The 55913-nt window shown below is 67.8% G+C and carries 55 protein-coding genes (2 of these 55 running past the window's edge); 34 read left to right on the forward strand and 21 right to left on the reverse strand.

The features are described from left to right. Together J2S75_RS04000 and thiD are read right to left on the reverse strand one after the other, a co-directional pair. A protein-coding gene (locus J2S75_RS04000) for an MFS transporter (RefSeq protein ID WP_307018361.1) crosses the window boundary here: on the reverse strand, positions 1-160 show its beginning. 1019 nt of this gene lie to the left of the window's left edge; the window shows 160 of its 1179 coding nt (coding positions 1-160); the start codon lies at positions 158-160; its stop codon lies off the left edge, out of view. Positions 161-225: 65 nt separating this feature from the next. Next, on the reverse strand, positions 226-1032 hold the full coding sequence (gene thiD, locus J2S75_RS04005) for a bifunctional hydroxymethylpyrimidine kinase/phosphomethylpyrimidine kinase (RefSeq protein ID WP_307018362.1): 807 nt from the start codon (positions 1030-1032) through the stop codon (positions 226-228). 311 nt (positions 1033-1343) lie between these two features. Between thiD and J2S75_RS04010 the strand changes: the two genes are divergently transcribed. After that, a complete protein-coding gene (locus J2S75_RS04010) occupies positions 1344-1580 on the forward strand; it encodes an Lrp/AsnC ligand binding domain-containing protein (RefSeq protein WP_018391378.1) in 237 nt (78 codons plus the stop codon). Positions 1581-1585: 5 nt separating this feature from the next. Here the strand turns inward: J2S75_RS04010 and J2S75_RS04015 are convergent, their stop codons facing one another. The 3 genes from J2S75_RS04015 to J2S75_RS04025 form a co-directional block, all read right to left on the reverse strand. Next, positions 1586-2512: a DMT family transporter gene (locus J2S75_RS04015; protein WP_307018363.1), complete on the reverse strand. Its 927-nt coding sequence runs from the start codon at positions 2510-2512 to the stop codon at positions 1586-1588. Between the two features lie 158 nt (positions 2513-2670). Next, positions 2671-3378, reverse strand: coding sequence for a cytochrome b/b6 domain-containing protein (locus tag J2S75_RS04020; protein WP_307018364.1), 708 nt, complete (start codon positions 3376-3378; stop codon positions 2671-2673). Beyond that, positions 3375-3815, reverse strand: a complete 441-nt coding sequence (locus tag J2S75_RS04025) for a c-type cytochrome (RefSeq protein WP_307018365.1) — start codon at positions 3813-3815, stop codon at positions 3375-3377. Before J2S75_RS04025 ends, J2S75_RS04020 begins: the two co-directional genes overlap by 4 nt. Positions 3816-4038: 223 nt before the next feature. Here J2S75_RS04025 and J2S75_RS04030 point away from each other — a divergent pair, with 223 nt between their 5' ends. The 4 genes from J2S75_RS04030 to J2S75_RS04045 all read left to right on the forward strand — a co-directional run bounded on the left by J2S75_RS04030 (position 4039) and on the right by J2S75_RS04045 (position 7604). Continuing rightward, on the forward strand, positions 4039-4854 hold the full coding sequence (locus J2S75_RS04030) for a universal stress protein (RefSeq protein ID WP_307018366.1): 816 nt from the start codon (positions 4039-4041) through the stop codon (positions 4852-4854). Positions 4855-5001: 147 nt separating this feature from the next. Next, a complete protein-coding gene (locus tag J2S75_RS04035; RefSeq protein ID WP_307018367.1) occupies positions 5002-5610 on the forward strand; it encodes a LysE family translocator in 609 nt (202 codons plus the stop codon). Positions 5611-5691: 81 nt separating this feature from the next. After that, the gene (locus J2S75_RS04040; RefSeq protein WP_307018368.1) at positions 5692-6549 is read left to right on the forward strand and encodes a UDP-2,3-diacylglucosamine diphosphatase; all 858 of its coding nucleotides are present in this window, start codon (positions 5692-5694) and stop codon (positions 6547-6549) included. Beyond that, on the forward strand, positions 6549-7604 hold the full coding sequence (locus J2S75_RS04045; protein WP_307018370.1) for a glycosyltransferase family 4 protein: 1056 nt from the start codon (positions 6549-6551) through the stop codon (positions 7602-7604). The genes J2S75_RS04040 and J2S75_RS04045 overlap by 1 nt, the downstream gene beginning before the upstream one ends. Before the next feature lie 3 nt (positions 7605-7607). On the opposite strand, the gene J2S75_RS04050 is transcribed toward J2S75_RS04045, so the two are convergent. Next, on the reverse strand, positions 7608-8597 hold the full coding sequence (locus J2S75_RS04050) for a threonine ammonia-lyase (RefSeq protein WP_307018372.1): 990 nt from the start codon (positions 8595-8597) through the stop codon (positions 7608-7610). A gap of 133 nt (positions 8598-8730) precedes the next feature. Between J2S75_RS04050 and J2S75_RS04055 the strand changes: the two genes are divergently transcribed. Continuing rightward, the gene (locus J2S75_RS04055) at positions 8731-9351 is read left to right on the forward strand and encodes a helix-turn-helix domain-containing protein (RefSeq protein WP_307018374.1); all 621 of its coding nucleotides are present in this window, start codon (positions 8731-8733) and stop codon (positions 9349-9351) included. Between the two features lie 211 nt (positions 9352-9562). Here the strand turns inward: J2S75_RS04055 and J2S75_RS04060 are convergent, their stop codons facing one another. After that, a complete protein-coding gene (locus J2S75_RS04060) occupies positions 9563-11779 on the reverse strand; it encodes an esterase-like activity of phytase family protein (RefSeq protein WP_307018376.1) in 2217 nt (738 codons plus the stop codon). Positions 11780-12128: 349 nt separating this feature from the next. Between J2S75_RS04060 and J2S75_RS04065 the strand changes: the two genes are divergently transcribed. From J2S75_RS04065 to J2S75_RS04075, 3 genes are all read left to right on the forward strand, one after another. Beyond that, positions 12129-13268 carry a TRAP transporter substrate-binding protein gene (locus J2S75_RS04065; protein WP_307018378.1) on the forward strand — a complete coding sequence of 380 codons (1140 nt, stop codon included), beginning with the start codon at positions 12129-12131 and terminating at the stop codon, positions 13266-13268. A 183-nt stretch (positions 13269-13451) separates the two neighbouring features. Then, on the forward strand, positions 13452-14081 hold the full coding sequence (locus J2S75_RS04070) for a TRAP transporter small permease subunit (protein WP_307018380.1): 630 nt from the start codon (positions 13452-13454) through the stop codon (positions 14079-14081). Next, positions 14081-15409, forward strand: a complete 1329-nt coding sequence (locus J2S75_RS04075; protein ID WP_307018381.1) for a TRAP transporter large permease — start codon at positions 14081-14083, stop codon at positions 15407-15409. Before J2S75_RS04070 ends, J2S75_RS04075 begins: the two co-directional genes overlap by 1 nt. 70 nt (positions 15410-15479) lie before the next feature. Here J2S75_RS04075 and J2S75_RS04080 read toward each other — a convergent pair whose 3' ends face one another. Then, on the reverse strand, positions 15480-16955 hold the full coding sequence (locus J2S75_RS04080) for an ATP-binding protein (RefSeq protein WP_307018383.1): 1476 nt from the start codon (positions 16953-16955) through the stop codon (positions 15480-15482). A 210-nt stretch (positions 16956-17165) separates the two neighbouring features. On the opposite strand from J2S75_RS04080, the gene J2S75_RS04085 reads away from it, so the two are divergent. Next, positions 17166-17624, forward strand: coding sequence for a DUF488 domain-containing protein (locus J2S75_RS04085; protein WP_307018386.1), 459 nt, complete (start codon positions 17166-17168; stop codon positions 17622-17624). 143 nt (positions 17625-17767) lie between these two features. Next, a complete protein-coding gene (gene bcsS, locus J2S75_RS04090; RefSeq protein ID WP_307018388.1) occupies positions 17768-18526 on the forward strand; it encodes a cellulose biosynthesis protein BcsS in 759 nt (252 codons plus the stop codon). Positions 18527-18537: 11 nt separating this feature from the next. Here bcsS and J2S75_RS04095 read toward each other — a convergent pair whose 3' ends face one another. Both J2S75_RS04095 and J2S75_RS04100 read right to left on the reverse strand, forming a co-directional pair. Then, a complete protein-coding gene (locus J2S75_RS04095; protein WP_307018391.1) occupies positions 18538-19878 on the reverse strand; it encodes an XdhC family protein in 1341 nt (446 codons plus the stop codon). Next, a complete protein-coding gene (locus tag J2S75_RS04100) occupies positions 19878-20201 on the reverse strand; it encodes an XdhC family protein (RefSeq protein WP_307018392.1) in 324 nt (107 codons plus the stop codon). Before J2S75_RS04100 ends, J2S75_RS04095 begins: the two co-directional genes overlap by 1 nt. Before the next feature lie 87 nt (positions 20202-20288). Between J2S75_RS04100 and J2S75_RS04105 the strand changes: the two genes are divergently transcribed. Together J2S75_RS04105 and J2S75_RS04110 are read left to right on the forward strand one after the other, a co-directional pair. After that, entirely contained in the window at positions 20289-21377 is a 1089-nt protein-coding gene (locus J2S75_RS04105) for a lysine-2,3-aminomutase-like protein (protein ID WP_307018394.1), read from the forward strand. Continuing rightward, positions 21374-22561 carry a BaiN/RdsA family NAD(P)/FAD-dependent oxidoreductase gene (locus J2S75_RS04110; RefSeq protein ID WP_307018396.1) on the forward strand — a complete coding sequence of 396 codons (1188 nt, stop codon included), beginning with the start codon at positions 21374-21376 and terminating at the stop codon, positions 22559-22561. The genes J2S75_RS04105 and J2S75_RS04110 overlap by 4 nt, the downstream gene beginning before the upstream one ends. Positions 22562-22567: 6 nt before the next feature. Here J2S75_RS04110 and J2S75_RS04115 read toward each other — a convergent pair whose 3' ends face one another. After that, a complete protein-coding gene (locus tag J2S75_RS04115; protein ID WP_307018398.1) occupies positions 22568-23092 on the reverse strand; it encodes a flavin reductase in 525 nt (174 codons plus the stop codon). Positions 23093-23484: 392 nt separating this feature from the next. On the opposite strand from J2S75_RS04115, the gene J2S75_RS04120 reads away from it, so the two are divergent. The 6 genes from J2S75_RS04120 (at position 23485) to J2S75_RS04145 (ending at position 29299) form a co-directional block, all read left to right on the forward strand. After that, positions 23485-24402 (forward strand): branched-chain amino acid ABC transporter permease, encoded by a 918-nt coding sequence (locus J2S75_RS04120; protein WP_244376129.1) that lies wholly within the window; start codon positions 23485-23487, stop codon positions 24400-24402. A gap of 11 nt (positions 24403-24413) precedes the next feature. Next, entirely contained in the window at positions 24414-25859 is a 1446-nt protein-coding gene (livM, locus tag J2S75_RS04125) for a high-affinity branched-chain amino acid ABC transporter permease LivM (RefSeq protein WP_307018401.1), read from the forward strand. Beyond that, positions 25859-26821 (forward strand): ABC transporter ATP-binding protein, encoded by a 963-nt coding sequence (locus J2S75_RS04130; protein ID WP_307018402.1) that lies wholly within the window; start codon positions 25859-25861, stop codon positions 26819-26821. Before livM ends, J2S75_RS04130 begins: the two co-directional genes overlap by 1 nt. After that, a complete protein-coding gene (locus J2S75_RS04135) occupies positions 26818-27594 on the forward strand; it encodes an ABC transporter ATP-binding protein (RefSeq protein ID WP_370874075.1) in 777 nt (258 codons plus the stop codon). The genes J2S75_RS04130 and J2S75_RS04135 overlap by 4 nt, the downstream gene beginning before the upstream one ends. A gap of 101 nt (positions 27595-27695) precedes the next feature. Continuing rightward, a complete protein-coding gene (locus J2S75_RS04140; RefSeq protein ID WP_307018509.1) occupies positions 27696-28067 on the forward strand; it encodes a DUF6867 family protein in 372 nt (123 codons plus the stop codon). 131 nt (positions 28068-28198) lie between these two features. Further along, positions 28199-29299, forward strand: coding sequence for a branched-chain amino acid ABC transporter substrate-binding protein (locus tag J2S75_RS04145; RefSeq protein WP_307018404.1), 1101 nt, complete (start codon positions 28199-28201; stop codon positions 29297-29299). Between the two features lie 116 nt (positions 29300-29415). On the opposite strand, the gene J2S75_RS04150 is transcribed toward J2S75_RS04145, so the two are convergent. After that, a complete protein-coding gene (locus tag J2S75_RS04150; protein WP_307018406.1) occupies positions 29416-30147 on the reverse strand; it encodes a cytochrome c biogenesis CcdA family protein in 732 nt (243 codons plus the stop codon). Positions 30148-30274: 127 nt separating this feature from the next. Here J2S75_RS04150 and J2S75_RS04155 point away from each other — a divergent pair, with 127 nt between their 5' ends. The 4 genes from J2S75_RS04155 to J2S75_RS04170 all read left to right on the forward strand — a co-directional run bounded on the left by J2S75_RS04155 (position 30275) and on the right by J2S75_RS04170 (position 34386). Beyond that, on the forward strand, positions 30275-31267 hold the full coding sequence (locus J2S75_RS04155; protein WP_307018408.1) for a P1 family peptidase: 993 nt from the start codon (positions 30275-30277) through the stop codon (positions 31265-31267). 127 nt (positions 31268-31394) lie between these two features. After that, complete coding sequence (locus tag J2S75_RS04160; RefSeq protein WP_307018410.1) at positions 31395-32594, forward strand: quaternary amine ABC transporter ATP-binding protein; 1200 nt, start codon at positions 31395-31397, stop codon at positions 32592-32594. Between the two features lie 12 nt (positions 32595-32606). Then, the gene (locus J2S75_RS04165; protein ID WP_307018412.1) at positions 32607-33461 is read left to right on the forward strand and encodes an ABC transporter permease; all 855 of its coding nucleotides are present in this window, start codon (positions 32607-32609) and stop codon (positions 33459-33461) included. A gap of 70 nt (positions 33462-33531) precedes the next feature. After that, entirely contained in the window at positions 33532-34386 is an 855-nt protein-coding gene (locus J2S75_RS04170; protein ID WP_307018414.1) for a glycine betaine ABC transporter substrate-binding protein, read from the forward strand. A gap of 240 nt (positions 34387-34626) precedes the next feature. On the opposite strand, the gene J2S75_RS04175 is transcribed toward J2S75_RS04170, so the two are convergent. Further along, on the reverse strand, positions 34627-35001 hold the full coding sequence (locus J2S75_RS04175) for a hypothetical protein (RefSeq protein WP_307018416.1): 375 nt from the start codon (positions 34999-35001) through the stop codon (positions 34627-34629). A gap of 291 nt (positions 35002-35292) precedes the next feature. On the opposite strand from J2S75_RS04175, the gene J2S75_RS04180 reads away from it, so the two are divergent. Together J2S75_RS04180 and rpe are read left to right on the forward strand one after the other, a co-directional pair. Then, on the forward strand, positions 35293-37458 hold the full coding sequence (locus J2S75_RS04180) for an inverse autotransporter beta domain-containing protein (protein ID WP_307018418.1): 2166 nt from the start codon (positions 35293-35295) through the stop codon (positions 37456-37458). A gap of 80 nt (positions 37459-37538) precedes the next feature. Continuing rightward, positions 37539-38225, forward strand: coding sequence for a ribulose-phosphate 3-epimerase (rpe, locus tag J2S75_RS04185; RefSeq protein WP_307018420.1), 687 nt, complete (start codon positions 37539-37541; stop codon positions 38223-38225). 61 nt (positions 38226-38286) lie between these two features. On the opposite strand, the gene J2S75_RS04190 is transcribed toward rpe, so the two are convergent. Next, complete coding sequence (locus J2S75_RS04190) at positions 38287-38862, reverse strand: N-acetylmuramoyl-L-alanine amidase (protein WP_307018422.1); 576 nt, start codon at positions 38860-38862, stop codon at positions 38287-38289. A gap of 150 nt (positions 38863-39012) precedes the next feature. Between J2S75_RS04190 and purB the strand changes: the two genes are divergently transcribed. Continuing rightward, a complete protein-coding gene (gene purB, locus J2S75_RS04195; protein WP_307018424.1) occupies positions 39013-40320 on the forward strand; it encodes an adenylosuccinate lyase in 1308 nt (435 codons plus the stop codon). Positions 40321-40381: 61 nt separating this feature from the next. Here purB and J2S75_RS04200 read toward each other — a convergent pair whose 3' ends face one another. Further along, positions 40382-41068 carry an SH3 domain-containing protein gene (locus J2S75_RS04200; RefSeq protein WP_307018426.1) on the reverse strand — a complete coding sequence of 229 codons (687 nt, stop codon included), beginning with the start codon at positions 41066-41068 and terminating at the stop codon, positions 40382-40384. 212 nt (positions 41069-41280) lie between these two features. Next, positions 41281-41604 carry a DUF1476 domain-containing protein gene (locus J2S75_RS04205; protein ID WP_244376097.1) on the reverse strand — a complete coding sequence of 108 codons (324 nt, stop codon included), beginning with the start codon at positions 41602-41604 and terminating at the stop codon, positions 41281-41283. Between the two features lie 312 nt (positions 41605-41916). Between J2S75_RS04205 and purC the strand changes: the two genes are divergently transcribed. The 6 genes from purC to grxD all read left to right on the forward strand — a co-directional run bounded on the left by purC (position 41917) and on the right by grxD (position 46744). Beyond that, complete coding sequence (gene purC / locus J2S75_RS04210; protein ID WP_307018429.1) at positions 41917-42726, forward strand: phosphoribosylaminoimidazolesuccinocarboxamide synthase; 810 nt, start codon at positions 41917-41919, stop codon at positions 42724-42726. Between the two features lie 150 nt (positions 42727-42876). After that, positions 42877-43119: a phosphoribosylformylglycinamidine synthase subunit PurS gene (gene purS, locus J2S75_RS04215; RefSeq protein ID WP_307018430.1), complete on the forward strand. Its 243-nt coding sequence runs from the start codon at positions 42877-42879 to the stop codon at positions 43117-43119. Between the two features lie 4 nt (positions 43120-43123). Continuing rightward, positions 43124-43822, forward strand: a complete 699-nt coding sequence (purQ, locus tag J2S75_RS04220) for a phosphoribosylformylglycinamidine synthase subunit PurQ (protein ID WP_307018432.1) — start codon at positions 43124-43126, stop codon at positions 43820-43822. 50 nt (positions 43823-43872) lie between these two features. Next, entirely contained in the window at positions 43873-46086 is a 2214-nt protein-coding gene (purL, locus tag J2S75_RS04225; RefSeq protein WP_307018434.1) for a phosphoribosylformylglycinamidine synthase subunit PurL, read from the forward strand. A gap of 13 nt (positions 46087-46099) precedes the next feature. Further along, positions 46100-46333 carry a BolA family protein gene (locus J2S75_RS04230; protein ID WP_244376087.1) on the forward strand — a complete coding sequence of 78 codons (234 nt, stop codon included), beginning with the start codon at positions 46100-46102 and terminating at the stop codon, positions 46331-46333. A gap of 72 nt (positions 46334-46405) precedes the next feature. Next, a complete protein-coding gene (gene grxD, locus J2S75_RS04235) occupies positions 46406-46744 on the forward strand; it encodes a Grx4 family monothiol glutaredoxin (protein ID WP_307018437.1) in 339 nt (112 codons plus the stop codon). Positions 46745-46991: 247 nt separating this feature from the next. Here grxD and rpsD read toward each other — a convergent pair whose 3' ends face one another. The 5 genes from rpsD to J2S75_RS04260 form a co-directional block, all read right to left on the reverse strand. Then, on the reverse strand, positions 46992-47609 hold the full coding sequence (gene rpsD, locus J2S75_RS04240) for a 30S ribosomal protein S4 (RefSeq protein ID WP_244376081.1): 618 nt from the start codon (positions 47607-47609) through the stop codon (positions 46992-46994). Positions 47610-47855: 246 nt separating this feature from the next. Continuing rightward, a complete protein-coding gene (locus J2S75_RS04245; RefSeq protein ID WP_307018440.1) occupies positions 47856-49121 on the reverse strand; it encodes a lytic murein transglycosylase in 1266 nt (421 codons plus the stop codon). A gap of 112 nt (positions 49122-49233) precedes the next feature. Then, entirely contained in the window at positions 49234-50076 is an 843-nt protein-coding gene (gene murI, locus J2S75_RS04250; RefSeq protein WP_307018511.1) for a glutamate racemase, read from the reverse strand. A 144-nt stretch (positions 50077-50220) separates the two neighbouring features. Then, on the reverse strand, positions 50221-51057 hold the full coding sequence (locus J2S75_RS04255) for an RNA methyltransferase (RefSeq protein ID WP_307018442.1): 837 nt from the start codon (positions 51055-51057) through the stop codon (positions 50221-50223). Positions 51058-51224: 167 nt separating this feature from the next. Beyond that, entirely contained in the window at positions 51225-52061 is an 837-nt protein-coding gene (locus tag J2S75_RS04260) for a cycloisomerase (protein ID WP_307018444.1), read from the reverse strand. Between the two features lie 242 nt (positions 52062-52303). Here J2S75_RS04260 and J2S75_RS04265 point away from each other — a divergent pair, with 242 nt between their 5' ends. Together J2S75_RS04265 and J2S75_RS04270 are read left to right on the forward strand one after the other, a co-directional pair. Next, the gene (locus J2S75_RS04265) at positions 52304-53515 is read left to right on the forward strand and encodes an NADP-dependent isocitrate dehydrogenase (RefSeq protein WP_307018446.1); all 1212 of its coding nucleotides are present in this window, start codon (positions 52304-52306) and stop codon (positions 53513-53515) included. A 345-nt stretch (positions 53516-53860) separates the two neighbouring features. Continuing rightward, positions 53861-55913, forward strand: part of the annotated coding region (locus J2S75_RS04270; RefSeq protein WP_307018448.1) for an autotransporter-associated beta strand repeat-containing protein (this coding region is incomplete at its 3' end). 18588 nt of the annotated region lie beyond the right edge of the window; 2053 of its 20641 annotated nt are in view.

Here is a 55913-nt window from a genome sequence, read left to right on the forward strand (position 1 = left end):
GGCGCACCATCTGCGGCACGGCCAGCGCCAGCGCGATCAACGCCGCATCGAAGCCCCGCCCCTCCAGCCAGACCGGAAAGAACGGCATGAACACGCCGATGCCGAAAAACAGCCCGGCATAGACGGCGGCGATGGCGTGGCGGGGGGCGATGAGGGGCACGGGGGGCGGCTCGCGGAGGCGTCGCCCGGCTTAGCAGGCCGCGGGCCGCCGCACCACCGGCGCGCTCACCACCAGGCGTGAAAGTGGTGCACCGGCCCGTGGCCCTGGCCGATGGCGAGTTCTTCCGAACGGGCCAGCGCCTTGGTCAGATAGTCCTTCGCCGCTGCCACCGCGTCCCGCAGCCCGAGCCCCTTGGCAAGGCCGGCGGCGATGGCGGAAGAGAGCGTGCAGCCCGTGCCATGGGTGTTGCGGGTGACGATGCGCGGGGCGGTGAATTCCACGAAGCCTTCCGAATCGAGCAGCACGTCGATGCTGTCCGGCCCCTCGCCATGACCGCCCTTGATCAGCACGGCGCGCGGGCCCATCGCCAGCAGCAGCCGCGCCTGCGCCCGCACGCTCGCGAGGTCTTCCGCCGGGGCGGCCTCCAGCAGCGCCGCCGCTTCCGGCAGGTTCGGGGTGATGAGCAGCGCCTGCGGCAGCAGTGCGCGGCGCAGCGTGTCGATGGCCTCCGGCACCAGCAGGCGGTCGCCGGAGGCGGCGATCATCACTGGATCGAGCACCACCGCCGACACGCCGTGCCGCGAAAGACCCGACGCCACTTCGGTGATCGCCTCGGGGCGCGAGAGCATGCCGATCTTCACCGCATCGACCGCGAGATCGGACAGCACGGCGTCGATCTGCGCGGCGATGAAGGCGGGCGGCACGTCGTGAATGCCGGTGACGCCGCGCGTGTTCTGCGCGGTCAGCGCGGTGATGACGCTGGCGCCATAGACCCCGAGCGCGGAAAAGGTCTTGAGATCGGCCTGGATGCCGGCGCCACCGCCGCTGTCCGAGCCCGCCATCGTCACCGCAATCGGTGTGGAGCCTGCCATGCTACGCCTCCCCTCGCCGTGCGGGGTGGAGGCGTCGCGACGGGAGACCGGCCCCGGCGCGCGCGATCCGTTCCCTCCGCCGGCATGACCCGGATCAGGTTCGTGGGTTGGCGACGCGCCTTTCGGCCCGTCTTCGCCTCTCAGCCCGGAGCGCGTGCGCGCCTTGGGCACCCCAACGTGATCGTCTGTCGCGAGATAGGCGAGGACGCGCACGCGCGCAAGGCGTCGTCGCGCCACGGGACGGCGGGGGTTGCGCCAGGGTCCGCCTTCTGTTTCCTATCGGCCTCCCCGCGTTCAGCCGGAAGACCGCCATGGTTCCTTTCTTCATGCAGATCAAATGTCAGCTCGGCCGCGCCTATGAGGTGGCGAACGCCATCGCCGACGCCGAGATCGCCTCGGAGATCTATTCGACCGCCGGCGAGTTCGACCTGCTGGTGAAGTTCTATGTGCCCGAGGGCACCGATATCGGCCATTTCGTAAATGAGAAGGTGCAGTTGTTCCCGGGCATCCAGGACACCCGCACCCTGATCACCTTCAAGGCGTTCTGACCGCCTCAGGGCGCCGGCGCGGCGGGCGGGGTCGAGGCGGCTTCGTCCTGCGTCCGGTCGATGCCGAGCTGGCGCTCGCGCCAGATGACGAACAGCCCGGCGCCGATGACGATGGCGCCGCCGAGCAGCACGAGCAGCGGCGGCACCTCGGCGAAGAGGATGAAGCCGAGCAGCAGCGACCACAGCATGGCGGAATAGGCGAAGGGCGCCACCACCGAAGCCGGTGCGTAGCGGTAGCTCTCGGTCAGCAGGATCTGCCCGACCCCGCCGATAAAGCCGATGGTCAGCAGCAGCAGCCCCTCCCGCCCGCTCGGCAGCACCCAGCCCCAGCCGGCGGTGGCAAGGCCCGCCAGCGCCGCCAGCGCCTGGAAATAGAACACGATGGAGGCTGTGGTCTCCGTCTGGGTGAGCCGGCGCACCTGCACCATCGCCCCTGCGGTGAACGCCGCCGCCATGAGCGCGAACAGCGCGCCGAACAGGTGGCCGGGCGTGTCGAAGGAGCCCTGCATGTGCGGCCACAGCATCACCACCACCCCGCCGAGCCCCACCACCACCGCCGCCCAGCGATAGAGCTGCACCCGCTCGCGCAGCAGCAGCGCCGCCAGCATGACGGTGAGCAGCGGCGCGGCGAAGCCGATGGCGGTGGCGTCCGCCAGCGGAATGCGCGCCAGCGCGGCGAAGCTCAGCCCCATGGCGCAGACGCCGATGGTGCCGCGCGCGATATGGCCGAGCGGGTTGGCCGTGCGCACCGCCGCCCCGATCTCCCGCCGCCAGGCCAGCAGGGCGAGTAGCGGAAACAGCGCGAAGAAGGAGCGCGAGAAGACGATCTCGCCCGTCGGAACATGATCCGAGACGATGCGGACGAGGGCCGACATGATGGTGAAGAGGAACGTCGCGCCGACCTGCAGCGCGATGCCCTTGAGCGCGTTCATGGGGTCGCCATGGAGCATGGTTGCCGGCGCCCCGCAAGCGCGCCGAAAGTGGTAGAGCGTTTTCGAGCGAAGTGGATACCGGTTCGCGTGAAGAAAACGCGACAAAACAAAGAACTAGATCATTTCACTGTTTCCGTGAAACTGTGAAATGATCTAGTTCACGGGAATGGGTCGCCCCCCGCCAGCGCGATGCCGCCGAACACGACGAGCACCGCCAGCCCGAGGCACAAGAGCGCCCGCCCGATACCGCCCGGCGTCGCCGGCGCCCGGTCGGCATAAGACGCCGCCGGCTTGGTGCCGATGACCATGGCGCGGATCAGATTGTCGCGGCCGAACAGCGAATAGGCGATGTTGGTCGCCACATGCAGGCCGATCAGCGCCAGCAGATAGGGATAGAGCCGCTGGTGCCAGACCGAGGCGCTGCGGATGGTCTCCTCGCTCACCACGGGCGTCATCGGGCCATAGACGATGATGTCGTCGCTGGTGAACAGGCCGGTAAGGGCCTGCGCCGCCACCAGACCCAGCAGCGCCATCACCACCCAGCCGCCAAGCGGGTTATGGCCGAGAAAGTGAAGCGGCCGGCCCTTGAGCAGGGCCGCGACGTAGCGCAGCCCCGCCCTCGGGCCGCGCAGGAAGCCGGCAAAGCGTGCTGTCGACCCGCCGACCAGCCCCCAGAACAGCCGGAACACCACCACGACGAGGATGGCAAGGCCGTTCCACTGGTGCCAGACCAGCCCGGCATCGCCATAGTAGCGGCTGAGAAAGGCGAGCCCGACCAGCGCGGCCAGGCTCCATTTCGCCAGCCGCGTCGGCAGGTCCCACGCCAGCACAGCCGGCGCGGGAGAAGTGAGCGGCGCGCCGGTCAATTCTTCTGCCGGTAGCTGTCATGGCAGGCGCCGCAATTGCGGATCACGCCGGGGAAATTGGCCTTGAAGCTGGCCTCGTCGGTGATCGCCGCACGCGCGGCGGCGGCGTCGGTGCCGAGCTTGGCGAAGCGGGCGTCGAAATCCGCCTTGTTGGTCCAGATCGCCGGCAGCGCGTCGCTGCCCGGCCCGGAACCCTCCGGGAACAGCGCCGGCAACGCCTTGGCGTTCTTCACATACAGATCGAGCGCCGCCTGCACCTGGGCGAGATCGAACGGCACGCTGCCGCGCAGCATGCCGCCGACCGGCTTTGTGGCATCGCCGAACTGCTTCAGCAGCGCCTGGCGCTCCTTCACCACATCGGCCTGAGCGATCGCCATGCTGGCGGCAAAGGCGGTGATCATGCCGGCTGCGAGCGCAACCGTCAGTCGGCGAACCATGAAATGCTCCCTCATTCACGCGCCGGGAAGGCGCGCGCGCCGGCTGACCTTATTGGCCGGCGGTAAGATGGCAATCCGCGCGGTCGCCTGTTCGCGCGCTCGTGATGGGAGAGCCCGGGTATGATGAAGGGCTAATGCCTGTTGCGGATCGTGGTTTCCCGCATTTTCATTCTGCACGAATGACCCTACGTCAGAGAAACAGCCGTCAGGAGAGAGAAACGCCATGTCCATCCGTACCATCCTGCTGCACGCCGCCCCCGATTCGGGCTTCAATGACCGTCTGGCCTTCGCCATCGGCCTCGCCCGCCAGACCGGCGGGCAGCTGCGGGCGGTCTACACGCTCTATCCCGCCGGCGTTCCCCGCGTCGGGCGGGCGCTGTCCATCTATGTGAACGAGCTGGTGCGCGAGGCGAAGGAGAAGGAAGCGACCCTCAAGGCGCAGTTCGAGGCCGCCGTCGCGGAAGCCGGCGTCACCGGCATGTGGCACACGGTGGAAGGCGAGGTCACCGCCGCCCTGCGCGATGAAATCACCTTCTCCGATGTCACCATCGTCAGCGAAACCCGCTACGGCACGGTGGACGACGAACTGGCCGCCACCCTGCCCGAACATCTCGCCCTCGCCTGCAACGGCCCCGTCATCGTCGTGCCGACGGGCAAGAAGGTACCGGGCCGGCTCGGCAAGGTGCTGGTGGCGTGGAAGCCCTCGCGCGAGGCCGGCCATGCCGTGCGCTTCGCCCTGCCGATCCTCGCTCTGGCCGACGAGGTGGAAGTGCTGACCGTGGAGGAGGCGAAGTCCGATGTCGCCGCCTCCGGCGCCAAGCTTGCCGCCTATCTCGCCACCCATGGCGTCAACGCCAAGCACCGCCATGTCGCGGAAGGCTCCGCCGCCACGATCATCCCGCAGGAGACGCAGAAATTCGGTGCCGACCTGCTGGTGATGGGCATCTACAGCCGCTCGCGCCTCGCCGAGATGATCCTCGGCGGCGTCACCGCCTCGCTGCTGGTCGATCCGCCTGCGCCGCTGTTCGTCGCGCATTGAACCGCCGGGCCGCGTGCCCGTTCGCTCCGCTTCGCCGCCGGCCCTGGGAGGGGCCGGCGGTTTCGTTTGTGCCGGCGGCCTTTCCGGGTTGCGGCGGGCGGGTGGACGGCCTAGCTCTGGCGCGCCGTTCCGGCCATCGCCCGAGGAATGCCCGTGCCGCTGTCCTCCCAGCTTCTGCCGCTGTTCCTGTTCGCCCTTGCTGGCGCGCTCACCCCCGGGCCGAACAACATGATCTCGGCCGGCTCCGGCGCCGCCTTCGGCTTTCGCCGCACCCTGCCGCAGATCTGGGGCGTCACGGTCGGCTTCGCGGTCATGGTGGTGGCGATCGGCCTCGGCCTCGGTACGCTGTTCCTCGCCATCCCCTATATGCACCAGACGCTGAAGATCGTCGGCGCGCTCTACCTGCTTTACCTCGCCTGGAAGATCGCCCATGCCGGCGGGCCGGGCGGCGGCGCGGAGGTGGAAAAGCCGATGACGCTGCTGCAATCGGCACTGTTCCAGTGGGTGAACCCGAAAGCGTGGACCATCGCGCTTTCCATCGTGCCGGCCTTCACCACGGTGGGCGGCGACGATCTGTTCGCCGAAGTGGCGATGATCGCGCTCGTCTCCGGCCTCGTCACCTTTCCCAGCCTGTGCCTGTGGGCCGGCTTCGGCGCGCTGCTCGCCCGGCTGCTCTCCACCCGGCGCCAGCAACGCATCGTCAATTACGTGATGGCGGCGCTGGTGGCGGCAAGCGTGGTGATGCTGTTCCTCTGACGCTCCTTTGATCGGCCGAACGCAGGGTGCAGCGCAGCATCGTCATAAAAGCGTGATGCGAGTCGGGCTTATGCTTTCCCCATGGAGACATTGCCCAGCCCATTTGCGGGCCTGATCGAGGGGGCTTCCGAGGTGAACGACGCACCCGAGGCACGCCGCTACCGCAGCCTGTTCCTGTCCGATGTCCATCTCGGCACCAAGGGCTGCCAGTCCGATCTGCTGCTCGACTTCCTGCGCTATCACGATGCCGACACCATCTATCTCGTCGGCGACATCGTCGATGGCTGGCGGCTGCGCTCCGGCTGGTACTGGCCGCAGAGCCATAATGACGTGGTGCAGAAGCTGCTGCGCAAGAGCCGCAAGGGCACCCGCATGGTCTATCTGCCGGGGAACCACGATGAATTCCTCCGCGACTATTACGGCAATCATTTCGGCGGCATCGAAGTGGTCGAAACGGCGATCCACGAAGCCGCCAATGGCAAGCGCTACCTCGTCATCCATGGCGACGTGTTCGACGTGGTGGTGCGCCACGCCCGCTGGCTCGCCTTCCTCGGCGACGGTGCCTACACCGCCGCGCTCGGCCTCAACACCTATCTCAACTGGGCCCGCCGCAAATTCGGCTTTCCCTATTGGTCTCTGAGCCAGTGGGCCAAGCTGAAGGTGAAGAACGCGGTCAATTTCATCGGCCGCTTCGAGGAAGCGGTCGCGACCGAGGCCCGCCGCCACAAGGTGGACGGGGTGGTGTGCGGCCACATTCACCACGCGGTCATTCACGACAGCTTCGGCGTCGAGTATATTAATTGCGGCGACTGGGTGGAAAGCTGCACGGCGATCGTCGAACATGCCGACGGGCGCTTCGAGCTGATCGACTGGGCGCGCCAGACACGGGCGCGGGTGAAGGCGCCGCTGCTGCTCGAACGGCCGAAGGTCGCCGCCTGATGCACATTCTCGTCGCGACCGATGCCTGGCTGCCGCAGGTCAACGGCGTCGTCCGCTCGCTGCAGAACACGGCCCGCGAGGCCGCCAAGCTCGGCGCGCGCATCGATTTCCTCACCCCCGCCGATTTCCGCACCGTTCCCATGCCGACCTACCCGGAAATCCGGCTGGCGCTGGCGACGCCGGGGCGGGTGCGCCGGCGGATGGACGAGATTGGCGCCGATTACGTGCACATCGCCACCGAAGGGCCGATCGGCATCATGGCGCGCCGCGCCTGCCTGTCGCGCGGGCAGAGCTTCACCACCAGCTACCACACGCGCTTTCCCGAATATCTCTCCGCCCGCGCCCCGGTGCCGGAAGTGCTGTCCTATGCCTGGCTGCGCCGCTTCCACAATGCCGGCGCCGGCATCATGGTCTCCACCCCGACGCTGGAAGCGGAGCTGCGCGGGCGCGGCTTCCATAACATCCTGCGCTGGTCGCGCGGCGTCGATGCCGAGCTGTTCCGCCCGCGCCCGGAAGCGGAAATGGACGCGTTCGTCGCCGCCCTGCCCCGCCCGATCTTTCTCTCGGTCGGCCGGGTGGCGGTAGAGAAGAACATCTCCGCCTTCCTCGATCTCGACCTGCCCGGCTCCAAGGTCGTGGTGGGCGACGGCCCGGCCCGCGCCGAGCTTCAGACGCGGCACCCCGGCGTGCATTTCCTCGGCCTCCGGGAAGGTGAGGCGCTCGCCCGCATCTATGCCGCGGCGGATGTGTTCGTGTTCCCCAGCCTGACCGACACTTTCGGCATCGTGCTGCTGGAAGCGCTGGCGAGCGGCCTGCCGGTCGCCGCCTTTCCCGTCACCGGGCCGAAGGATGTGATCGGCGAGGCGGACGCGGCCGTCGGCGTGCTGGGCGAGGATCTCAGGCAGGCGGCGCTCGCCGCGCTCGACACGGACCGGGATGCGTGCCGCGCTTATGCGCTGCGCTTTTCCTGGCGCGCCTGCACCGAGCAGTTCCTGCACAACATCGAATCCGCCCATGCCCGCGCCAACGCGGCGGCGCGCGCGGCGGCGGGCTGAGCGTCAGGCCGCCGCGAGGCAGCGGGCGAAGGTGTCGGCGTCGACATTGCCGCCCGACAGCACCAGCACGGCGAGCTTGTGCTTGAGATCCACCCGGCCCGCCAGCACGGCGGCGAGCGTCACTGCCCCGCCCGGCTCGACCACGATCTTGAGCTCCTCGAAGGCGAAGGCCACCGCCCGCGCCACCTCCTCATCGGTGGCGGAAACGCCAGCGCCGACGAGCCGCGAGGAAATCTCGAAGGTCAGCTGTCCCGGCGTCGCCGCCATCAGCGCGTCGCAGATCGAGCCGGTGGCCTGGTTGTTGCGCTCGCGCCCGCCGGAGCGGAAGGAGCGGGCATGATCGTCGAAGCCGGCCGGCTCGGCCGTCATCACCTGCGCCTCGGGGAAATGGTGCTTCACCGCCAGCGCGATGCCGGAGACGAGCCCGCCGCCGGAGGCGTTGGCCATCACCAGATCGGGCGCGAGGCCGCGCGCGACAAGGTCCTCGGCGATTTCCAGCCCCACCGTGCCCTGCCCGGCGATGATGTGGAAATCATCATAGGGCGGCACGAACACCGCCCCGCGCGCCCGCGCGATCTCCCCGGCGATGGCGTCGCGGTCGTCGACGCCACGGTCATATTCCACCACCTCGCCGCCAAAGGCGATGGTGCGCGCCTTCTTCATCGCCGGCGCGTCCTTCGGCATGACGATGACCGAGGCCATACCCATCAGCGTCGCCGCCGCCGCCACGCCCTGCGCGTGATTGCCGGAGGAACAGGCGACCACGCCGCCGGCGCGCTCATCCGCAGGAATCCGGGAGATGCGGTTATAGGCGCCGCGGAACTTGAACGAGCCGGTGCGCTGCAGCGGCTCCGGCTTCAGGAACACCCGCCCGCCGGTGATCTCGTCGAGCCGGGCGCAGGAGAGAAGCGGCGTGCGTACCGCGACGCCGGCGAGGCGTTCGGCGGCCGAGGTCACGTCGTCATAGGTGGGAAGGGCGTTGCTCTGCATCATGGGACGAGCTTAATCCCGCGACGGCGCGCGCGCATGTGCTTTCCGACGCCCGCGCTCAGCTTTTTCGCGCCGGCTTGCGCGGGCGGGCCCGGGCGACCTAAATACATGTCTCATAAGCCAAACGGGAGCCGGCATGTCGGGCCGAACGCGCAGCCTCGATCGGGGCGACATGGATGCCGGGGCGCAGGCGATCACCGGCCAGCTCGGCCGCACCATCCAGCGCCTGCGCAAGGCCTATAATCTCTCGCTGTCCGAGCTTTCCGAGCAGTCCGGCGTCGCCAAGTCCATCATCAGCCAGATCGAACGCAACGAGACCAACCCGACGCTCGCCACCGTCTGGCGGCTGTCGCAGGCGCTCGACATGTCGATCGACCGCTTCATGGCGGCGACCGACGACGAGCCCTTCGTCGAGCACCTCACCCGCGCCGACACGCCGATCCTGGTGTCGGAGGACGGCAAGTGCCGGCTCACCATCACCGGCTGGATCAAGACGGTGGAATGGCTGCAATGGTTCGACTTCGTCGCCGGGCCGGGCGGCGAGCTGATCTCCGACGGCCACCAGCGCGGCTCGGTCGAGTGCCTGTCAGTGCTCTCGGGCGAATTGCAGGTGGAGTGCGGCGACGTGATCGAGACCGCCCGCGCCGGCGAGACGCTGCGCTATCGCTGCGACCGCCGCCACGTCATCCGCAACCTCACCAATGAGCCCGCCCACGCCACCATGGTCTGCCTGCTCAAGGCCGCCGTGCTGGATTGAGGGGCGGACAGGCCCCGGAACGAAAACGGGCGCCCGAAGGCGCCCGTCCCTGACCTTTCCAGACCCTTTGTCCCTCATGGCCGGGCGTGACCCGGCCACCCAGAGGGCCGGGATCGCCGGCGCGGAGCTGGATCCCCGGGGCCAAGCCCGGGGATGAGGGAGTAAGAGGCTGAACTGACCTGTGGGAGAAGCGGAGCGCGAGCCGCTTGCCTCAGTTCATCTTGCCGAGCGACATGAACTGCGTCTCGCCGGAGGAGCCGTCGACGCCGTCATTGTCGGTGACGATGAAGGCGTTGCCGGCGGTGTCGATGGCGAAGCTCTCGACCTTGTCGAGGACGTAGCCATGCGTCGCCTTGAGCAGCGGCAGCAGGTCCTTCACCTCGCTCTTCACCAGCACCGGCGGCGTGACCTCGCTGCCGAGCGGCGCCGGCTTCACGTCTTTCAGCGAGACAAAGGCCAGCTTCTTGATCGCGGCGTCGTTGCCGATCTGGTTGTCGCGCTCGATGACGATGAGGCCGTCCTTGTAGGGCGAAATCTCGGACAGGCCCACCCAACCCTTGGCGGCCTTGTCGAGCGGGTAGCGCACGACGCCCCAGCTCTTGTCGGCCGGCTTGTAGGCGAGGAGCTTGGTGAAGCCCTTCGGGTCGTCCTTCCACTCGCGCTGCACCGCGATCCACACCGTCTCGTCCGCGCCGGTGCCGACCACCGCCACGCCCTCGAAGCCGAAGCGGCCGGCCTGCGCCGCCACCGCCTCGGGAAGCGCGATCTCTTCGGCGATGGCGCCGTCGGCGCCGACGCGCAGCAGAAGGTTCTGCGTCGCCTTCTCCTTCTTCTCCGGATTGCCTTCGGAGGCGATCCAGAAGCCGCCCTCCGGACGCACCGCAATGCCTTCGAGGTCCAGCCCCTTGGCCGGCTCGCCGTCCTTGGTCAGCACGGTGGCGGCGGTGATCTTCGCCGGCTTCGCATTGGCATCGATGGTCAGGATGCGCGCCTGCGCATAGGCGCTGTCGGTCACGGCGTAGAGCTTGCCCGCTTCCTTGGCGTCCGCCGCGAAGCCGGACAGGGCCGACCACCAGATCGGCAGGCCGTTGGGCCCGTCAACCGAGAGCAGCGTGGGATAGGCCGCCGTCGCGCCGGGCTGGCGCTGATAGAGCGTGACGACGGAGCCGATGCCGCCATCCTTGCGGTTGTCGGTCTCGGCGGCGGTGACGAACAGGTCGCGCTTGGGCAGCGCCATCAGCCCTTCCGGACCGACGCCGCCGGGCAGCACCTGGAGGAATTCCGGCGCCGCGCCGGGGCCCTTGTCGCGATAGACGAAGACCAGCGAGCCGCGCTCGGAGGCGACGAAGATCAGGCGGTCATCGCCGAAGGTGGCGACTTCCGCGCCCTCCATCTCGATGCCCTTCTTGTTGCGCTTCTCGGGATAGTGGCCGAGGCGCACCGCCATGTGCTCGGGCGCGGTGCCGCTCTCGAACAGCAGCTTGCCGGTCTTGTCGAAGATGGAGAAACCGCGCGTGCCGCCCTTCCAGTCGCCCTCATTGGCGATGACGAAGCGGTTATCGTCGATCCACTGCACGGTGTCAGGTTCGCGCGGCACCGCCTTCATCGAGCCGGAAAGGTCGATCACGCCGTCCTTCTTGGTGTCGATCTTGTCGAGGTCCACCGTCCCGGCGGAGAAATGCGAGAGGATCTTGCCGGTGGGCAGATCCACCACAACGATGTGGTTGTTCTCCTGCAGCGTGATGACGACTTCGTTGCGGGAATTGATGTCGACATATTCCGGCTCCGGGTCCTCGGGCGCGATCGCCGCGAGGCCGGTGAGGTCGATCACCTTCTTGGAGGCGTCGACGACCCGCCCGTCCTTCACCTCGAAGGTGGTGAGGTTGCCGGCCGGCAGCTGCGGCAGCGCGCCGTCATTCAGATCTTCGTCGCGCTCATTCTCGATGGCGATGGCGAGATAGCGGCCATCCGGGCTCTTGGTGATCGAATCCGGCTGGCCGCCAAGGTCGATCTTGTCCTCCACCTTGCGGGTGGCGAGGTCCACCACCGCGAGATGACCCGAGGGCTTCGCCTTCGATTCGGAGGTGTTGACGCCGACATAGGCCTTGCCGCCGATCACGACCGTGGTGGTGGGCTCGCCGTCGAGCGCGACCACGCCGGCCGCCTTCGGCGCCGCCGGATCGGTGATGTCGATGAAGCCGATGCGCTCGCCGGGGCTGTCGCTGTAGATCAGCGTGTTGCCGTCTTCGGTATAGGTGATGATCTCGGCCGCCGTCGGCTTGGCGGGATCGGCACCGGCCGGGAGGTTTTCCACCACGTTGAAGGTGGCGATGCGGTTGAACGGCGCGTCCGCCGCCAGCACGGGGGCGCTCAGGGCAACGAGGGCGAGCACGGCGGCGGAAGCGGTGGCGAGAAGCATCGGGCGCATGGGGGTCTCCGATCGGATGCGGGCGGAACCAGCCCGCGCTGCTGCGGTTCAACGGCCTGACCATGACAAAGGCATGACGATCCCGGCCTCTGCGCCGGAAGGACGGCGGATAACCTCTGCTGCGGCACCCGGCCTGCCCTTCCCCAGCGGCGCGGTGCGGCCGGACACGCGACCTCTGCGTCACCGACCAAGCATTCGACTTTCGGACGAAAGGATTACAGTAAAAATCGTCAATTAGGGCTTGCACTCGCTCTTTCGGCATCGTCTCCTTGGCGCATCGGGACAAGGCGCCGAAGCGCCGCCCGGCGGGGGACTGCCCGCAAGGAAACGCTAGAGGAGGAACCGCCCCATGACCGAAACGTCAGGGAAGATTACGGACGCGCGTCCGGATGTTCGCACCAGCCGTCGCCGCTTCATCGCCACCGCCGCAGCGGCGGCCGCCGGCGCCACCGTCGCCGCCCCGGCGGTTCATGCGCAGGCCCCGATCAAGCTGAAATTCCAGTCCACCTGGCCGAACAAGGACATCTTCCACGAATTCGCCGGCGACTATGTGAAGCGCGTCAACGCCATGACCGGCGGGCGCGTGGAGCTGGAAATTCTTCCCGCCGGCTCGGTGGTCCCGGCCTTCCAGATGCTGGACGCGGTGTCCTCGGGCATTCTCGACGGCGGCCACGGCGTCGCCGCCTATTGGTACGGCAAGAGCAAGGCGTTCTCGCTGTTCGGCACCGCCCCGGCCTTCGGCTGGGACGCGGACGAACTGCTGGGCTGGATCCGCTTCGGCGGCGGCCAGGAGCTCTATGACGACCTCGTACAGAACACGCTGAAGCTGAACGTGGTCGGCATGCTGAGCGGGCCGATGCCGAGCCAGCCGCTCGGCTGGTTCAAGAAGGAAATCACCGGCCCCGAAGACATGAAGGGCATGAAGTACCGCACCGTCGGACTCGGCGCGGACCTGTTCAAGGAGTTCGGCGCGGCGGTGACGATCGTGCCCGGCGGCGAAATCGTGCCGGCCATCGATCGCGGGCTGCTCGACGGCGCCGAGTTCAACAACCCGTCCTCCGACCTGGTGCTCGGCTTCCCTGACGTGGCCAAGGTCTACATGCTCGGCAGCTACCATCAGGCGCTCGAGTGCTTCGAGATCCTGTTCAACAAGACCAAGTTCGACGGCCTGCCGAAGGACGTGCAGGAAATCCTGCGCGGCGCCTCCGATGCCACCTCCTCCACCATGATGTGGAAGGCTCAGGACCGCTACTCCAAGGACCTCGCCGCCATCAAGGCACGCGGCGTCAAGGTGTTGCAGACCCCGCGTTCGGTGCTCGAAGCCCAGCTCAAGGCCTGGGACGTGGTGATCGCCAACCTCTCCGCCGATCCGGTGTTCAAGAAGGTGGTCGACAGCCAGAAAGAATGGGCCAAGCGCATCGTCGGCTTCCGGCTGGAATATGAGCCGGATTCGAAGTTCGCCTACGACCACTTCTTCAAGCCGGCCTGATCTCGGATTCGCGTGCGCCCCTCTCCGGCGACGGAGAGGGGCTTTTGGTTTCGGTAGGCACCGGTTTCCGGCCTGGCCGCGCATGCCTGCGCGACGCGGCAGGCAGCTGCCCATGCGCGAGCCATTCTCCCTATCCGGACACCACGCGGCCCCGACGACGTGCCACCAAGAGGCCCCTTCCCCATGCAATCCATCCTTCTCGGCGTCGACCGGCTGAATGCCTTCATCGGCAAGGTGTTCGCCTGGTGCATCGTCATTCTCATGGCGGCGATCTGCTACGAGGTGTTCTGCCGCTACGTGCTGCGCGACCCCACCACCTGGGCGTATGATGTCAGCCTGATGCTGTACGGCGCCCTGTTCATGATGGCCGGCGCCTACACGCTCTCGCGCAACGGCCATGTGCGCGGCGATTTCATCTACCGCAAATGGACGCCGCGTACGCAGGCCAAGAGCGATCTGGTGCTCTACTTCCTGTTCTACTTCCCCGGCATCCTGGCGCTGATCTATTCCGGCTGGGGCTATTTCTACCTGTCCTACCTGCTGAACGAGCACTCCTCCTTCAGCCCGGAGGGCCCGGTCATCTGGCCGTTCAAGGCGCTGATCCCCATCACCGGCGTGATGATGCTGCTGCAGGGCATGGTCGAGGTCGTGCGCTGCTGGATGTGCATCCGCGACGGGGAATGGCCGCAGCGCCTGCACGATGTGGAGGAACTCGAAAAGGTCATTCTCGACGAGGCGGCTGCCAAGGCCGAGGCCGAAGAACAATTGCTCAACACCGTCGAGCGCGACTCCACCACGCGGGGGACCCTGTGATGTTTCTTTCCGATCCCGCGCTCGGCATCTTGATGCTGGTCGTCTTCCTCATCCTGCTGATGCTCGGCTTCCCCATCGCCTTCACCCTGATGGCGCTCGGCGTGGCCTTCGGCTACCTCTCCATCGGCGACGGCATCTTCCAGCTCTTCGTCCAGCGCACCTATTCGGTGATGGCGAACGACGTGCTGATCTCGATCCCGCTGTTCCTGTTCATGGGCTATGTGATCGAGCGCGCGAACATTCTCGACCGGCTGTTCCGCGCCATCCAGCTCGCCGCCGGCTGGATTCCCGGCTCGCTCGCCGTGGCGACCCTCATCACCTGCGCCCTGTTCGCCACCGCGACCGGCATTGTCGGCGCCGTGGTGACGCTGATGGGCCTGCTCGCCTTCCCGGCCATGCTGCGCGCCGGCTACGACACCAAGATCGCCTCGGGCGTCGTGTGCGCCGGCGGCTGCCTCGGCATCCTCATCCCGCCCAGCGTCATGCTCATCCTCTACGGCGCGACGGCAGGCGTGTCGGTGGTGAAGCTCTACGCCGCCGCCTTCATTCCCGGCATCACGCTGGCCGGCATGTATATTGGCTATGTCATTATCCGCGCGATGATCAACCCGTCGCTGGCGCCCAAGCTACCCCCGGAGGAACGCAACGTTCCGGTGGGAACGATCATCTGGGCGCTGCTGACCTCGTTCTTTCCGCTGGTGCTGCTGATCGTCACCGTGCTCGGCTGCATCATCTTCGGCCTCGCCACGCCGTCCGAGGCGGCGGCGGTCGGCGCGGCGGGCGCCATCCTGCTGGCGCTGGCCTACCGCACCTTCAGCATCGAGAAGCTGAAGGACTCGGTGTTCCTCACCGCCCGCGCCTCGGCCATGGTGTGCTGGCTATTCGTCGGCTCGGCGGTGTTCTCGGCCGTATTCGCCCTGCTGGGCGGGCAGCGCGTGGTCGAAGAGTTCATCATGGGGCTGGACCTCGGGCCGATCGGCTTCCTGATCCTCACCCAGATCATCATCTTCGTGCTCGGCTGGCCGCTGGAATGGACGGAGATCATCGTCATCTTCCTGCCCATCTTCCTGCCGCTGCTCGACCATTTCGGCATCGACCCGATCTTCTTCGGGGTGCTGGTGGCGCTGAACCTGCAGACCTCGTTCCTCTCGCCACCCGTTGCCATGGCGCCGTTCTACCTGAAAGGCGTGGCACCCAAGCATGTGTCGATCGAAGAGATATTCTCCGGCGTGATGCCGTTCATCTTCATCGTCGTGTTCGCGATGGTGCTGCTCTACACCTTCCCGAACTTCGCGCTCTGGCTGCCAAACTACCTCTATGGCGGCTGACGATCGCGACCAGCAAAAGCAAACGGGCCCGGCAACGGGCCCGTTTTCATGTCCATCGGCGTGATCGTTCTCAGGCCGCCGGCGCCCGCGGGTCGCCCGGCGCGGTCTTCCAGCCGAGCGCGGGGAAGCGCACCACGCGGCGGCCGCGGAAATCGGCCTCGCAGACGAGATGGCCGCGCTCTTCCATATAGGTCAGCAGCCAGCGCCCGCGCGAGGGCGAGCGGCTGCCATAGGCCTTGGCCAGCGCCTCGTCCGCCGGCGAGGGCGCGCCCTCCATGCCCGCACGCGCCAGCAGGAGGAAAACGCCCTGCATCTCCTCCGGCAGGCCCGCCGCCTGGTCGACGGCACGCGCCCAGCCCTCATCGCCGCTGCGGGAGTCCAGCCCGGCGCGGGCAATGGCCAGCCGGCGGGTGAAGTCGGCGAGGTCCGGCACCTTGGAGCCAACCCGCCGCACCCGGCAATGCACGAGAAAATCCGGGTAGAGCGCGGCGGCGGAGCGGAACGGCGCCTCCGGATCGGAGACGAACTGGCGGATGATCTCCTCCACCAGCGCCTCGCGCTCCGCCTCGAAGGCGGCGGCGACTTCCGGATCGACCGGCGCGGCCTCGGGCGGGGGTGCGTCTTCCAGAGTCTCCAGAATGGCCTCGGTGGCGCGCGGCTCCGTCCGGGCGGGCGGCGCGGGCAGAGGCTCGGTGCCGAGATCGTCGAAGATCAGATCCTGGATTTCCGCCGTGCCGAGTTCCGGCGGCGGCAGCAGCGAGGGGCGCCCGTTGCGGCTCGCCGTCTCGACATGGCCGATCTTCACCGCCACCGGGCGACGCGCCAGCGCCGGGCCGAGCGCGACGAAAGAGCCGGTGTTGAGATCGCGGAAACTCTCCGCCTGCCGCTTTTCCATGCCGAGAAGATCGGCGGCGCGGGCCATGTCGATGTCGAGAAAGGTGCGGCCCATGAGGAAGTTCGAGGCTTCCGCCGCCACGTTCTTCGCCAGCTTGGCGAGGCGCTGCGTGGCGATGACGCCGGCGAGCCCGCGCTTGCGGCCACGACACATGAGGTTGGTCATGGCCGAGAGCGAGATGCGCCGCGCCTCGTCGGAAATCTCGCCACCGCCCGAAGGCGCGAAAAGCTGCGCCTCGTCGACCACGACGAGCATCGGGAACCAGAATTCGCGGTCGGCGTCGAACAGGCCGTTGAGGAAGGCGGCGGCCGAGCGCATCTGCGCGTCGGCATCCAGCCCTTCGAGGTTGAACACGACCGAGGCGCGGTGCTTGCGGATGCGGGCGGCGATGCGCTGGATCTCGCCGGCGGTGCGCTCGGCGTCGATCACCACATGACCAAAACGCTCGGCCAGGCCGACGAAATCGCCTTCCGGATCGATGATCGCCTGCTGCACATGGCCGGCGCTCTGTTCCAGCAGGCGGCGGAGCAGATGCGATTTTCCCGAGCCGGAATTGCCCTGCACCAGAAGGCGCGTGGACAGGAGCTCTTCCAGATCGAGCCGAACCGGCTGTCCGGCGTTGCTGCTTCCAAGCTCGATACCGATCTTCATCTGCGGTGACGCATCCCTGCACAGGCCCCGCGCGAGGGCCGCATGGTTCGATTGCCCGCCCCCAGCCGGCCGATCCGGCGGGAAGCCGCTCCGGCTGCCGCGCCCGGCCCTGCCTTTAGCACGTGGCAAGGGCCCGCGCCGACAGCCGGCAAGAACTCCACAGATTCGGCCCGGCTCGACAAGCCCCGTGCTTCGCGCCACTCTGCCGCCATGTCGCTCCCGCCCTTCTTCACCATCGGCTACGAACAGGTCTCCTCCGCCGCCGTGCTCGACACGCTGAGCGGCGCCGGGGTGGACCTGCTGGTCGATGTGCGCGCCGTCGCGGCCTCGCGCCGCGCCGGCTTTTCCAAGAGCCACCTCGCCGCCGGCGTGAGCGAGCGCGGCATCGGCTATCTGCATCTGCGCGGCCTCGGCACTCCGGCGGAAGGCCGGCAGGCCGCGCGCAGCGGGCATTACGGCGAGCTGCGGCGCATCTATGACGCCCATCTCGCCACCCCCACGGCGCAGGAGCAGCTCGACGAGCTGACCGCGCTGGTGAAGGCCGGGCGGCGGGTCTGCGTGCTGTGCTTCGAGCGGCATCCCGAGCATTGCCACCGGCAGATGGTGGCCGATCTCATCTGCGAGCGCGTCGGCGTCACCGTCGAGCATCTGATGGCGCCGCCGGTCTGACCCGGCCCCGGATGCTGCGACAAAATGCGGCATGCCGGGGCGTGTACCGCCACCCGTACTCGCCCTTCGGTTGATTGAGGCCGGTGGCGGCGGGTGCTCGGATAAGGCGTACTTCCTGACCCCCCACAACCGTGAGCGCGGCGATGCCTTCTTCGCCGGCGCGTTTATTCGCGCCTCTCCTCGCGGCGACGGCGGTCGCCGCGTGCCCGCTTCCCGGCGCCGCGGCCGAGGAGGGTGCGGAGGCGTCGCTGCGGCGGCGGCTCTATTTCTACACCGGCGTCGATATCGCCCGCGACAGCGGCTATGGCTGGGGCGGCATGGCCTGGGCTCCTTTCGCGCCGATGGACCGGGAAGGGCTGCGGCTGCGCACCCAGGCCGGCGGCGGGCGCTATGACTACCGCACGCAGGCCGTGGCCGGCGGCTGGAACAGCGTCGACAAGACCGATGGCGAGGTGCTGCTTGGCTGGCAGTTCCTGCGCGGCCGGCACGCGCTGGCGCTCTATGCCGGGGTCAACATCATCGACAACCGGCTCGACACGCCCGATCCCGGCAATCGCGACGCGGGGACGCATTGGGGCGGCAAGGCCGTCGCCGAATGGTTCTACCGCCTCGATGAGCGCTGGACGCTCACCGCCTCGCTCAGCGGCTCCACGGCGGATGGCAGCGTCAGCGGGCGGGCCACTGCCGCCTGGCGGGCCTTCCCCTGGCTCGATCTCGGCGTCGAGGCCGGCGCCACCTCCGACTGGCCGGATGAAAGCGCCCGGCTCGGCCTGTTCCTCGCCTGTCCGCTGCGGAGCGGTGAATGGCTCAACTGGGAACTGCGCGCCGCCGCCGGCTGGAACTGGAGCGGCGACAGCGACGACAGCCCCTATGGCACGCTGTCCCTGTTCATCCCGTTCTGAGCCGCGCCGGCTCAGGCGTCCTCCGCCCGCATCGCCTCCAGCGCGGCGGCGGCATCGACATCGCTCGCGGCGGCGGCGATCTCATGGATTTCCAGCGCCTCGAGGTCCTCTCTCGTGTCGACATCGACAAAGGCGCCCTCCCCCTCTACCGGCACCTCGACGACGAAATCGGGGTTGTCGGCGAGGATGCGGCGGGCGCCGACATCGCCTTCCAGCGTCGTCAGCGCCGGGAACAGGGCGCGCGCCAGCGCCACCGGGTTGCCATGCCGCCCCCCGGCCACCGGCACCGCCGCCAGCCGCCCCTGCGCGGGATCGAGCGCATCGGCGAGGCGGTCGATGAGCGCCGGCTCGACCTTCGGCATGTCGCCGAGCAGCACCACCACGCGCTCCGTCTCCTTCGGCAGCGCCGCGACGCCCGTGCGCAGCGAGGTGGACAGCCCGCGCGCGAAGTCGGGATTGGGGGCGAAGGTCACGTCCAGCCCGTCAAGCGCCTTCCGCACCAAAGCGTCTTCATGGCCGGTGACCACGATCACCGGCCGCGCGCGGGCGGCGAGCGCCGCCTCCACCGCGCGGCGCACCAACGGCACGCCGCCGAGCGGCAAAGTGAGCTTGTGCGCCCCCGGCAGGCGCGTGCCCTGCCCGGCGGCGAGAACCAAGGCCGCCGGCGGGCGGGCCGGGCGGCGGCGCAGCTCGCCCACCAGCTGGGCGAGGATGGAGACGGCGATTTCCGCCGGGGTCGCCGCGCCGATATCGAGACCGATGGGCGCGCGGATGCGCTCCAGCGCCGCGCGCGCCACGCCGCGTTCCGCCAGCCGGGCCCGTCGCCCGGCATGGGATTTGCGCGAGCCGAGCGCGCCGACATAGAAGCAGCCGGCGCTGAGCGCCGCTTCGAGCGCGGGATCGTCGATCTTCGGGTCATGCGCCAGCACCGCCACGGCGGTGAACGGATCGAGCGGCCGCTCGGCCAGCGCGTCCTGCGGCCAAAGCGCCCGCACATCGACACCGGGAAAGCGCTCCGGGGTCGCGAAGGCGGTGCGCGGGTCGATGATCGTCACCGCAAAGCCCACGGCCGCCGCCATCGGCGCCAGCACCTGCGAGATATGCACCGCGCCGGTGATGACGAGACGCGGCGCGGGAAGCTGAACCGTGAGGAACAGCCGCCGGCCTTCCGCTTCCACCTTGCCGCTGCGGCCGCTGCGCAGCGCCTCGGCGAGATGCGGCGCCAGCGGATCGGCTGCGGCGTCGCCGGCACGCACCAGCCGCTGGGCGCCGCCATCGAGATCGGTGACCAGCACGGCGGCGCGACGGGCGGCGCGTTCGGCATTCAGTTCATCGAGCAAAGCGAGGTCCATCAGCCGACCTTCTCGACAAAGACGGCGATGCGCCCGCCGCAGGACAGGCCGACCTGCCAGGCGGTGGCGTCGGCGACGCCGAATTCCAGCAGCCGCGCCCGCCCGTCGGCGATCACCTCGGCCGCCTCGGCCACTACCGCGCCCTCGACGCAGCCGCCGGACACCGACCCGAGGAAATTGCCGTCCTCATCGATGGCGAGATGGCTGCCCACCGGGCGCGGCGCCGAGCCCCAGGTCTCGATCACCGTGGCCAGTGCCACGCCCCGGCCGGCCCGCCGCCAATCGGCCGCCACCTGCAGCACATCGTCCTCGCGCGTGAGCATGATTTCTCCCTCGATCTGCGCTGCACTATAACGCGCGGCGGCTGACGCGCCTTGCCCGCGCGCGCGGAAACGATCACAAGACCGCGCATGAATTCGCCCGTCCGCACGCCCCTCGCCCCGTCCGCACCCGCTGCGCTGCCCGCCCGCACCCTGCGCCGCGTGGGTGAGCTGGCGCAGGCCGGGCTTTTGCCAGCCGATGCGGCGCTGGAGGCGGTGGAAGCCCGCTACGCCGTGGCGGTGACGCCGATGCTGGCTCAGCTGATCGACCCCGCCGACGCCGCCGACCCGATCGCCCGGCAATTCCTGCCGGATGCGCGCGAACTGGAAACCCGCCCGGAAGAGCGCGACGACCCGATCGGCGATGACGCGCACAGCCCGGTGCCCGGCATCGTCCACCGCTACCCCGACCGGGTGCTGCTGAAGCTGGTCGGCGTCTGCGCGGTCTATTGCCGCTTCTGCTTCCGCCGCGAGATGGTCGGGCCCGGCGCGGAAACGAGCCTGTCCGACGACGCGCTTGAGACCGCCCTCGCCTATATCGCCGGTCGGCCGGAGATCTGGGAAGTGGTGCTCACCGGCGGCGACCCGCTGGTCGCCTCGCCGCGACGGCTGGCGGAGCTGATGGCGCGCCTCGCCGAGATTCCCCATGTGAAGATCGTGCGCTTCCACACCCGCGTGCCGATTGCCGCGCCCGAGCGCGTCACCGGCGCGCTGGTGGCGGCACTGCGGGCGCCCGGTGTGACGACCTATGTCGCCATCCATGCCAACCATGCGCGCGAACTCGGCCCCGAGGCCCGCGCGGCGCTGGCCCGTCTCGCCGAAGCCGGAATCGCGCTGGTCAGCCAGAGCGTGCTGCTCGCGGGCGTTAATGACGATGCCGGCACGCTCGCCGCACTGTTCCGTGCGCTGGTGGAGTGCCGGGTGAAACCCTATTACCTCCACCATCCCGACCTCGCCCCCGGCACGGCGCATTTCCGCCTGCCGATAAAGCGCGGGCAGGAACTGATGGCGGCGCTGCGCGGGCGGGTCTCCGGTCTCGCTCTGCCGACCTATGTGCTCGACATTCCCGGCGGCCACGGCAAGGTGCCGGTCGGCCCCTCCTATCTGGAGCCGGCGCCCGAGGGCTGGCGCGTCACCGATTATTGCGGCGGCGTGCACGCCTATGGAGAGGGCGTGTGAGCCGCCCCACGCCCGTCGATGTGGTGGTGATCGGTGCCGGCGCGGCCGGGCTGATGTGCGCCATCGAAGCCGGGCGGCGCGGGCGCCGGGTCGTGGTGCTCGACCATGCCCGCGCGCCGGGCGAGAAGATCCGCATCTCCGGCGGCGGGCGTTGCAACTTCACCAATCGCGACGCCGGCCCGCGCAACTACCTCTCCGCCAATCCCGGCTTCGCCATTTCGGCGCTGAAGCGCTACCGCGCGCAGGACTTCATCGCCCGCATCGACCGGCGCGGCATCGCCTGGCACGAGAAGACGCTCGGCCAGCTGTTCTGTGACGGCTCGGCCCGGCAGGTGGTGGACATGCTGACCGACGATCTGCGCGAGGCCGGCGGCGAACTGCGCCTTGCCACCGTCATCACCGGGATCGAGCGGGCGGCTGACGGCTTCACCGTGGCGACAACGGCCGGGAGCGTCGCCTGCCGCTCACTGGTCGTCGCCTCGGGGGGCAAGTCGATCCCGAAAATGGGCGCCACCGGCTTCGGCTATGAGATCGCGGAGCGCTTCGGGCTGGCGCTGCAGCCCACCCGTCCGGGGCTCGTGCCGCTGACCCTCGATCCCGCTCTGCTGGAACGGCTCGCCCCGCTCGCCGGCGTGGCGGTGGAAGGCCGGGTGAGCCATGGCAAGACGCGGTTCGAGGAAGGGCTGCTGTTCACCCATCGCGGCCTGTCCGGCCCGGCGATCTTGCAGATTTCCTCTTATTGGCGTGAGGGCGACGAGATCACGCTGGCGCTGGCGCCGCACACCGACATCTTCGCCCGGCTGCGCGAGATGCGCGCCGCCAATGGCCGGCAGGCGCCCGCCACCGCGCTGGCAACGCTGCTGCCCAAGCGCCTCGCCCAGCTCATCGCCGAGCGCGAGGCGGGGGCCGGCAACCTCGCCGACCTTTCCGACAAGGCGCTGCGGCGGATCGACGAGGCGGTGAATGGCTGGCGGCTCAAGCCGACGGGCTCGGAAGGCTACCGCACTGCCGAGGTGACACTGGGCGGCGTCGACACGGCCGGGCTCGATTCACGCACCATGGAAGCCCGCACCGTGCCGGGCCTGTATTTCATCGGCGAGGTGGTGGATGTCACCGGCTGGCTCGGCGGCTATAATTTCCAGTGGGCGTGGTCGTCCGGCTGGGTCGCCGGGCAGGTGGCGTGAGCGACATCAGACCGTGAGGAACCCGCGCCCGAGATAGGCGAGCTTGGCCCTGTCGGGGCCGAGCGTCACCGCCTCCACCCGGCCGACCAGCACATCATGGGTGGCGATGGTGCGTGCCTCCACCAGCCGGCAGTGAAACACCGCCACCGCCCCGGTGAGACAAGGCAGGCCCAGCGCCCCTTCGTGCCATTGGCCGACGCCGAATCGCTGCTCGCCCTCCAGCCCGCCGCGCCCGCCAAACGCTTCCGCCACCGCCTGCTGCTCGGCGGCAAGCATGTTCACCGCGAACCGCCCCGCGTGACGGAAGGCGGGAGCGGAGCGGATGCGCCGGTTGAGGCAAACGAGAAGGGTCGGCGGGCTGTCGGACACCGAGGCGACGGCCGTCGCGGTGAAGCCGGCGCGGCCCTCCGCCCCATGGGTGGTGATGACATGCACGGCGGCGACCAGCCGGCTCATCGCCTCGCGATAGAGCCCGGCCTCGACCGCGTGCCCGGCGTCGTGATGCGCCTCAGGCGCCTTTGGCTGATCCAATCTGCCGTGCCTCCTGCACCGGCGCGCGGACCGAAGGCCCCCGCACGCATATGCGCTGTGCATAACCTCTGGCGGCCGGTTTTGGAAACCGCGCCTCCCACCCCCGTGTCGACATGACGATGTGAAGACAAAAATGACGGAGGCGGACACAGGCCGGACGCAGTCCCGTCACATTAACCGCTTGAGTTGCAATGGGATTCACTGGTAGCGGTATTTAAGCACCCTAATATCATGCTTTTCGATCGATTGCATTTCGTCTTTCGATCGAATTGTATCGGCAACGGGCGCGAGCTAAGAGTAGGGGCGCTTGTCGTACGGGCACGGTCATAAACTGTGCAAAAGCCCGACGGCGGCGCCTTGCGCAAATTCGGCTGAGGGGAGCCGGCACAATCATGGAAATTTTCGTTCAGCAGCTCATAAACGGGCTGACGCTCGGCTCGATCTACGGGCTGATCGCCATTGGCTACACCATGGTGTTCGGCATCATCGGCATGGTGAACTTCGCCCATGGCGACGTGTTCATGGTCTCCGCCTTCATCGCGCTGATCTGCTTCCTGCTGGTCACCACGGTCCTCGGCATCACCTCGATCTTCCTCGCTCTGGCGATCGTGCTGGTCGTGGCGATGTTCTTCACCTCGCTGCTGAACTGGGCGATCGAGCGGGTCGCCTACCGGCCGTTGCGCGGCTCGTTCCGGTTGGCGCCGATGATCTCGGCCATCGGCATGTCGATCTTCCTCGCCAATTTCGTGCAGGTGACGCAGGGCCCGCGCAACAAGCCGGTGCCGCCGATGATCACCGACGTGATCGTGCTGATGGATTCCGGCTCCTACCAGGTCACCCTCGCCTGGAAGCAGGTCATCATCATGGTGGTCACCGCCGCCCTGCTCGGCGGCTTCTGGTACCTCGTGCAGAAGACCTCGCTCGGCCGCGCCCAGCGTGCCTGTGAACAGGACCGCAAGATGGCGGCGCTGCTCGGCATCAATGTCGACCACACCATCTCGCTGACCTTCGTCATCGGCGCCGCGCTCGCCGCCGTCGCCGGCACGCTCTACCTCATGTATTACGGCGTGGCGAACTTCGCCGACGGCTTCGTGCCGGGCGTCAAAGCCTTCACCGCGGCGGTTCTCGGCGGCATCGGCTCGCTGCCCGGCGCCGTGCTCGGCGGATTGCTGATCGGCCTGATCGAGACCTTCTGGTCGGCCTATTTCTCCATCGAGTACAAGGACGTGGCGGCGTTCTCCATCCTCGCCATCACCCTGATTTTCATGCCGCAGGGCCTGCTCGGCCGGCCTGAGGTCGAGAAGGTCTGAGGTCGCGCATCATGGCTGTCCAGACCGCCGACACCGCTGCGCCTGCGGCCCCGGCCGCCGGCTCCCCGTCCCTCCTGGGCCATGCCTTCAAGGACGCGCTGATTACCGGCCTGATCGCGCTCGGCCTGTTCGGCCCGCTGATCGGGTTCGAAACCGTCATCATCGACGGGGCGCTGGGCCTTGCCTACCGCCCGTCGCTGCTGGCCATCATGGTCGGCATCGTCTTCGTCGGCCGGCTGCTGCTGAACCTCACTTTGTGGTCGCCCAACCGCCGCCCCTCCACCCGCACCGGCCCGAGCGTGTTCGACCGGATCGGCACGGCGGTCGGCCCCGGGGTCAAGCCGGCGCTGCTGGCCTTCGCGGTGGTGTTCCCGTTCCTGTCCACCTTCCTCCTGGGCGGGCTGAACGAGAGCCGCTATCTCATCGACCTCGGCATCCTCATCCTCACCTATGTGATGCTCGGCTGGGGCCTCAACATCGTCGTCGGCCTCGCCGGCCTGCTCGACCTCGGCTATGTCGCCTTCTACGCGGTGGGCGCCTACACCTATGCGCTGCTGGCCACCTCGGCGCCGATCAATGATTTCTTCGCCGGCCTGTTCGGCGCCACCTTCTGGGCGAACTGGGCGTTCTGGATCTGCCTGCCGATGGCCGGCGTGTTCGCCGGCGTCTGGGGCATGATCCTCGGCTTTCCCGTGCTACGCCTGCGCGGCGACTATCTCGCCATCGTCACGCTGGCCTTCGGCGAGATCATCCGGCTGGTGCTGATCAACTGGGTGGACTTCACCAATGGCGGCGCCGGCATTGCCTCGATCCCCCGCGCGACCTTCTTCGGCATTCCTTTCAATGCCGGGCCGGACGGCTTCGCCGCGCTGTTCGGGCTGCCCTTCAACCCGATGCACCGCATCGTCTTCCTCTATTTCGTCATCCTGGCGCTGGCGCTGCTGACCGCCTTCGTCACGGTGCGGCTGCGCCGGCTGCCGGTCGGCCGCGCCTGGGAGGCGCTGCGCGAGGACGAGATCGCCTGCCGTTCGCTCGGCATCAACACCACTACGACCAAGCTCTCGGCCTTCGCCACCGGCGCCATGTTCGGCGGCTTCGCCGGCTGCTTCTTCGCCGTGCGCGCCGGCTTCGTCAGCCCGGAAAGCTTTACCTTCGACGTGTCGGCGATGATCCTCGCCATCGTCGTGCTCGGCGGCATGGGCTCGCAGATCGGCGTCGCGGTGGCGGCGGCGGTGATGATGGGCGGCATGGAAATGCTGCGCAATCTCGGCTTCCTCAAGCAGATCTTCGGCAACGACTTCGACCCCAGCCTGTACCGCATGCTGATCTTCGGCTTCGCCATGGTCGCCATCATGGTGTGGAAGCCGCGCGGGCTCGTCTCCACCCGCGACCCGACGATCTTCCTCAAGGAACGCAAGGCCGTCTCCGGTGATCTCGTGAAGGAGGGCCACGGCTGATGGCAACCTCTCCCGCAACCGGCCTCCCGCGCTGGGAAGCCGACCCCATCCTCATCGTCGAACACCTGTTCATGCGCTTCGGCGGCCTGATCGCGGTCAACGACCTCAGCTTTAAGGTCGGACGGGGCGACATCACCGCCCTGATCGGCCCCAACGGCGCCGGCAAGACCACGGTGTTCAACTGCATCACCGGCTTCTACAAGCCGAGCGAGGGGCGTCTCATCTTGGCAAAGGGCCGCGCCCCCACGCCCGACGAGATCGCCGAAGTGACCCGCATCGGCGAGCGTTCGCTCACCGGCCGCGACGCTGGCGTCTATCTGCTGGAGCGCATGCCGGACTACCTCGTCTCCGGCGAGGCGCATGTGGCCCGCACCTTCCAGAACATCCGCCTGTTCACCGGCATGACCGTGCTGGAGAACCTGATGGTGGCGCAGCACAATGCGTTGATGGCGGCTTCGGGCTATTCGCTCAAAGGGCTGTTCGGCCTGCCCGGCTGGACGAAGGCGCAGCGCGCCGCCACCGAGAAGGCGAAATACTGGCTCGACAAGGTCGGCCTCACCGACCGCGCCGACGATCCCGCAGGCGATCTTCCCTATGGCGCCCAGCGCCGGCTGGAAATCGCCCGCGCCATGTGCTCCGAGCCGATCCTGCTCTGCCTCGACGAACCCGCCGCCGGCCTCAACCCGCGCGAAAGCCTTGAACTCAACACCCTGCTGCGCGCCATCCGCGCCGAGCACGGCACCTCGATCCTGCTGATCGAGCACGACATGAGCGTGGTGATGGAGATTTCCGACCACGTCGTCGTGCTGGATTACGGCACCAAGATTTCCGACGGAACGCCGGAAGCGGTGAAGAACGACCCGCGCGTCATCGCCGCCTATCTCGGTGTCGACGAGGACGCGATCGAGGAGGTCGAGGCCGAGCTGCACACGGAGTCTTCCGCGCCGGGAGCCAGCGCATGAGCGATACTCTCACCGTTCCCGCCGCCACCTCCTCGACCACCGGCCGTACCGACGTGCCGATGCTGCAGGTGCGCGGCGTCAAGACCTTCTACGGCAACATCATGGCCCTGCGGGGCGTCGATGTGGATGTCTACAAGGGCGAGATCGTCACCCTGATCGGCTCCAACGGCGCCGGCAAGTCGACGCTGATGATGACCATCTTCGGCCAGCCGCGCCCGCGCGAGGGGGCGATCCTGTTCGAGGGCCGGGACATCACCAAGGTGCCGACCCACGAGATCGCCCATCTCAAGATCGCCCAGTCCCCGGAGGGCCGGCGCATCTTCCCGCGCATGAGCGTGTTCGAGAACCTGCAGATGGGCGCGGCGATCGACGGCTTCGCCCATTTCGATGCGGACCTGGAAAAGGTCTTCACCCTGTTCCCGCGCCTCAAGGAGCGCATCAACCAGCGCGGCGGCACGCTCTCGGGCGGCGAGCAGCAGATGCTGGCCATCGGCCGGGCGCTGATGAGCCGGCCGCGCCTGCTGATGCTGGACGAGCCCTCGCTCGGCCTTGCGCCGCTGGTGGTGCGGATGATTTTCGACGCCATCCGCGAACTCAACCGCACGGAGGGCCTCACCGTGCTGCTGGTGGAGCAGAACGCCTTCCACGCGCTCAAGCTCGCCCATCGCGGCTATGTTCTCGTCAACGGCGCCATCACCCTCTCGGGCGAGGGCCGCGAGTTGCTGGAGCGCCCGGAAGTGCGCGCCGCCTATCTCGAAGGAGGAGCGCACTGATGGCTCCCGTTTCCGGCACCCTCGTCTCCAAGGGCAGTTCGGCGAGCCTCGCCGTCGTGCTGCCGCTGCTGGTGGTCGCCCTCGTCCTGATTTCGGCGGTGTTGAAGCCGGAACTGGTGGTGGAAGTGTCGCGCGCCGATTTCGTGCTCGTCACCCTGTTCCTTGGCGGCGGCGCGGCATGGCTCACCGGCCGCTCCATCGCCTCGACCTGGCGGCCCTACCGGCAGGCGGTGCTCTATGCGCTGCTGCTGGGCTGCGTGGTGCGCTTCTTCCATTTCGCGCTGTTCGAGGGCACGCTGCTCTCGCTGCATTATTTCCTCACCGATACGGCCTTCCTGGTCGCCCTCGCCACCCTCGGCTTCCGTGCCGAACGGGCGCGGCAGATGGCGACCCGCTATGGCTGGATTTACCGCCAGTCCGGCGTCTTCGGCTGGCTCGAAGGCCAATCCCGCCCTCGTTCCGGAGAGCCGTGAGAAGCGCCTTCACCATGTTTCGCTTGCTCGTCGACAAGAGCATCGAAAAGGGCATGATATCGGCCCGGGGCGACAGCCGCCGAGCCATTGAGGCCGTGCTTTCCAACCTTCCAGAATGAGGAGAGACGTTCATGAAGAAGCTTCTGATTGCCGGCATCGCGCTCGGCGCCATGGTGGCGCTGGCCGTCCCGGCGTCGGCGCAGATCAAGGTCGGCGTGGGCGGTCCGATGACGGGCGCGAACGCCACCTTCGGCGCCCAGCTGAAGAACGGCGCCGAACAGTGGGCCGCTGACGTCAACGCCAAGGGCGGCATTCTCGGCCAGAAGGTCGAGCTGATTATCGGCGACGACGCTTCCAAGCCCGAGCAGGGCGTGTCGGTTGCCAACAAGTTCATCTCGGACGGCGTCAAGGTGGTCCTCGGCCACTTCAACTCCGGCGTCTCGATCCCGGCCTCCGAGCAGTATGCCGAAGCCGGCATCCTCCAGTTCACCCCGGCCTCGACCAACCCGAAGTTCACCGAGCGCGGCCTGACCAACGTGTTCCGCGTCTGCGGCCGCGACGACCAGCAGGGCGCTGTCGCCGGCGACTACATCGCCAAGAACCTGAAGGACAAGAAGGTCGCGATCGTCCACGACAAGACCCCCTACGGAAAGGGCCTTGCCGACGAGACCCAGAAGGCCATGAATGCCGCCGGCATCAAGGAAGTGGTCTATGAGGGCATCAACCCGGGCGAGAAGGATTATTCCGCGCTCGTCTCGAAGCTGAAGTCGGCGAATGTCGACGTGCTCTATTATGGCGGCCTGCACACGGAAGCCGGCCTGCTGGTTCGCCAGATGCGCGACCAGGGCATGACCACCGTGCTGTTCTCGGGCGACGGCATCACCGACAAGGAGTTCTGGACCATCGCCGGTCCGGGCGCCGCCGGCACGCTGATGACCTTCGGTCCCGATCCGCGCAACAGCCCGGCCGCCGCCGCCGTTGTCGCCGAGTTCAAGAAGAAGGGCATCGATCCGGAGGGCTACGTGCTTTACACCTACGCCGCCGGCCAGGTGTTCCAGGAAGCGGCCGAAGCGACCAAGTCGCTCGATAACGCCAAGCTGGCCGAGTACATCCACTCCGGCAAGGTCTTCAAGACCGTGCTCGGCGACCTGACCTTCGACAGGAAGGGCGACCGCACCACCCTCGACTACGTGCTGTACGTCTGGAAGGACGGCGGCTACTCGCAGATGTGAGCGGCAGCGCCGAGCCTTCGTGGCGCGGCGCACCGTCTCCTTCGCCGACAAACGAAACCCGCCGGAGCGATCCGGCGGGTTTTGCTTTTCATGAGGCCGGGTTCCAGGCGGCTGGCTTAGCCGAAGGCGGACAGCGCCGGGAAGGTCTCCAGCAGCCAGAAGCTCAGCTGAGCCATCCAGCCGGAGAGGAAGCCGATGCCGGTGAGCACGAGCAGCGCACCCATCACCTTTTCCACCATGGGCAGATAGCGCTTGGCATGGCCGAGCACGCCCAGCGCCGGGCGCGCCATCGCCGCCACGGCGAGGAAGGGCACGCCGAGCCCGGCGGAATAGACCGCCAGCAGGCCCGCACCATGGGTCAGCGTCTGCTCGCTTGCCGCCACGGCAAGGATCGCCGCCAGCACCGGGCCGATGCAGGGCGTCCAGCCGAAGGCGAAGGCGAGGCCCATCACATAGGCGCCGAGAAAGGTGGAGGGCGCGTCCACATGCACCCGCTTGGTGCGGGTGAGCCAGCCGAAGCGCAGAATGCCGAGGAAGTGCAGCCCCATCAGCAGGATGGCGACGCCCGCCACCATGGCGAGTTCCTGCGAATAGTAGCGCAGATAGCCGCCCGCCACCGAGGCCCCCGCCCCCAGCGCCACGAACACGGTGGAGAATCCGGCCACGAACAGCACCGCCGCGCCCAGCGTGCGGCGGGCGGCGGCATCGGTCGGCGCCTTGTGGGTGATCTGATCGAGGCTTGTGCCGGCGAGGTAGCACAGATAGGGCGGCACCAGCGGCAGCACGCAGGGCGAGGCAAAGCTGGCGATGCCGGCCACGAAGGCAGCCGGAAGAGTGACGTCGGCCATGAAATGAGCAACCCTAGCCTATCCGAGGCCCTCCCAATGCACCGGCCTACCCGCCGGCGCAATGCGGCGGCTTGGCCTCTACCCGTGATGTGATGCCGCGATCGAAGGCGGCGCGAGCGAGGAGCGTATGCGTAATCTGATCACCGATGTCGCCGGCCTGTCCGTCGGCAACGCCACCGACCTTACCCTCGCCTCCGGCGTCACCGTGCTGCTGTTCGACGAGCCGACCGTCGCCTCGGTCGATGTGCGCGGCGGCGGGCCGGGGACGCGCGAGACCGATCTTCTGGCACCGGACGAGACGGTGGGCGCCGTCCACGCCCTCACCTTGTCCGGCGGCTCCGCCTTCGGGCTGGATGCGGCGGGCGGGGTGGCGGCGGCGCTGGCCGAGCGCGGCATCGGCTTTCCCGTCGGCGACGCGCGCGTGCCGATCGTGCCCGGCGCGGTGCTGTTCGATCTGCTGAATGGTGGCGACAAGAACTGGGGCCGCTTCCCGCCCTATCGCGATCTCGGCTACGCCGCCGTCCATGCCGCCGCGCGCGACTTCCCGCTCGGCACGGTGGGCGCCGGCACCGGCGCGACGACGGTGGACCTCAAGGGCGGTCTCGGCTCGGCCTCGATGGTTGCCGCCACCGGCCATGTGGTCGGGGCGCTGGTGGCGGTGAATGCCTGCGGCGCCACCAATTTCCCCGGCGGCCCGCATTTCTGGGCGGCGCCCTTCGAGCAGGATGGCGAGTTCGGCGGCCTCGGCCTGCCTAATCCCCTGCCGCCCCTGCCCGCGCGTCCGCCGCTGAAAGGACTGCCGCCGGGCGCCAACACCACCATCGCCATCGTCGCCACCGATGCCGTGCTGACCAAGGCGCAGTGCAAGCGGCTGGCGGTCATGGCCCATGACGGCTACGCCCATGCCATCTGGCCGGTGCACACGCCGCTCGACGGCGACACCATCTTCGCCGCCGCCACCGGCCGGCGCCCGCTGGAAGACCCGGTATTCGACCTCGCCCTGCTTGGCGATGCCGTTGTGCGCACCCTCGCCCGCGCCTGCGCCCGGGCGGTGTTCGAGGCTAAGCCTTTGCCGCAACAGGATACCCTTCCCAGCTGGCGGCAGCGTTTCGGCCGCTGACAACGGCTTATTGCGTTGCACGCAATAAGCACCGGGCCTCTGTCGGCTTTGCAGCCCGGCTTGTCGCATCTGTCCAATCGGCATGGCTGCCATGCGTCTGACACTCACCTCAATAAGAGGGGGGCGCATGAACGAGACGCAACCACGCATCCGGGTGCGGGGGCTAACCAAAATCTTCGGCGACGAAGCCGGCCGGGCACTGCCGCTGCTGCGCGCCGGTCAGAGCCGCGCCGAGGTGCAGAAGGCCACCGGCGCGGTGATCGGCCTGCAGGATGTGAGCTTCGATGTCGCCGAGGGCGAAATCCTCGTCGTCATGGGCCTTTCCGGCTCCGGCAAGTCTACCTGCCTGCGCTGCATCAACCGGCTGATCGAGCCGACCGCCGGCTCGGTGCATATCGACAGCACCGACGTGACCGCGCTGGGCGAGCGCGAGCTGATGGAGCTGCGCCGCACCCGCTTCGGCATGGTGTTCCAGCAATTCGCGCTGTTCCCGCACCGCACCATCCAGCGCAATGTCGAATATGGGCTGGAAGTGCAGGGCGTGCCGCCCGCCGCCCGGCGCGACAAGGCGCTCGCCGCCATCGAGACGGTGGGGCTGAAGGGCTGGGACCAGCATTTTCCTTCGCAGCTTTCCGGCGGCATGCAGCAGCGCGCCGGCCTCGCCCGCGCCCTGGCGCTCGACCCGGACGTGCTGCTGATGGACGAGGCGTTCAGCGCGCTCGATCCGCTGATCCGCCGCGACATGCAGCAGGAGCTCGTGGCGCTGCAGAAGCGGCTGAAGAAGACCATCGTCTTCGTCAGCCACGACCTCGACGAGGCCATCGCGCTCGGCGGACGGATCGTGCTGATGAAGGATGGGCGCGTGGTGCAGCAGGGTACCGCCGCCGATTTCCTCGCCAACCCGGCCGACGATTATGTGCGCCGCTTCGTCGAGCATATCGACGTGCTCGGCGTCGTCACCGCCGGCGACGCCATGCGCCGCCCGGCCGCCGTGCGCCCCTGGCAGAGCACGGCCGCCGAGGCGCTGGCGGTGCTCACCCAGTCCGGCGAACCTGTCGTCACCGTGGTGTGCGAGCAGGGCCGCTTCCAGGGCACGGTCGATGCCGACACGCTGAAGCGCGCCGGCACCACCGAGCTGCGCCTGCTGCTGAGTGACCGCGACGCCTTCGTGCCCCGTTCCGCCACGCTGAACGAGGCGGTGGCCCGCCTCGCCTCCGGGCGCGGCGAAATCGCGGTGACCGGGCCGGATGGCGAATTGTTCGGCGTCATCGCCAATGCCGATCTCGTCGCCGCGCTGGCGCGGCGCCGGGTCGAGACGGCGCACTGACGGGAGGGACGGATGGATTTCGAGATACCCCGCATCCCGCTGGCCGAATGGTGCGATGTCGCGCTCGACTGGGCGACGGAGCATTTCTCCGGCGTCACCCGGGCGCTCAGCGCCGTGGTCGGTACCGCCATCGAGTCAAGCACCGATTTTCTCGTCGGCCTGCCGCCCTGGCTGGTCATCCTCGGCTGCGGCCTGCTGGTATGGCGGCTCACCACCTGGCGCATCGCGCTGGGCACGGTGCTCGGCTTCGCCTTCCTGTGGAACCTCGAACTGTGGCGGGCGACGCTGCAATCGCTGGTGCTGGTGCTGGTGTCGACCCTGTTCGCCCTCGCCATCGGCATTCCGATCGGCGTCGCGGCGGCGCTCAGCAAGCGGTTCTGGCGCATTGTCGGCCCGGCGCTCGACATGATGCAGACCATGCCGAGCTTCGTCTATCTGATCCCCGCGATTCCCTTCTTCGGGCTGGGCGCGGTGTCGGCCTGCTTCGCCACCATCGTCTTCGCGATGCCGCCGACCATCCGCTTGACCGCGCTCGGCATCCTGCAGACGCCGCCGGAACTGGTGGAGGCGGCGGACGCCTTCGGCTCCAGCCGCTGGCAGAAGCTGTTCAAGATCCAGCTGCCGCTCGCCATTCCCACCATCATGGCCGGCGTCAACCAGACCATCATGCTGGCGCTGTCCATGGTCGTCATCGCCGCGATGATCGGCGCCGGCGGCCTCGGCGGCGAGGTGTGGCGGGCGATCCAGCGGCTGGAGGCGGGCCAGGGCTTCCAGGCCGGTATCGCCATCGTCGTGCTGGCTGTCATCCTCGACCGCATCACCCAACACATCGCCCGGCACATGCGGCGCGACCGCCAGCAGGGCTGAACCTTCTCAAACGGAAGCAGCGAACGACTTCCGGACCCAAACACCCTTTTTCAGAGTGGAGCCTAGCGACATGTCATTCCTCGGAAACGTCCTCAAGACCGCGGCCATCGCCGCCACCGCGCTCGGCCTCGCCGTCGGCGCGGCGCAGGCGGAAAAGAAAGACCTCACCCTCGCCTATGTCGAATGGTCCGACACCGTGGTCGCCACCAACATCGTCAAGACGGTACTGGAAGACGCCGGCTACAAGGTGAAGCTCGTCCCGCTCTCCGGCGCCGCCATGTGGCAGGCGGTGGCGAGCGGCGAGGCCGACGCCATGGTGGCGGGCTGGCTGCCGGCGACGCATGAGGCCTACAACGCCAAGCTCAAGGACAAGGTGGTCAATCTCGGCCCCAACCTCTCCGGCGCCAAGATCGGCTGGGCCGTACCGACCTATGTCGACATCACCTCGATCGAGGACATCAACAAGGACCCCGCCAAATTCAGCGGCAAGGTCATCGGCATCGATCCCGGCGCGGGGCTGATGAAGGCGTCGGAAAAGGCGGTCAAGGACTACGGGCTGAAGGTGAAGCTGGTGGAGGGCTCGGACGCCACCATGGTCGCCGCGCTCAAGGACGCCTACGCCAAGAAGGAGCCGATCATCGTCACCACCTGGACGCCGCACTGGATGTTCGCGGAGTGGGACCTGAAGTATCTCGCCGACCCCAAGAACGTGTTCGGCGGCGAGGAGACGGTTAACACCATCGTCTCCACCAAGCTGAAGACCGAGGCACCGGAAGCCTACAAGATCCTCGACAATTTCAACCTCTCGCTCGACGACGAGCAGAAGGTGATGGTCGAGAACAACAAGCCCGGCGCCGATCCCGCCGCCACCGCCAAGGCCTGGGTCGCCGCCAACAAGGCCAAGGTCGACGCCTGGATGAAGTGATTCCGGCGCAATGCCGCGCCCGCGTTGATCGAAGAGACGCGGGCGCGACGATGCGCCCGCCGAGAAACAGCGCGGGCGCGCGCGCTGCGCCGGCCGCAATGAGATCGACGCGCGAGCGTCGGTACGAGTGCGCGGGCCCTCGCCCGCCCTCGTGAACGAGCCCGGCCGGGTCGTGCCGGTCGGGTTTGCCTCCACTTGGGCGGCCGGCAGGTCCGGCCGCCCTTTTTTGTCAGGCGAGCCTCAGGGGCACGGCTCCCAGAAACCCTGGGTGCGCTGCGGATTGGTATAGAACCAGCAGTAATTCGGCTGCGGCGGCGGCCCCGCGAGGTTGACGGCGGCGACGCCGGTGAGGAAGCCGAGCGCGGCACCGGCCGCGACCGCGCCGCCCGGCGGCCAGTAGGGACGCGGATTGACCACGACCACGCCGCCGCCGCGCGGCACCGGGCCGTAATAGCGGCCGGGGCCGTAATAATGGCCGGGGCCCGGCCCCCAGGCCGCCGCGCAGCCGCGCCCGCCGCAGCCGGCGGCGCGCCAGGCGCCGGCTTCCTGCACCGTGCCGAGCAGGCCGACGCTCGACAGCAGCGCCAGTCCGGCAAGAACGCTTCTCTTCATCATGACATTTCGCTCCTCAGGGTCTCTCCGGCGCCGGCTCGCGCGCCGTGGATTCGAGGCGGTAATGGGACGCCTTTTCTGCCGCTGCGGCAATAAGTGAGTTCCGCAAGGTGGCGCGCCGCCGCCGGAAAAGCACCGACCATGAGCCTCATTAGAATACGAACAATTCAAAATTACATTTCTTTTCAATAACTTAGATTCATTCGTCGTTCTGTGTGTCGATTATTGGTGCTATCGCACGGGTCGGGCCGGGGCGCGCAAATGCCCCCCGGCACCTTGCCCAGGAGAGTGCACATGAGACGCGCCGTATTTCCCGTGATGGTCGCGGCAACGGTGAGTCTGCCGGCGATGGCTGAACCGCGGGGCCCGTCCCCCGCCTCGGTGGAAGCCACGCTCGGCAGCGTTGGAAACGAAGCCTTCGGCAGCTTCGACCTGTTCCTGCCCATGCTGGGCGACAGCGACAGGCTGCTGTTCCTTGACGCCCGCGCCAGCTTCGGCAGCGAACAGGAGATCGAGCAGGGCTCGCTCGGCCTCGGCTACCGCTTCCGTCACGACAATGGCTGGGTCTACGGCGTCAACGGCTATTTCGACTATCTCAACAGCACCTATGACAATGACTTCACCCAGATCGGGGTCGGCGTCGAGGCGCTGAGCCAGGATTGGGAACTGCGCGCCAATGGCTATCTCCCCGTGGGCGACATCGAGGCCGCGCTCGCCAGCGCCAATGCCGCGCTGATCGAGGCCGGGCGGCTGGTGTTCCGCGCCGGCGAGGAAACCGCAATGAAGGGTTTCAACGGCGAAATCGGCTACCGCCTGCCCTTCCTCTCCCCGGAGGATCTCACCCAGATCAAGCTGTTTACCGGCGGCTACTGGTACACGGGCGAGGGCGTGGAGGACGTGCCGGGCGTCTCCGCCCGTATCGAGCTTTCCCGCGCCGGGCTGCCGGCCTTCGGCAACGGGTCGCGCCTCACCCTCATTGCCGGCCTGACCTATGACGAGCAATACGACACGCAGGGCATTTTCCTCGCCCGCCTGCGCGTGCCGCTCGGCGACACGTCAGGACAAGCGCCCTATGACCCGCTCTATCGCCGGGTCGAGCGTTCCGATGCCATCCGCACCCATGTCGGCGCCACCGGCGGGGCGGAAGCGGCGGTCTATACGGAAACCGGCGCGGTCGCCGGCCGCGTGGTCGCCATCGGCGCGGGCGACGACGCCGGCAGCATCAATGCCCGGCTGGCCGAGGCGGGGAATGGCGCGCTGGCGCTGGCCTCCGGCGCGATCAATGTCGATTCCACCGTCTCGCTCGGCACCGGCCAGTATCTGCTCGGCGGTGGCGGCGCGGTTTCCGTGCGCGGCGCGGTGAGCGGCGGCACCGCGCTGTTCCGCAACGCCCTGCCGGCGGCACGGCTCACCGGCACCGACCCGCTCGACGATGTCGTCTCGCTCGACGGCGACCGCAGCGCGGTGGCCTCGCTGTCCATCCGTGGCGGCCGCTCCGGCGTGGTGGCGGAAGGCGTCTCCGGCATCGTGATGCGCGATTTGGACATATCGGGCACCAGCCAGCACGGCATCGCGCTGGAGACGGTCTCGGGCGCCACGATCAGCGCGACCCGCATCCATGACCTCGCCTTGTGCGAAAACAATACGGACTGCGAATGGTCGATCTTCGATCCGAACGTGGTGCACAATGCCGGCATCGCCGCGCTGGCGGTGGAAGACCTCACCCTGCGCAATGTGGCGATGGAGAATGTCACCTACGGCCTCTTCGTCGGCAGCCGCTATGAGGAAATCGACTGGGAGAATGTGATTACCGGCCAGAGTGCCAACCTCACGGTCGAGAACCTCTCCATCGTCAACAGCCGCCGCGAAGGCATCCTGCTCGTCGGCGTCGATGGCGCCGCGCTGCGCTCCATCAGCATCGACAATTCCGCCATGGACCGCTCGATGGACCTGATCGTGCTGCAGAAGACCGCGCACGCCACGCTTGAGGACCTCACCCTGCGCGGCGGCATCAACGCGCTGATGTTCGCCTCGTCCTTCAACCTGCCGGGCGTGACGACCGACATAGCGGTGTCCAATGCCTTCATCGAGGATACCTACCGCGCCGGCATCTTCCTCAACCCGTCGAGCGACATCAGCTTCACCAATGTCACCATCTCCAATCCGGGCAGCTATGGCGTCTATTTCTATGGCGACGCCTATGGCTTCGCCGGTGGGCCGGTGACCGGGGTGAGCTTCACCGATGTCGAGGTGATCGCCAGCGGCAGCTCCGCCGTCTATGTCTCGGGCCCCATCCAGGATATTTCCGGCAACATTGCCACCACCAATGTCCCCGCCCCCTGCTCGGCCGATGCCGGTTCCTGGTCCGGCACCGAGTTGACGCAGACCGGCGGTCAGGTCTTCGCCATCGGCGGAGCGACCGTGCCGGCCGGCACGCTCTCCGCTTCCTGCGGACTCTGAGCCGTTAGAGAACGCCGGGACGGCATTGCCGCCCCGGCGCCTTGATGCTACGCCCCCGGCACACAGCCGGAGCCCCCGCCATGTCCACCCGTCCGCTGATCCTCTCCCCCTCCATTCTCGCCTGCGACTTCGCGCGCTTTGGTGAGGAGGTGCGCGCGGTCGACGCCGCCGGCGCGGACTGGATCCATATCGACGTGATGGACGGGCATTTCGTGCCCAACATTTCCTTCGGCCCTGACGTGGTGAAGGCGGTGCGCCCCTATTCCGCCAAGCCGTTCGACGTGCATCTGATGATCGCGCCGGCGGACCCGTATCTGGAAGCCTTCGCCAAGGCGGGCGCCGACCATATCACCGTCCATGCCGAGGCCGGCCCGCATCTGCACCGCTCGCTGCAGGCGATCCGCGCGCTGGGCAAGAAAGCCGGCGTCGCGCTCAACCCCGCCACCCCGGCCAACGCGGTGGAGCACGTGCTCGACCTGATCGACGTCATCATCGTGATGACGGTCAATCCCGGCTTTGGCGGCCAGGCCTTCATCCCCTCGGTCATGGACAAGGTAGCGACGCTCTCGGCCATGGTGGGCGAGCGGCCGATCCATATCGAGATCGACGGCGGCGTCACCAAGGACACCGCCGCCGCCTGCATCAAGGCCGGCGCCAATGCGCTGGTCGCCGGCTCCGCCGTGTTCAAGGGCGGCGCGGAGGCCTATGCCGGCAATATCGACGCCATCCGCAGCGCCGCCCTGCGGGCGCGCGGCGAACTGGTGTGAGCGCTCAGGCTCGGTCGGCAGCCTGAACAGGAGCGCCAAGGGGCGGGCGATGTCACCGGTCTCAGGCAGCCCGCGCCTTTGGCGGTCTGTGCTGGGCGATCTGTTCCGGCGTCGGCTGCCACCAGGTGAGGCCATGCCGGCGGGCGATCGCTGCCCCGTCGATGTCGCGCGGATCAGCGCGGTTCCAGGGCTGAACGACGGCGTGGGTGGTCAGCCACCGCACCGCAGGATTGTCCTCTTTGATTCTCGCGATCAGATCCTCAAGCGCAGCGAGCTGTGCCGGCGGATAGGGCTCCGGATTGCTACTGCGCTGAATATTGGCCAGCGAGACGCCGATGCTGGTCTCGTTGCAGGCCCCCTGGCCGGAGGGCGTGGGCACCTGCGAGCCCACGTGAAAGGCGCGGTTCGCGGTCGGCACGCAGTGAAAGATGATCGGCGCCGTCCCGTTGGCATTCTCGCTCTTGGCGGAATCCCTGCCGTCGCGCGCGATGATGTAGTGATAGCTCAATCCGACACTGCGCAGATGGTTGATGCTGGAGGATGCTGTCGAGCCTGCGGTAGCATGCAGAACGATAAGCGATGGCGGATGTTTGCGATTGCCATGGGCAAGCCACGGCGAGACCTGGATCAGCGGCATATCGGCCCCCCGGCCACAGAATGAACGATACCACCATAAGATGCATTTTAGTTTTACACAATCTTCTGCGCTTGCAGCCACCGTTGCACCCGGCCCCGATTGCCTGCTAATGCCGCGCCTGTCCCCCGGCCACGACGAAAGAGCCCGCCCGTGATCCCGCGCTATACCCGCCCCGAAATGGCTGCCATCTGGGAGCCGCAGACCCGTTTCCGCATCTGGTTCGAGATCGAGGCGCACGCCACCGACGCGCTGGCGGAGATCGGCGTCGTGCCGAAGGAGGCCGCGGCGAAGATCTGGGAAATGGCGAAGGACGCGACATTCGATGTCGCGCGCATCGACGAGATCGAGGCCGTCACCAAGCACGACGTGATCGCCTTCCTGACGCATCTCGCCGAGATCGTCGGCCCCGAAGCGCGCTTCGTCCATCAGGGCATGACCTCCTCGGACGTGCTCGACACCTGCCTGTCGGTGCAGCTGGTGCGTGCGGCCGATATCCTGATCAAGGATGTGGACCGGCTGCTGGCGGCGCTGGAAGCCCGCGCCTTCGAGCACAAGCTGACCCCCACCATCGGCCGCTCGCACGGCATCCATGCCGAGCCGACCACCTTCGGCCTCAAGCTCGCCCAGGCCCATGCCGAGTTCCAGCGCAACCGGGCCCGCCTCGTCGCCGCGCGCGAGGAAGTGGCGACCTGCGCCATCTCGGGCGCCGTCGGCACCTTCGCGCAGATCGACCCGCGGGTTGAGGAACATGTCGCGGCGAAGATGGGGCTGACGGTGGAGCCGGTCTCCACCCAGGTGATCCCGCGCGACCGCCACGCCGCCTATTTCGCCGCGCTCGGCGTCGTCGCCTCCTCCATGGAGCGTGTGGCGATCGAAATACGCCATCTGCAGCGCACCGAGGTCCTGGAAGCGGAGGAGTTCTTCTCCGCCGGCCAGAAGGGTTCCTCGGCCATGCCGCACAAGCGCAACCCGGTGCTCACCGAGAACATCACCGGCCTCGCCCGCCTCGTGCGCGGCATGGTCACGCCGGCGCTGGAAAATGTGGCGCTCTGGCACGAGCGGGATATTTCCCACTCCTCAGTGGAGCGGATGATCGGCCCGGATGCCACGGTGACGCTCGATTTCGCGCTGAACCGGCTGGCCGGCGTCATCGAGAAGCTGGTGGTCTATCCCGAGAACATGCAGAGGAATCTCGACCGTCTCGGCGGGCTGGTGCATTCGCAGCGCGTGCTGCTGGCGCTGACGCAGAAGGGCGCCAGCCGCGAGGACGCCTATCGCCTCGTGCAGCGCAACGCCATGCCGGTCTGGCGCGGCGAGGGCGAGTTCCAGAAGCTGCTGAACGCCGACCCCGAGGTGCGTCAGTATCTCTCGGAAGAGGAAATCGCCGAGAAATTCGACCTCGGTTACCACCTCAAGCATGTCGACACGATTTTCCAGCGCGTGTTCGGCCGCAGCTGATCCCTCACGTAAAAGAGGCCGGGTTTCCCCGGCCTCTTTCTTTCAGTCTCAGCTCTGACGCTTAGCGCCAGCCGCCCCGCCCGCCAAAACCGCGCGGGCCGCCACCGAAGCCGCCGCCGCGAACGATGACCGGACGCGGACCCATGCCGGGGCGCCCGCCCCAGCCGGGACGACCTCCCCAGCCCGGACGACCCGGACGCGGCCCCACCCAGCCCGGACGACCGGGACGCGGCCCCCAACCGGGGCGCGGGCCCCAGCCCGGACGCGGACCCCAGCCGGGACGCGGGCCCCAACCCGGACGCGGCCCCCAGCCGGGACGACCGCCCCACCAGACCGGGCGCGGGCGCCAACCGGGGCCATACCAGCCCCAGCCGGGGCCGGGGCCGTAATAGCCACCACCCCAGCCCGGACCCCAGGCCGAGCCCGCCACCGCGCCGAGCGCGAAGGCGCCGACGCCGATCGCGACATCATCGGCGACATAGTTGGGATTGACCATCACGGTCTGGTTGCCGCCGGCGAGATAGCTGGCGCTCACCCAGCCGCCCGCCGCCTGGCACCAATTGCCCTGGCAGCCGCCGACATTCACCCGCGTGCCGCCCGGCAGCGTGCCGATAACGCGGAAATTGGTGCCGGGACCGGCGCGCACATTGAGATCGCGCGTCACCACCGCCGCAGAAGCCGCCGTCAGCGCCGCCCCTCCGACCAGCAGGCTGACGGCCAGCGCTAGCGTCTTCATGATTTTTTGCATGTGAACCTCCCTGCGGGAGCGTCCGGCACAGATCTCCGGCGGACCCGCTCGCTATCCATCCTCGATAGCAATCGAATCCGGCGAAATTGGTTGCATTACCTAGGGGAGTAAACAATGGCGACGCCGCCCGCCGGGATCGGCGGCGGGCGGAAAGAAATGTCGGCCAGCAGGGCCGGCGCGGATGGGCGCCGCCCCGCAGCAGGCGGAAGGGCTCAGCCCTCCTTCTTCAGCGTCTCGATCGCCTCGGCCAGCAGCTCTTCCATGGTGCGGCGGATGCGGTGCTCGGACACATCGACGCCCTTGGCGTCGAAATCGGCCTTCAGCTTGCGGTAGACATCCTCATCGCCCGCCTCTTCGAGGTCGGCGGCGATGACGGAACCGGCATAGGCATTCGCCTCATCGCCCGTCAGGCCGAGCTTCTCGGCGGCCCACAGGCCGAGCGCCTTGTTGCGGCGCGCCAGCGCCTTGAAGCGCAAATTCTGGTCGTGGGCGTACTTCGCCTCGAACGCGTCTTCGCGCTTGTCAAACGTGCTCATCTGGTCGCCCCGTGTCTTTGGAAAGCGCGGCTTGATTATCGCGACCCTGTCCCCAAATCAACGCCCGGCACCATCGCGACCATTACCTAGGGCAATGTGACGCTCGCCCCGCGCCGGCGTGGTGGATAGCCCCGCAACAGGCGCTGCCATGCGGCGCCGTGCATACGGCGGCGTTTGTATCCGCCCCCCCGATGCGATAGTGTCGCGCTCGAGGGTGCCCGCGCCATGCGAGACGAATCGTCAGAGCGCGGAGAGTTCGCGCAGACGCGGCGCCCCCAGCCGTGAACCCGGAACCGGAGCCCCGGCATCCTAATGGACTTCCTCAACCGACGGTACCCACCCATGAGCCGCCGCCGCCGCATTTATGAAGGTAAGGCGAAGGTCCTTTATGAAGGTCCTGAGCCCGGCACCCTGATCCAGCACTTCAAGGACGACGCCACCGCCTTCAACAACAAGAAGCACGACGTCATCGACGGCAAAGGCGTGCTGAACAACCGCATCTCGGAATATGTGTTCCTGAAACTCAACGAGATCGGGGTCCCCACGCATTTCATCAAGCGGCTGAACATGCGCGAGCAGCTCATCCGCGAGGTCGAGATCATCCCGCTCGAAGTCGTGGTGCGCAATGTCGCCGCCGGCTCGCTGTCGACCCGCCTCGGCATCGAGGAAGGCACGCAGCTGCCGCGCTCGATCATCGAGTTCTATTACAAGAACGACGCGCTCAACGACCCGCTGGTCTCGGAAGAGCACATCACCGCCTTTGGCTGGGCCACCACCCAGGAAATCGATGACATCATCGCCCTGGCGATCCGCGTCAACGACTTCCTGTCCGGCCTCTTCCTCGGCGTCGGTATCCGTCTTGTCGACTTCAAGATGGAATGCGGCCGCCTGTGGGAAGGCGACATGATGCGCATCGTCGTCGCCGACGAGATCAGCCCGGATTCGTGCCGGCTGTGGGACATCAAGTCGAACGACAAGCTCGACAAGGACCGCTTCCGCCGCGACATGGGCGGGCTGGTGGAGGCCTATTCGGAGGTCGCCCGCCGCCTCGGCATCATGACCGAGAACGAGCGCGCCCAGCCGGGCGGCCCCGTCCTGGTGAAATCCGAGCCCGACGAATGAAACGTGCCGGATGCGGAATGTCCTGCCCTCGGGTCAGCCATTCCGCATTCGAGCATTGAGCCGTTCGCGGCCAGATGGTAGGCGGGGGCCTCAAAGCCCCCGTTTCTGTTTTCGGTGCTTCTGTCGCACGAACCTCCCCGAGAGTGATCCATGAAGGCGCGCGTCCTCGTCACCCTGAAATCCGCCGTGCTCGACCCGCAGGGCAAGGCCATCGAGGGCGCCCTGCGCTCGCTCGGCGTTCCCGGCGTCTCCAGCGTCCGCCAGGGCAAGGTCTTCGATGTCGAGCTGGAAACCGGCGATGCCGCCAAGGCCGAGGCGACGCTGAAGGACGCCTGCGAGAAGCTGCTCGCCAATACGGTGATCGAATCCTACCGTATCGAGCTGGTGGGCTGACGACATGAAAGCCGCCGTCCTCGTTTTCCCCGGCTCCAATCGCGAGGGCGATGTCGCGCGCGCGCTCGAACTGGTCTCGGGCGTCAAGCCGGCTATGGTCTGGCATGCTGACACCGCCCTCCCCGCCGGCACCGACCTCGTCGTGCTGCCGGGCGGCTTCTCCTATGGCGACTATCTGCGCTGCGGCGCCATCGCCGCCCGCGCCGCCATCATGGAGGCGGTGCGTGCCCACGCCGCCCGCGGCGGGCTGGTGCTCGGCATCTGCAACGGCTTCCAGATCCTGTGCGAGAGCGGGCTGCTGCCCGGCGTGCTGGTGCGCAACGCCCGGCTGCGCTTCATCTGCCGCGAGGCGCTGCTGAAGGTGGAGCGCAACGACACCCCCTTCACCCGCCGCTATGCGCGCGGCGCCATCGTGCGCTTCCCCGTTGCCCATGGCGAGGGCAACTACACCGCCGACGCCACCACGCTGAAGAAGCTGGAGGATGAGGGCCGGGTGCTGTTCCGCTATGTGATGCCGGACGGACACCGCGACGACGCGCAGGTGCTGAACGGCGCCGCCAATTCCATCGCCGGCATCGTCTCCGAGAAGCTGAATGTGCTCGGCCTGATGCCGCACCCGGAAAACCATGTGGACCCGCAGGTCGGCCCGACCGACGGGCGCGCTTTGTTCGAGAGCCTCGTCGGGGTGCTGGAGAAGGCGTGACCCCGCCTCCCCCGCCCTGCCCGACCGCGTAACGGAATGACGGCCTTCACATGATCCCCTCCGAACCGAAAATCACTCCCGAACTCGTCGCCGAGCACGGCCTCAAGCCCGACGAGTATGAGCGTATCCTGAAGCTGATCGGCCGCGAGCCGACCTTCACCGAGCTCGGCATCTTCTCGGCGATGTGGAACGAGCACTGCTCGTACAAATCCTCGCGCCTGCATCTGCGCGGCCTGCCGACCAAGGCGCCGTGGGTGATCCAGGGCCCGGGCGAGAATGCCGGCGTCATCGACATCGGCGACGGCAAGGCCGCCGTGTTCAAGATGGAAAGCCACAACCACCCCTCCTATATCGAGCCGCATCAGGGCGCGGCGACCGGGGTCGGCGGCATTCTGCGCGACGTGTTCACCATGGGCGCCCGCCCGATCGCGGCGCTGAACGCGCTGCGCTTCGGCGATCCCAAGCACCCGCGCACCCGCCATCTGCTGGCCGGCGTGGTCAGCGGCATCGGCTCCTACGGCAATTCCTTCGGCGTGCCGACGGTGGGCGGGCTGGTGGGCTTCCACACCCGCTATGACGGCAACAACCTCGTCAACGCCATGGCGGTCGGGCTCGCCGACGCCGACAAGATCTTCTACGCCAAGGCCACCGGCGTCGGCCTGCCCGTGGTCTATCTCGGCTCCAAGACCGGCCGCGACGGCATTCACGGCGCCACCATGGCCTCGGCCGAGTTCGGCGAGGGCGCGGAAGAAAAGCGCCCCACCGTGCAGGTCGGCGACCCCTTCGCCGAGAAGCTGCTGCTCGAAGCCTGCCTTGAAATCATGGAGGCGGGCTGCGTCGTCGCCATTCAGGACATGGGCGCCGCCGGCCTCACCTGCTCGGCGGTGGAGATGGGCGCCAAGGGCGACCTCGGCATCGAGCTCGATCTCGACAAGCTGCCCTGCCGCGAGACGGGCATGAGTGCCTATGAGATGATGCTGTCCGAGAGCCAGGAGCGCATGCTCATGGTCATCGCGCCGGGCAAGGAAGACGAGGCGGAAGCCATCTTCCGCAAATGGGGCCTCGACTTCGCCATTGTCGGCTACACCACCGACACGCTGCGCTTCGTCGTCAAGCACAAGGGCGAGATCAAGGCCGACCTGCCGATCAAGGAACTGGGCGACGAGGCCCCGCTCTATGACCGCCCCTGGGTGGAGACGCCCAAGCAGCAGCGCATCGACCCCGCCTCGCTCGACATCACCGCGACCGTTCCCGGCGCGCTGGAACGGCTGATCGGCTCGCCCGACTTCGCCTCCAAGCGCTGGATCTGGGAGCAGTACGACTATCTCATCCTCAACAACACCGCGCAGCGCCCGGGCGGCGACGCGGCGGTGGTGCGGGTGGAGAACGGGCCCAAGGCGCTGGCCATGAGCTGCGACGTGACCCCGCGCTATTGCGAGGCCGACCCGTTCGAGGGCGGCAAGCAGGCGGTGGCGGAAGCCTGGCGCAACATCACCGCCGTCGGCGCCAAGCCGCTGGCGCTGACCGACAACCTCAATTTCGGCAATCCGGAAAAGCCGGAGATCATGGGCCAGCTGGTCGGCTGCCTGCGCGGCATCGGCGCGGCGGCGCTGGCGCTCGATTTCCCCGTCGTGTCCGGCAATGTCAGCCTGTACAATGAAACCAATGGCCGCGGCATCCTGCCGACCCCGACCATTGGCGGCGTCGGCCTGCTCGACGACATCGAGAAGATGGCGACGCTGGACTTCAAGGCCGGTGGCGAAACCATCCTCGTCCTCGGCGCCACCACCGGCTGGCTCGGCCAGTCCGCTTTCCTGTCGGAAATCCTCGACCGCGAGGACGGCGCCCCGCCGCCGGTCGATCTCGATCTGGAACGCCGCACCGGCGATCTGGTGCGCGCGCTGATCAATGACGGGCTCGTCACCGCCGTGCACGACGTGTCCGATGGCGGCCTGCTGGTGGCGCTGGCGGAAATGGCACTGGCGTCGGGCATCGGCGCCACCCTCGCCGCGCCGCCGCCCGAGATGAACCCCTTCGCCTTCTGGTTCGGCGAGGATCAGGCCCGCTACATCGTCACCGTCGAGAACAGTGCGAAGGCGCTGGTCGCGCGCCGGGCGGAGCTGGCCGGCATCCCGTTCGCCAAGCTCGGCACGACCGGCGGCGACCGATTGAATATTGCGGGCGAGCGCCCAATTGTAGTGGACGCGCTGCGCGAGCGGCACGAGGCCTGGCTGCCCATCTATATGGGCGCGGGCTTGATGTGAGGGAGCCTGTCTGATGGCGATGGAAGCGGCGGAAATCGAGCGCCTCATCAAGGAAGGGCTGCCGGACGCCTCGGTGGAGATCCGCGATCTCGCCGGCGACGGCAATCACTATGCCGCGACGGTGGTGGCCGAGAGCTTTCGCGGCAAGAGCCGGGTGCAGCAGCATCAGATGGTCTATGCGACGCTGAAGGGCCAGATGGGCGGCGTGTTGCACGCCCTCGCGCTTCAGACCAATGTACCGGACTGAAGGCGGCCGGCGCGCTGAGCCGCGCCGCCACGACACCATCTCGCGAGGCCCGCAAGGGCGAAAGGCAATGTGATGAGCATTCACGATTTCATCGACGGCCAGGTGAAGAGCAACGACGTCGTCGTCTTCATGAAGGGCACGCCGCAATTCCCGATGTGCGGCTTCTCCGGCCAGGTGGCGCAGGTCTTCGCCCTGCTTGGCGTCGACTATAAGGGCATCAACGTCCTCGACTCCGACGAGATCCGCAACGGCATCAAGGAGTACACCTCCTGGCCGACCATTCCGCAGGTCTTCGTCAAGGGCGAGTTCATCGGCGGCTGCGACATCGTCCGCGAGATGTACCAGTCGGGTGAACTGCAGACGCTGCTGGAAGAGAAGGGCGTCCCGGTCATGGGCAAGGCCACGGCCTGAACCTTTGAGCACCCGCGCGCAGAACGGAAGCCGCCCTTCGGGGCGGTTTTTTGTTTTCCAGCCCTTCCCTTTGGCAGAGAGATCTCTTCGAGCACGCTACACTTGCCCCTGACGGGCAAACAGGGAGCGACGGCCATGTCATCCGAGCAGCTGGAAGAAAAGAGCGTCTCCGCAGCCTTTGTGTCTCGTCCAACAAAAAAGCCGCCCCACCGGGCGGCTTTTCCGTGTCTCGCGATCCGGGGAAGGATCAGCGCGAATAATATTCGACCACGAGGTTCGGCTCCATCACGACCGGATAGGGCACCTCGTTGAGCTCCGGGATGCGGACGAACTTGGCCGTCATCTTGGAGTGATCGACTTCGAGATAGTCCGGGGTGTCGCGCTCGCCGGAGGCGACGGCTTCCAGCACCAGCACCAGCTGCTTGGAGGCTTCCTTCACCTCGATCACGTCTCCGACCTTCACCTGGTAGGACGGGACGTTGACGCGACGGCCATTGACCTTGATGTGGCCGTGGCTGACGAACTGGCGGGCGGCGAACACGGTCGGGACGAACTTGGCGCGGTAGATCACCGCGTCGAGACGGCGCTCGAGCAGGCCGATCAGGTTGGCGCCGGTGTCGCCCTTGAGGCGCGAGGCCTCGACATAGACCGAATAGAACTGCTTCTCGCCGATGGAGCCGTAATAGCCCTTCAGCTTCTGCTTGGCGCGCAGCTGCACGCCGAAGTCGGACAGCTTGCCCTTGCGGCGCTGGCCATGCTGGCCGGGGCCATATTCACGCTTGTTGATGGGGCTCTTCGGGCGGCCCCAGATGTTTTCGCCCATACGGCGGTCAAGCTTGTGCTTGGCCGAAACGCGCTTGCTCATGCGCAGGTCCTCTCGCATATCGTTGCGGTTTGGATCGCGCCCCCTCCTCTACCCCCATTTCGGGAGCCGACAGGATCTTTCCGAACGCGCCGGAAAGGCCCACGGGTGCGTGAAACACCACGCGGGGCCGTTTCCAGCCCCGCGCTTGGCCGGGTGCATAGGCACAAAAGGCCGAAAGGTCAAGTTCCTGTCGTCCTTCCGTCATCCGGACGCCGACAGGAGACGGGAGGAGGACGATAAACGTGCCTATCGCCCGCCCCGCAGCGCCGCCAGCACCTCGAGGCTGGCATAGCCGTCGGGCTCCACCCCCATCTTGCGCTGGAAATCGGCAACCGCGCGCATGGTCATGTTGCCGACGCGGCCGTCGACGCCGCCCGTGTCGAAGCCCGCGCGGGTCAGCCGGCGCTGCACGTCCTGGATTTCCGCCAGCGTCAGCGCCCGCTCGCCACCGGGAAAGGGTGTGATGAAGGGATCGCCGCCCAGCACCCGGTCGCCGAGATGGCAGACGGCGAGCGCGTAGTTCATCGACGGATTGTAGCTGCGCACGGCGTAGAAATTCTGCGTCAGCAGGAAGCACGGCCCTTCCGGCCCCACCGGCGCCCACAGCCGCGCCCGCGCCTTGGGCAGGTCGAAGCGCCCGCCACCGGCCGGCGTCACGCCGAGCTTGGCCCACTCCGCCACCGTGCGCCAGGCCTTGGCGTCGGCGTATGTCTCCGGCACGCCGTCCATGCGCACCTCGAAGCCCCAGGGCAGGCCGCGCTGATATTTGCCGCGCTTGATGAGGTAGAGCGAGGAGCCCGCCAGCGCGTCGGCCACGCGGTAGGGCGAGGGCGCACCGTCGCCGTCATAATCGACGCCGAGATTGAGCCAGACTTCCGGCATCCACTGGGTGTGGCCCATGGCGCCGGCCCAGGAGCCGAGCATTTCGTCCGGGCTCGCCCAGCCGCGCTGGACGATGGCGAGGCCGTTGATGAGCTCGGTCTCCCAGTAGCTGCGCCGGCGCGGCTCGCCCCAGGCGAGCGCGGCGAGCGCGGGAAACACCGGCTTCATATGGTCGGGATCGGTGACGAGTTCGCCGAAGGCGCTCTCCATGCCCCACAGGCCGAGCAGCACATCCGGCTCGACGCCGAAATCCTTTTGCAGGCGCTTCATCAGCGCGGCGTTTTCCTTGGCCGCCGCCCGGCCGGTCATCAGCCGCCAGTCGGAAATCCGCCGGTTGAGATATTGCCAGAGCTGCTCGCGGAATTCCGGCTGGCCGCTGTCCTTGGCATAGACGGAAAGGTCGGGCCGCAGCCCGCCCATCACCCGCTCATAGACCGAATCGGAAATACCCTTGGCGCGGGCGCGGGACTGGAAGGTCACCACCCACGCCTCGAACCGCTCCTTCGCCACCTGCGCCTGCGCGCCGCCCGCGAAGGCGAAAACCCCGAGGCTGGCGCCGGCGCCGAGAAGGAAGGCCCGCCGGCTGGCAGGCCGTGCCCGCAGCGGGGCGGTGGAAGGGTCGCGCGTCACGTCAATGCTCCTGCCGTTGCGGCATGTTGGGCAGGGATCGCGGCGCCGGCAAGGCACCGTGTTGAGAGAACGCCCGTGCTCCGCCCCGCACAACGGGATACCGCGCAGTGGATCACGCGGGCGCGGGCGCGTCCATGGCGAGGATCTCACCGGCCCGCGCGCGACGCCCGACGATGCGCTCCACCATTCCGGCATCGAGCCGCTCTCCGGTGGAGAACAGCCGCAGCGGCGCCGGGCTGGCGGCGAAGGCGACGGGGCCGATCAGCGAGGACAGGCGCCGGGCGATCGCCGGGGCGGGGTCGATCCAGCGCACCGGCCACGGCGCCACCTGCTGGAGCCGGTCGAGCAGAAGCGGGTAATGGGTGCAGGCGAGCACCACCGTGTCCGTGCGCGCCCGCCCCGCGCGCACGAAGGCCGGCGCGATCTCGGCGGCGATCTCCTCGTCGCTCACGCCTTCGCCCCGCATCGCCGCCTCGGCGAGCGGCGCCAGCCGAGTGGAGCCGACCAGCGTCACCTGGCAGTCGCCGGCAAAATCCTGGATCAGCTTCTGCGTGTAGTCGCGCCGCACCGTTCCGGGCGTCGCCAGCACGCTCACCTGCCGCGTCAGCGAGCTTTCACAGGCCGGCTTGATCGCCGGCACGGTGCCGACGAACGGCAGGGAGAAGCGCGCCCGCAGCGGCGCCAGTACCAGGGTGGAGGCCGTGTTGCAGGCGATGACCACCGCATCGGGCGCGTGGCGGGCGATGAGATGCTCCATCACCGCCATCACGCGGGCGATGAGCGCTTCCTCGGAAAGTGCGCCATAGGGAAAGGCGGCATCATCGGCGGCATAGACGAAGCGGGCATCCGGCCGGGCGCGGGCGAGTTCGCGAAACACGGAGAGGCCGCCGAGCCCGGAATCGAACACCAGTATGGTCGGCGCGCGCAGAGCGGTGGCAGGCGGCAAGGACGACACGGCGACAGCCCCGGTGGACGAAGCAGGTGGCGAGACGCCGCGTAGGCCGGCAACGGTTACGGGAGAAGCCTCGATACGCATCTGATGTCCTCCATCCCAGGCATCATTGTGGCGCATCTTGGTGAACGCTTCGTTGCACGCGGCTCAGTTTTCGCCCGCGCCCTCCCCCGGCGCGCCGGTCCGCCCCTCCAGCCGCGCGGCGGTGCGCGCCTCGCGCACCCGCCGGCCCTCGACCAGCGCCGCCACCATGCCGTGCAGCGTGGCCACATCCTGCCGCGTCAGCCCGACGCGATGGAAGATGTTGCGGATGTTGCGGATCGTCACCGGCTTCTTCTCCGGCGAGCGGAAGAACAGCGCCTCGTCCAGCTCGCGCTCCACATGGTCGAAGAAGGCGAGAAGGTCGGCCTTGTCGGCGATGGGGTAGCGGTCCGGCTGCTGGAAGGGCAGCGCCCCGCCCGACGCCAGCTTGAACCATTCATAGGCCACCACCGCCACCGCCATGCCGAGATTGAGCGAGGCGAAGGCGGGATTGACCGGCAAAGTGAGGATGACATCGGCGAGCGAGACTTCTTCCGTGTAGAGCCCGGTGCGCTCGCGCCCGAACACCAGCCCCACCTGCTCGCCGCCGGCGATGCGGGAGGCGGTTTCCACCGCGACGGCATCGGCGCCCATCACCGCCTTCTGCATGCCGCGCTCGCGCGCCGTTGCGGCGGCGACGAAATTGAGATCCGCCAGCGCCGCGCGCAGGTCCGGGAAAATCTCGGCATTGTCGAGGATGCGGTCGGCGCCGGAGGCGAAGGTCACCGCCTTGGGGTTGGGCCAGCCCTCGCGCGGATTGACGATGCGCAACCGTGTCAGGCCGAAATTGCCCATGGCACGCACGGCGGAGCCGATATTCTCGCCGAGCTGCGGCTCGACCAGAATCACCACCGGCCCGTTTTCCGGCCAGTCGAGGCTGCGATTGGTACCAGCCCCGGTCATGACGGAAAGACCAGAGCGGCGGGAGGGGAAAGGGGGCGGTGCGCGCACATGCCGCCCTCCTAGAGCATTTCCGGCGCCGGCGAAATCGCTAAGCGCGTTCGCCGGCCCGCACAGGGCGTCATGCGCGGCGGGTGGCCCGGCCAGTCACGTGCTTATCAAGCAACCGATCACTTGGCCGCCGGCAGGCGGCTGACCGTCACCTGGTTCGGCGCGCCGCCCTTGCCGCGGATCAGCCCCCAGACCACGCCGGGCTGGGCCGGGTCAAAGGCGAAGCCCTGCCCGGCGATCTCGACCGGGATCGTCTCCCGCCACTCCATCACCGAGCCCATCGCCGGCGGCGCGACGACATAGAGCTCGGGATTGTCATGGCCGGAAATGTAGAGCCGCCCGTCCGGGCCGAAGGCACCGCCGGAATTGCTCATGTCCTGGAACTTGGCGACCAGCGCATCGGGATAGACGAACGCCTCGGCGACGCTCCAATCGGCGTTGAAACGGACGATCTGGGTGGCGTACTTGTTGCCATAGGCAAGCGGGCTCTTGTCGAAGACGCGGTTGTAATTGGCGAACGCGCCCCACCAGCGGCCCTGCGCATCGCGGTCGAGCCAGGTAAAGGAGCCGCGCTCGATGCCGAAGCTGTGGCTTTCCAGATGTTTCAGCGTCTCCGCGTCCCACACCTCCACCGAGGAGGTCATCGGCCAGTCCGGGTAGTTGGAATGGGCGGTGTAGAGCTTGCCATCATGCACGACGCCGCTGTCGAGATGGAGAACCGGTCCGCCCTTCGGACCCTCCCATTTCGCGACCGGCGCGCCGGTGGCCTTGTCGAGCTTCACCAGGGTGCGATTGTCTATGGCGTAGAAAAAACGGTCCGTCACCGCGACCGCCTGCCGGGCTTCGGGAACCTCGAATCGGCCAATGGTCTCGGCAGCGGGGCGCAGTTCCTGCGCGCCGGCGGTCCCGGCCGCCAGCACAAGGGCGAGACTGAACAATACAGGGCGTGCAAGCATGGTCGTGGTCCCCTCGACGCACCGCGCGCACCCGTGCCGGTGCCGCGTGACAGCGGAACGGGTGCTAGCAGCGCCGGGTGAAGCTGCCACGACAGGTGTTTGACGATTTACCGGCAAAGTCGGGCCGCGCCGCGCTTTCGCTCGACGCTGCGGCGCGGTATCACGCCCTATCACCGGCGGCGGCCGCGCGGACCGGCGCCGAGGCCCCATTACGAAGCTGCATCCGTGCGAGGTAGGAACCCATGGCGAAGATCAAGGTGGCGAATCCGGTCGTCGAACTCGACGGCGACGAGATGACCCGGATCATCTGGCAGTACATCAAGGACAAGCTCATCCATCCTTATCTGGATGTGCCGCTCGAATATTACGATCTGGGCCTGCCCAATCGCGACGCGACGGGCGATCAGGTCACCATCGACGCCGCCGAGGCCATCAAGCGCGTGGGCGTGGGCGTGAAATGCGCCACCATCACCCCCGATGCCGGCCGCATGACCGAGTACAACCTCACCAAGATGTGGCGCTCGCCCAACGGCACCATCCGCAACATCCTCGGCGGCGTGATCTTCCGCGAGCCGATCATCTGCAAGAACGTGCCGCGCCTCGTGCCGGGCTGGACCCAGCCGATCATCGTCGGCCGCCATGCCTTCGGCGACCAGTACCGCGCCACCGACTTCCTCGTTCCCGGCAAGGGCACGCTCAGCATCAAGTTCGTCGGCGACGACGGGCAGGTGATCGAGCACGAGGTCTACAAGTACCCGGGCGCCGGCGTGGCGCTGTCGATGTACAATATCGACGAGTCCATCGCCGAGTTCGCCCGCGCCTCGCTCAATTACGGCCTGATGCGCAAATACCCGGTGTACCTCTCGACCAAGGACACCATTCTCAAGCAGTATGACGGGCGCTTCCGCCAGATCTTCCAGGAGATCTACGACGCCGAGTTCAAGGCCGAGTTCGAGAAGCACAAGATCTGGTACGAGCACCGGCTGATCGACGACATGGTGGCCTCGGCGCTGAAATGGTCCGGCGGCTATGTCTGGGCGTGCAAGAACTATGATGGCGACGTGCAGTCCGACATCGTGGCGCAGGGCTTCGGCTCGCTCGGCCTGATGACCTCGGTGCTGATGACGCCGGACGGCAAGACGGTGGAAGCCGAAGCCGCCCATGGCACGGTGACCCGCCATTACCGCGAGCACCAGAAGGGCAAGGAGACCTCGACCAACTCCATCGCCTCGATCTTCGCCTGGACGCGCGGCCTCGCCCATCGCGCCAAGCTCGACGACAATGCCGAACTCGCCACCTTCTGCACCACGCTGGAGAAGGTTTGCGTCGACACGGTCGAGAGCGGCTACATGACCAAGGACCTCGCTTTGCTGGTCGGCGCCGACCAGAAGTGGCTCTCCACCACCGGCTTTCTCGATAAGATCTCTGAGAATCTCGGAAAGGCGCTCGCCTGAGTTTTCTCCCCCCGGGGCGCATTGCGTCCCGGGGCTCCTTTCCGAACCGCAACTGTCCAGCGGACGTGCCTGCCGCATACTCTCTACTGGGATACCAGAGCGCCGACCGCCGTTTAGTCGCTCTGCGGGCTGTTCACGCCACCCCGCCACCTCCGGTTGTTGAGCCCCCAAGCGGCCCGCAGGATCGGATGGAAACACACAAAAATCGACACCCTCAACTGTCGGCATTCGTTGCACATTCCGCGCCGGACGGCGTAGAACGGTAACTAATTATGCGCGGCCACGAGGCGAATCCGCCCGTGGTCGAAGCTTAAAAAACGGTGCGGGGTACGTTGAGTGGCTGGCTTGTTGAAAGCACGCGCAGCGCGGCTGTGCGCGGGGGTTGCCGCGCTGTCCGTGCTGGCGCAGGTCGGCATGCCGGGCGAGGCCCGGGCCGACAGCGTTATCGTCACCGACCAGAGCGGCTTCGCGGCGGCCGTCAACTCAGCCATTGCCACCGGCCAGCCGGACACCATCACCGCCCAGGGGGGAAGCACCTTCGTCGCGGGAGCCGACTGGACGCTGCCGGGTGCGGCTTCCTCTCTATCGCTGACCTTCGACGCCTCGCCCTTCGACATCGGCACGGTCGATGGCGACGCGACTCTGACGCTCCTGTCGAACTCCACGCTGACGCTGAACAGCACCTCGGGTTCCAGCGCGGGCCGCATCGAGATCGGTAACGGCGTCGGTTCGACGGGCACGCTGAACATCTCCGGCGGCACGCTCACCCTTGCGGGCGACAGCTATCTCTCCTTCGGTTCCGGCAGCGGCACGTTCAACCTCGATGCCGGCATTTTCATCGTCGGCGGCACGGATGGCATCCGCGGCACCGGCGCGTTCAATTTCGGCAATGGCACGCTGAAGGTCGGCTCGACGCTGACCACGTCGAACGCCATGACGCTGAAGACGGGCGCGACAGCGACCGTCGACACCAATGGCAACAGCGCCACGCTCTCCGGCGTGCTGTCGGGCGATGGCGCTCTCATCAAGACCGGCACCGGCACGCTCACCCTGTCCGGAACGAACACCTATACCGGCGCGACGACGGTTTCCGCCGGCACGCTGGCGCTGAGCGGCGGCGCCTCGCTTTCCGACACGGCGCGCCTCACCATCGATGCGGGCGCGACCGTCTCGCTGGCGGCCAATGAGACCGTGGGCTCGCTGGCCGGGGCCGGCACTCTCGCGCTCGGCACCTCCACCCTCACCACCGGCGGCGACAACACCGATTCGACCTACTCCGGCGCCATGTCCGGCACGGGTGGCCTGACCAAGACCGGCACCGGCACGCTGACCCTCTCAGGCATCAGCACCGCGACCGGCGCGCTGATCATCGGCGCCGGCACGGTTGATCTGACCGGCAACGTGGCCGGCGCTGTTCTGGTGCAGAGCGGCGGCACGCTCACCGGCTCCGGCTCCGTCGGCAACGGATCCAATTCCGTTGTGGTGTCGAGCGGCGGCACGCTTCAGGGCGTGCAGGGCGCGGGCCTCTCCATCTTGCGCAACCTGACGCTCAATGCCGGCGCCCAGGTGAATGTCACGCTGGGCGATGCTGCCGTCGGCGGCGTGTTCGACGTGGACAACCTCCTGACCCTGGACGGCACACTGAATGTGACGGAGGCGGCGGGGTTCGGCACCGGCGTCTACCGCATCTTCACCTATCGCGGCCTGCTCACCGACAATGGCATGGAAGTGGCGCCGCTCAGCGATGGGCTCACCGGGACCATCCAGACCTCGGTGCCGCAGGCGGTCAACCTTGTCGTCGACGGGGTGGATGCGACGATCCGGTTCTGGAACGGCACCACCACCGAACCGACGGGCACAATCGAAGGCGGCGCCGGCAGCTGGACGGCGGGCGGCACGACCAACTGGACCAACGGCCTCGGCAATACCGCGCTGGCCTGGAACGGCGGTTTCGCCGTGTTCCAGGGCACGGCGGGCACGGTGACGGTGGACAATGGCGCCGGCACGGTCAGCGCCAGCGGCCTGCAATTCGTCACCTCGGACTATGTGGTGACGGGCGGGCCGCTCACGCTCACCGGGTCCACCCCGGCGACGATCCGCGTCGGCGACGGCACCGCGGCCGGCGCGGCGACGGTGGCGACCATCGCCAGTGAACTGACCGGCACGGCCGGGCTGGCGAAGACCGATTACGGCACGCTGATCCTCACCGGGACCAACAGCTACAGCGGCGGCACGACGCTCACCGCCGGCACGCTGCAGGTGGGCGCCGACGCCAATCTCGGCAATGTGGCGGGCGGCCTCACCTTCAATGGCGGCACGCTGGCGACGACGGCGAGCTTCACCAGCGCCCGCACGGTGGTGCTGGCCAGCACGGGCACGCTGAACACCGCCGACGCGA

Source organism: Ancylobacter polymorphus (assembly GCF_030813495.1).
Taxonomy (GTDB): Bacteria; Pseudomonadota; Alphaproteobacteria; order Rhizobiales; family Xanthobacteraceae; genus Ancylobacter; species Ancylobacter polymorphus.

Bases quoted from the DNA above. Each gene is read 5' to 3' on its own strand.
- J2S75_RS04085 (WP_307018386.1), top strand. From the start codon at position 17,166: ATGTCGCTCCCGCCCTTCTTCACCATCGGCTACGAACAGGTCTCCTCC.
- J2S75_RS04170 (WP_307018414.1), top strand. From the start codon at position 33,532: ATGTCATTCCTCGGAAACGTCCTCAAGACCGCGGCCATCGCCGCCACC.
- purQ (WP_307018432.1), top strand. From the start codon at position 43,124: ATGAAAGCCGCCGTCCTCGTTTTCCCCGGCTCCAATCGCGAGGGCGAT.
- J2S75_RS04025 (WP_307018365.1), bottom strand. From the start codon at position 3,815: ATGGTTCGCCGACTGACGGTTGCGCTCGCAGCCGGCATGATCACCGCC.
- J2S75_RS04045 (WP_307018370.1), top strand. From the start codon at position 6,549: ATGCACATTCTCGTCGCGACCGATGCCTGGCTGCCGCAGGTCAACGGC.
- J2S75_RS04145 (WP_307018404.1), top strand. From the start codon at position 28,199: ATGAAGAAGCTTCTGATTGCCGGCATCGCGCTCGGCGCCATGGTGGCG.
- J2S75_RS04190 (WP_307018422.1), bottom strand. From the start codon at position 38,862: ATGCCGCTGATCCAGGTCTCGCCGTGGCTTGCCCATGGCAATCGCAAA.
- J2S75_RS04200 (WP_307018426.1), bottom strand. From the start codon at position 41,068: ATGCAAAAAATCATGAAGACGCTAGCGCTGGCCGTCAGCCTGCTGGTC.
- J2S75_RS04165 (WP_307018412.1), top strand. From the start codon at position 32,607: ATGGATTTCGAGATACCCCGCATCCCGCTGGCCGAATGGTGCGATGTC.
- J2S75_RS04255 (WP_307018442.1), bottom strand. From the start codon at position 51,057: ATGACCGGGGCTGGTACCAATCGCAGCCTCGACTGGCCGGAAAACGGG.
- J2S75_RS04075 (WP_307018381.1), top strand. From the start codon at position 14,081: ATGTTTCTTTCCGATCCCGCGCTCGGCATCTTGATGCTGGTCGTCTTC.
- J2S75_RS04260 (WP_307018444.1), bottom strand. From the start codon at position 52,061: ATGCTTGCACGCCCTGTATTGTTCAGTCTCGCCCTTGTGCTGGCGGCC.
- J2S75_RS04060 (WP_307018376.1), bottom strand. From the start codon at position 11,779: ATGCGCCCGATGCTTCTCGCCACCGCTTCCGCCGCCGTGCTCGCCCTC.
- J2S75_RS04120 (WP_244376129.1), top strand. From the start codon at position 23,485: ATGGAAATTTTCGTTCAGCAGCTCATAAACGGGCTGACGCTCGGCTCG.
- rpe (WP_307018420.1), top strand. From the start codon at position 37,539: ATGTCCACCCGTCCGCTGATCCTCTCCCCCTCCATTCTCGCCTGCGAC.
- bcsS (WP_307018388.1), top strand. From the start codon at position 17,768: ATGCCTTCTTCGCCGGCGCGTTTATTCGCGCCTCTCCTCGCGGCGACG.
- J2S75_RS04160 (WP_307018410.1), top strand. From the start codon at position 31,395: ATGAACGAGACGCAACCACGCATCCGGGTGCGGGGGCTAACCAAAATC.
- J2S75_RS04175 (WP_307018416.1), bottom strand. From the start codon at position 35,001: ATGATGAAGAGAAGCGTTCTTGCCGGACTGGCGCTGCTGTCGAGCGTC.
- J2S75_RS04130 (WP_307018402.1), top strand. From the start codon at position 25,859: ATGGCAACCTCTCCCGCAACCGGCCTCCCGCGCTGGGAAGCCGACCCC.
- purS (WP_307018430.1), top strand. From the start codon at position 42,877: ATGAAGGCGCGCGTCCTCGTCACCCTGAAATCCGCCGTGCTCGACCCG.
- grxD (WP_307018437.1), top strand. From the start codon at position 46,406: ATGAGCATTCACGATTTCATCGACGGCCAGGTGAAGAGCAACGACGTC.
- J2S75_RS04035 (WP_307018367.1), top strand. From the start codon at position 5,002: ATGCCCGTGCCGCTGTCCTCCCAGCTTCTGCCGCTGTTCCTGTTCGCC.
- J2S75_RS04080 (WP_307018383.1), bottom strand. From the start codon at position 16,955: ATGAAGATCGGTATCGAGCTTGGAAGCAGCAACGCCGGACAGCCGGTT.
- thiD (WP_307018362.1), bottom strand. From the start codon at position 1,032: ATGGCAGGCTCCACACCGATTGCGGTGACGATGGCGGGCTCGGACAGC.
- J2S75_RS04055 (WP_307018374.1), top strand. From the start codon at position 8,731: ATGTCGGGCCGAACGCGCAGCCTCGATCGGGGCGACATGGATGCCGGG.
- J2S75_RS04040 (WP_307018368.1), top strand. From the start codon at position 5,692: ATGGAGACATTGCCCAGCCCATTTGCGGGCCTGATCGAGGGGGCTTCC.
- J2S75_RS04030 (WP_307018366.1), top strand. From the start codon at position 4,039: ATGTCCATCCGTACCATCCTGCTGCACGCCGCCCCCGATTCGGGCTTC.
- J2S75_RS04205 (WP_244376097.1), bottom strand. From the start codon at position 41,604: ATGAGCACGTTTGACAAGCGCGAAGACGCGTTCGAGGCGAAGTACGCC.
- rpsD (WP_244376081.1), bottom strand. From the start codon at position 47,609: ATGAGCAAGCGCGTTTCGGCCAAGCACAAGCTTGACCGCCGTATGGGC.
- J2S75_RS04070 (WP_307018380.1), top strand. From the start codon at position 13,452: ATGCAATCCATCCTTCTCGGCGTCGACCGGCTGAATGCCTTCATCGGC.
- J2S75_RS04265 (WP_307018446.1), top strand. From the start codon at position 52,304: ATGGCGAAGATCAAGGTGGCGAATCCGGTCGTCGAACTCGACGGCGAC.
- J2S75_RS04095 (WP_307018391.1), bottom strand. From the start codon at position 19,878: ATGGACCTCGCTTTGCTCGATGAACTGAATGCCGAACGCGCCGCCCGT.
- J2S75_RS04230 (WP_244376087.1), top strand. From the start codon at position 46,100: ATGGCGATGGAAGCGGCGGAAATCGAGCGCCTCATCAAGGAAGGGCTG.
- livM (WP_307018401.1), top strand. From the start codon at position 24,414: ATGGCTGTCCAGACCGCCGACACCGCTGCGCCTGCGGCCCCGGCCGCC.
- purC (WP_307018429.1), top strand. From the start codon at position 41,917: ATGGACTTCCTCAACCGACGGTACCCACCCATGAGCCGCCGCCGCCGC.
- J2S75_RS04150 (WP_307018406.1), bottom strand. From the start codon at position 30,147: ATGGCCGACGTCACTCTTCCGGCTGCCTTCGTGGCCGGCATCGCCAGC.
- J2S75_RS04050 (WP_307018372.1), bottom strand. From the start codon at position 8,597: ATGATGCAGAGCAACGCCCTTCCCACCTATGACGACGTGACCTCGGCC.
- J2S75_RS04135 (WP_370874075.1), top strand. From the start codon at position 26,818: ATGAGCGATACTCTCACCGTTCCCGCCGCCACCTCCTCGACCACCGGC.
- J2S75_RS04180 (WP_307018418.1), top strand. From the start codon at position 35,293: ATGAGACGCGCCGTATTTCCCGTGATGGTCGCGGCAACGGTGAGTCTG.
- J2S75_RS04100 (WP_307018392.1), bottom strand. From the start codon at position 20,201: ATGCTCACGCGCGAGGACGATGTGCTGCAGGTGGCGGCCGATTGGCGG.
- J2S75_RS04155 (WP_307018408.1), top strand. From the start codon at position 30,275: ATGCGTAATCTGATCACCGATGTCGCCGGCCTGTCCGTCGGCAACGCC.
- J2S75_RS04010 (WP_018391378.1), top strand. From the start codon at position 1,344: ATGGTTCCTTTCTTCATGCAGATCAAATGTCAGCTCGGCCGCGCCTAT.
- J2S75_RS04105 (WP_307018394.1), top strand. From the start codon at position 20,289: ATGAATTCGCCCGTCCGCACGCCCCTCGCCCCGTCCGCACCCGCTGCG.
- J2S75_RS04015 (WP_307018363.1), bottom strand. From the start codon at position 2,512: ATGAACGCGCTCAAGGGCATCGCGCTGCAGGTCGGCGCGACGTTCCTC.
- purL (WP_307018434.1), top strand. From the start codon at position 43,873: ATGATCCCCTCCGAACCGAAAATCACTCCCGAACTCGTCGCCGAGCAC.
- J2S75_RS04065 (WP_307018378.1), top strand. From the start codon at position 12,129: ATGACCGAAACGTCAGGGAAGATTACGGACGCGCGTCCGGATGTTCGC.